Raw genomic sequence first — 57,671 nt, forward strand, 5'->3', positions numbered from 1 at the left:
TCGGCTCCGACACGTCCGCGAGCATGTCAGTAAAGAAACGTTCGTGGGATGCTTGATTGGCGCTCAATCTTACGTGCGCAACGAAGTTGCGGAACGGTTGCGCGGCAGGTAGCGTCTTGCCCTGGCCCATGAGCAATGTCTGCACCTCGGTATGCATCACCTCCAGCGTCGAGTGATCACTAATCAGATGGTGCAGCCGCTGCGTGAGCAGCCAGCGGCCATCGCTGTCTTGCGCCACCGCACAGCGCAGCAGCGGCGCCTGCGTCAAATCCACACGGTAGCGCCGCGGATCCAAGCGCTGCGCCAACTGCTCAGCAATCGGTCCATCGGCCGCGTCCAACGTGAGCTCGGTGACCGGCAGCCACGCGTGGCGCCAGACCACCTGCGCAGGCGTGGACAAGCCCTCCCACACAAACGCGGTGCGCAAAATATCGTGGCGATCGATCACCCGCTGCAGCGCGTGCAGATACTGGTCGAGCCGCTCACGGCTGTCAAAGGCCAGTTGCTCAATCAGCAAATACGGATCGCCTTCGCTCGCAAGCACATGGTGAAACAGCATCCCGTCCTGCAGCGGCGAGAGCGCATAGATGTCCTGGATGTTCGCCACGCCCTGCGGCACCTGCTCGACGATCCGGTCGATGTCAGCCTGCGTCAAGTCAATCAGCGGCAGCATGGCTGGCGTGATCGCAGTGGTGTCGGGCGTGATCGCATTCGCGGGCACCGCCACGTCACGGTGTTGGCCTACCTGCTGTGCCAACGCACTGAGCACCGGTGTGTCAAACAGCGCCCGCACCGACACACTCAAACCCTGACGCCGCAGCCGCTCCATCAACTGCACCGCGAGCAGCGAATGGCCGCCGAGTGCAAAGAAGCTATCATGTCGGCCCACACGTTCGACACCCAATAGCTCGGCCCAGATCGCCGCCAGCGTCATCTCGAGCTCGCCTTGCGGCGCTTCATACGCTTGATGCGCGAGCGCCTGCCCGTCTGGCTCGGGCAGTGCACGCCGATCGAGCTTACCGTTGGGCGTTAAGGGGAACGCGTCCAGCCGCACAAACGCACTGGGCACCATATACTCGGGCAAACTCGTCGCGACATGCGCGCGCAATGTGCTGGCCAGCGATTCATCAGCCTCAGCGACCACATAGGCGACCAGACGCTTGCCGCTGCCCTCGCCTGTCGCGAGCACCACCGCCTCATGCACCTGCAGGTGCGCCGTTAAGCACGCTTCGATCTCGCCCCGTTCAATGCGAAAGCCGCGGATCTTCACTTGCTCATCATTGCGCCCCAGAAACACCAGATTGCCATCGGGCAAGTAACGCGCCACATCCCCGGTCTTATACAGCCGTGCATCGGCTTCACTTGAGAACGGATCCGGCACAAAGCGCTCTGCGGTCAGTTCCGGGCGGTTCAGGTAGCCACGGGCTACCCCCGCACCGCCAATATAGAGCTCCCCAACCGCGCCCAGCGGCACCGGCTGACCGTAGCGATCGAGCAAATAAATGCGCGTGTTCGCAATCGGCCGGCCAATCGGGATGCCGACGTTGCCTTCCGGAACGGACGTGATCTTATAAGTCGTCGCGAACGTGGTGCTTTCGGTCGGACCATAACCGTTGATCAACTGCTCAGGAGGTGCTTCGCGCAGAACTTGCGCCACTACCTGAGCATCCAACACGTCTCCTCCGACAATTAATGTCTTCAGCTGAGAGAAGACCGCGCCCAACTCTGCAGCCATTTGATTAAACAAGCCACTGGTGAGCCACAAGATGCTGATGCGCTGTTCGCGTAAAGTTTGCGCCAACAAAGTGGGCATGAGCACCGTGTCATGATCGACCACAACAACAGTGGCACCATTTAACAGCGGGGCCCACACTTCAAACGTGCTCGCGTCGAAAGCCGGATTGGCCGCAAACGCGACACGATCATCGGTGTCAATGTCAACATAGCCATTATTGATAACCAGCCGCGCAATCGCATGATGCGGCACCATCACCCCTTTGGGCGTGCCGGTCGAGCCCGACGTATAGATCACATACGCCAGATGCCGAGCCGTCAGCTCGACTACCGACGGATTCGTGTCCGGCAACGCCGGCAGCGCAGCCGGATCGAGCACGGTGCGCTCAGAGAGCGCCGCGTCCCCCAACGCGGCGCGCCCGGGCGCATCGGCGAGCACCAGCGCCGGTGCCGCATCCCTCAGCATGTACGCTAAGCGCTCGCCCGGATACGCTGGATCGAGCGGCACATACGCCCCCCCCGCTTTGAGGATCGCCAGCAGCCCCACCACCAGCGCCGGCGAGCGCTCGACACACAGCGCCACCCGCACGTCGGGCTGCACCCCCAACTCGATCAACCGATGCGCGAGGCGGTTCGCGCGTGCATTGAGCTGCGCGTAGCTCAGCGTTTGATCTTCGTACACGAGCGCGGTGGCCTGCGGCGTGCGCGCCACCTGCGCTTCGAACAGCTGATGGATGCATCGGTGCGATGGATAGTCCTGCTGCGTCGCGTTCCACGTGTCAAGCAGCAACTGGCGCTCTGCCGATGACAGCAACTCGAGCGTTACCGCCGGCTGCTGCGAATGAGCCACCATTGCGCGCAACATCGTCTGCAGATAGCCAACGTGTCGCTCAATCGTTGCGCGGTCGAATAACGCCGTCGCATAGCCCAGGCTGCCAAGGATCTCCTCACCGGCCTCGTACAGGTTTAGTTCAAGATCGAACTTCACCACCTCATAATCGAGCTCAGCCGGCTCAACTGTCAGCCCCGGTAGGCGCCACTGGCCTGGATCGTTGTTCTGCCACGCGAACATCACTTGAAACAGCGGCGTATGGTTGAGCCGGCGCGGCGGCTGCACAATCTCCACCACCTGCTCAAACGGCAGGTCCTGGTGCGCCTGTGCGTCCAGCGTCGTGCGCCGCACGCGCTCGAGCAGTTGCGATGTCGTCGGTTCGCCCTCCAGATTCACGCGCAACGCCAACGTATTGACAAAAAAACCAATCAACGGCTCGATCTGGCGATGGTTACGATTGGCGCTCGGCGTGCCAATGACCACGTCGTCCTGGCCCGACAGACGCGCGAGCACCGCGCTCCACGCGGCAAGCACCGTCATAAATAGCGTGGTGCCGTGCGCGCGGCTTAAGCGCTTCAGCGCTCCCGTGGTTTGGGCATCGATACGAATCGGCACCTGCGCACCCGCAAACGAGGGCTGCGCCGGGCGCGGCCGATCTGTCGGTAGCTCCAGCAGCACTGGCGCATCGGCCAGCGTCGCACGCCAGTAGTCGCTCTGCCTTTGAAGCCGCTCACCACAGAGCCACTGCCGTTGCCAGGCCGCATAATCCGGATACTGGATCGCCAGCGGCGGCAATGGATCGCTCTGGCCGGCAGCGCTTGCCGTATAGAGTGTACTGAGCTCGCGCACCATCACGCCGATTGACCAGCCATCCGACACAATATGGTGCTGCGTGAGCAGCATCACGTGCTCTTCGTCAGCCAACTGAATGCCGCACGCGCGCAGCAGCGGCCCGTGCGCCAGATCAAACGGCGCGTGCGCTTCCTCGGCACAGCGTTGGGCCAGCTGCGCATCGGCGTCGGGTACACCACGCAGGTCATGCCAGGATATCGGCACACCCGTGTGCGCCGGGAGCAAGTGCACCTGCGGCTGGCCGTCAACCGTCACAAACGTCGAGCGCAGCGCTTCATGGCGTGCGAACAACGTATTCAACGCCTGTTGCCACGCTGCTCGATCGAGCGGCCCCTGCACACGCCACATCAACGGGATATGATAGGTACGACTCACACCGTCAAGCTGCGCGAGGAACCACAACCGTTGTTGGGCAAACGATAGCGGCAAGTAGCCTGCTCGCGACACCGGCGTAATTGTCGGTAGTGCATTACTGTCTGACGCGCGTTGCGCATTGAGCGCAGCGGCCAGCGCAGCCAGCGTAGGCGTGGCGAACAACGCTGCGAGCGGCAATGGCACACCGAGTGCGGCCACCCGATTCATCAAGCGCACCGCGAGCAGTGAATGTCCACCAAGCGCAAAGAAGCTATCATGCCGTCCCACGCGCTCCACACCCAATAGCTCGGCCCAGATCGCCGCGAGCGTCGTCTCAAGCTCGCCTTGCGGCGCCTCATACGCTTGATGCGCGAGCGCGTTATCATCCGGTGCGGGCAGTGCGCGCCGATCGAGCTTACCGTTTGGCGTCAGTGGTAATGCGTCAAGCCGCACGAACGCACTGGGCACCATGTACTCGGGCAAACTCGTCGCCACCTGCGCGCGCAATGTGCTGGCCAACGATTCATCAGCCTCAGCGACTACATAGGCGACCAGACGCTTGCCGCTGCCGTCGCCTTGTGCGAGCACCACCGCCTCGCGCACCTGCGCATGCTGGGCCAAGCATGCTTCAATCTCGCCCAACTCAATGCGAAAGCCCCGGATTTTGACTTGATGGTCATTGCGGCCCAGAAACTCCAGTTTGCCATCAGGCAAGTAGCGCACCAGGTCCCCTGTCCTGTACATCCGGGCATCAGCTTCGCTCGAGAACGGATCGCGCACGAAGCGCTCGGCCGTGAGCTCCGGGCGGTTCAGGTAGCCACGCGCCACACCCGCTCCGCCGATATACAACTCGCCCACCGCACCCAGCGGCACCGGCTGGCTGTGCGTATCCAGGATATAGAGCCGGGTATTGTCAATGGGCCGACCGATCGTGCGCCAGCTCCTTTCGTGATCCGTAACCTCATGCACAGTAGCCGTCACCGTCGTCTCGGTCGGACCATAAACGTTTAACAAACGCGGTCGATGACCATCGCCGGCAAACCAGGCATCGCGTGCTGAAGCGCTCAACGCGTCTCCACTAATCATGACCACACGTATACTCTCTGGAAGAGGCAGTTTTTCCTGGACCAATTGCGCCCAGAATTGAGTAGGTAAATCCGTTACACTGACACGGTTGGCTTGGCAAAGCGCCCAGAATGACTGCGCCCCGGCTAACCAAGCATCGGTGCGTAGCACTAATGTCGCGCCCTGAATAAGGGTGACAAACATCTCCCCGAGCGACGCATCAAAGGACAAAGACGAACATTGCAGCATCCGGTCTTGTGCAGTTAAGCCAAGTCTACGCACCATCGCTGTCACCAGGTTGACCAAGCTGTGGTGTGGAACCATGACTCCTTTGGGCTGGCCAGTGGAACCTGACGTATAGATCACATACGCTAAATTTTGCGCATCCAGCGACAATTCGTACGCGTTCGGATTATCCGCGTTTTGCTGCGCCCATTGCGCTATGTTAGCCTGCAAGTCCAGTACCGGTATCCCAGCTCCCAAGTTCTGCGTCACTGCGGCAGGCGGTGTGCCAATGCTAAGCAAGACCGCCGGTTGGCTATCCGAAACCATATACGCTAAGCGCTCTGGCGGATAAGCCGGATCAAGCGGCACATACGCGCCGCCCGCTTTAAGGATTGCCAATAGCCCCACCACCATTACCGGCGAGCGCTCAACACAGATTGCCACCCGTGTGTCCGGCTTGACGCCCAACTCAATGAGCCGATGCGCCAAGCGGTTTGCGCTCGTATTGAGTGCTGTATAGCTCAGTGTCTGATCTTCAAACACCAGTGCCGGTGCCTCGGGGGCACGCTCGACCTGCGCTTCGAATAGCTGGTGGATGCACAAGTGCGATGGATAATCGCGTTGCGTTGCGTTCCACGTTTGAAGCAGTAAGTTCCGCTCCTCGCTGGGCAATACTTCTAGTTGTCTAATCGGCTGCTTGGACGTTATCTCGAGCGTTTCAGCCAGCCTTTGCAGCGCCTGCTGCATATAGCCGCACAGCCGGTCAGGATCAAGTGGCTGAACGATTTGCGCAGTCAAGCCTAGTGCTTGCCCAAAATCTTCGACCGACAGACCGATTGGGTAGTTGTCACGCTCTTGTGCGTGCAACAGCTCCACGCCCGGTAGGATGCTGCGCTCGCCCAAGTCCATCGCATTGTGCCGGTAATTGAGCAGCGCACTAAACAGCGGCGTGCCCGCCGGCACCCCGCTGCAGCGCTGCGCCAGCGCCAGCGACGCATGCTCGTGTTCCAGCAGCGCCGCCAGCCGCGCGTGCGTATGCCGCACACACGCCTGAACACTGCCGTTTAACTCTACGCACAGCGGCAGCGTATTGATAAAGAGCCCCATCGCGCTGTCCGCGCCCTCACCCGCATGCATGCGCCCGAACAGCACCGTGCCAAACACCACCCGCGGCTGACCGCTCGCGCGTGCGAGCACCTGCGCCCACGCCAGATGACACAAGCTCGCCACGCTCACCCCCAAACGCTTCGCGTGCGCGCGCAGTTGATCATTGAGCGCCGGCGGCAATCTGCGATGTGATTCGGTCACGTCACGGCCGTCGCGATGCACATCGGTGAGTCCAAACGGCAGCGTCGGCTCCACGCCCGCGAGCAGCTCGGTAAAGAAGCGCCTATGCTCGGCTTCACTCACGCCCAGCCTTGCCTGCGCGACCAAATGACGAAACGGCTGCGCCGGCAGCAGCGCGTCACCTCGGCCCTCGATGAACGCCTGCACCTCCGTGTGCATCACCTCCAGCGTCGAGTGATCGCCAATTAAATGATGCAGCCGCTGCGTGAGCAGCCAGCGACCATCGGTGTCTTGCGCCACCGCACAGCGCAGCAGCGGCGCCTGCGTCAAATCAACACGGTAGCGCCGCGGATCCAAGCGCTGCACCAACTGCTCAGCAATCGGCCCATCAGCCGGGTCCAACGTGAGCTCGGTCACCGACAGTCGCGCGTGGCGCCAGACCACCTGCGCAGGCGTGGACACATCTTCCCACACAAACGCGGTGCGCAAAATATCGTGGCGATCGATCACCCGCTGCAGCGCATTCAGATACTGGTCGAGCCGCTCACGGCTGTCAAAGGCCAGTTGCACAATCACCAAATACGGATCGCCTTCGCTCGCGAGCACATGGTGAAACAGCATCCCGTCCTGCAGCGGCGAGAGCGCATAAATGTCCTGGATGTTCGCCACGCCCTGCGGCACCTGCTCGACGATCCGGTCGATGTCGGCCTGCGTCAAGTCAATCAGTGGCAGCATCTGCGGCGTCAGCGTAGTCGTGTCAGGGGTGATCGCATTCGGAGGGACCGCCACTTCACGGTGCTGACCCAACGATTGAGCCAACGCACTCAGCGTGGGCCTGTCAAACAGCGCCCGCACCGACACACTCAAGCCCTGACGTCGCAGCCGTTCCCTCAGCTGCACTGCGAGCAGCGAATGGCCGCCCAGTGCAAAGAAGCTATCATGCCGACCGATACGTTCAACACCCAATAGCTCGGCCCAGACCGCTGCAAGCGTCATCTCGAGCTCGCCTTGCGGCGCCTCATACGCTTGATGCGCGAGCGCCTGCGCGTCTGGCTTGGGCAACGCACGCCGATCGAGCTTGCCGTTCGGCGTCAGCGGCCACGCGTCCAGCCGCACAAACGTACTGGGCACCATGTACTCGGGCAAACTCGTCGCTGCCTGCGCACGCAATGTGCTGGCCAGCGATTCATCAGCCTCAGCGACCACATAGGCGACCAGACGCTTGCCGCTGCCCTCGCCTTGTGCGAGCACCATCGCATCATGCACCTGCGGGTGCGCGGTCAAGCACGCTTCGATCTCACCCGGTTCAATGCGAAAGCCGCGAATCTTGACTTGGTTATCATTGCGCCCCAAAAATTCTAGATTGCCATCGGACAAGTAACGCGCCACGTCACCGGTCTTATACAGCCGCGCACCCGCTTTACTTGAAAACGGATCCGGCACAAAGCGCTCAGCGGTCAGCTCCGGGCGGTTCAGGTAGCCGCGGGCCACCCCCGCGCCTCCAATATAGAGCTCCCCAACCGCGCCCAGCGGCACCGGCTGACCGTAGCGATCGAGCAAATAAATGCGCGTGTTCGCAATCGGTCGGCCAATCGGGACGGCTTCATTGCTAAAGTCACGTGAGCTACACCAATTCGTGGCACAAACCGTTGTTTCCGTTGGACCATACGCATTGAAGACAGTGTGTTGTTCGCTTAAGGCTCGAATCAATGTCGCACTGGGCGCATCGCCTCCTAGAATCAACGTCAGGGGCGTGCTCAGGGTGGGCAAGCCCTTGCCATTTTGAAGCAATACAGGCGGTAAGCTTGCGTGCGTAATGGCATAATTTGCCAAATACTTCCACAGTCCCTGCCAATCCTGGCGGGCCGTCTCGGGCGGCAGATATAAGGCCGCACCGCTGGCCAAGGCCATAAAAATATCGGAGGCGCTTACATCGAAACTGAAAGAGACAAACTGCAAGACGCGGCTGGCTGCGTGAATGCCGAAGCAGCCGATTTGCGCTCGAGTCAGGTTCACAATACTGCGATGCTCAACCATCACCCCTTTGGGCGTGCCGGTGGAGCCGGACGTATAGATCACATACGCCAGCGCGCGCGTCCTCAAGCCCGGCACCCACGGGTTGGTATCCGCCCGATCCGGCAGCGCATTCGGATCGAGCACGGTGCGGGAGGCCAGCGCCGCGTCCCCCAACGCAGCGCGCCCGGTCGCATCGGCGAGCACCATCACCGGTGCCGCATCACTCAGAATGTACGCCAAGCGCTCACCCGGATACGCCGGATCCAGCGGCACATACGCGCCCCCCGCTTTGAGGATCGCCAGCAGCCCCACCACCAGCGCCGGCGAGCGCTCGACACACAGCGCCACGCGCATCTCAGGCTGCACCCCCAACTCGATCAACCGATGCGCGAGGCGATTCGCGCGCGCATTGAGCTGCGCGTAGCTCAGTGTCTGCCCTTCAAACACCAGCGCCGGCGCCTGTGGCGTGCGCGCCACCTGCGCTTCGAACAGCTGATGGATGCATTGGTGTGCCGGATAGGCCCGCTGCGTCGCATTCCACTCGACCAGCAGCCGATGCCGCTCGTCAGCGTCGAGCAAATCGATGCCGCCGATCGGCTGCGCAGCATCGGCAGCCAACGCTTGTACAAACCGGATAAACCGGCGCTGATGCACACCAAGCGCCTGCTCGGTGTAGCAGGCAGGATTGGCATCAAAGTCGATCCGTAATTGACGGCTATTGGGGGTCCAATAGACACCGAGCATCAAATCGTCAACCGGACCAGCGAGCAGATTATGGTTCGTCGATGAATGCTCGCCAAACGACAGCTTGTAGTCAAACGGCATCACGTTGACCTTGACGCCGAATAGTAACTGTCCGGGCGCCAGCCCAAGTTGACGCTGCAGCGCTTCGCTCGGGTAGCGTTGATATTGAAGTCCGCTTTGGATTTCCTTCGCCGCCTGCCGCATCAACGACAATAAGTTGATCTCCGGCTCGGCTCTAAACCGCAACGGAATCGTATTGGCGACCATGCCAGGAATATGCCAGTCTGCCCCCAAGCGGGCCGTCACTGGAAAACCGAACACCACGTCCTGCGCGCCAGTCATGCGATGCAGATACGCGGCCAGTGCAGCACTCAAAAACTGCGCCAACCGGCCCGCATCCAGCACATAGTCTTCCACCAATTGGGTGGCCAGGTAAGTCGTCTGACGCAGCCGCTGCTGGAAAGCCGGGGCTGCGCGGTTTGCCAGCGTCGCAGGCTCAGACCAATTGGCGCAGTGCTTGAGCCAATACGCTTCGTCCTTCTCCCGCTGGGCGGATGCCTGATATTGCGCATCGCTTTCCCATAACTGTCGAATCGAACCAAAATCGCATGCCGCCGGCGCCGTTCCCGTCCATAGCGCGCTATAAACGTGTGCAACGCGTTGGGCGATCAGGTACTGGCCATATCCATCCATCATGATATGGTGATAGCGCTGGTACCAAATCCATTGCGCAGGCGCCACTTTCAGCAACGCATAGCAAAAAAGCGGCCCCTGCATCAGATTGACCGCTTGCTCATAATCGGCGCGCATCCACGCCTGAGCGGCCGCCTGGGGATCCGCTTGTGCCGTCAGGTCCAGCACCGGCATTGACCATGCGGGTGCACCAATTTTTTGCCGCAGCCCGTCATCGCTATCGACAAATTGCAAGCGCAGGGTGTCGGCCTCATCGATGACTTGGCGCAATGCCGCTTCAAAGACGGCCGCATCAATCACGCCTTCGATCACCGTGTACTGTGCAATGTTGTAGACGGCGCTGTCTGGATGCAGCTGCTGCGCGAGCCAGATTTCGGTTTGCGCACTGGATAACGGCTGTGTAACAGGCGTGACGCTAACATCCATAACAAAGCTCCTATTTAGGCGACCGAGCAGGCGACCGAGCGACCTAATATTTAGTAGGTTTACTAATCGATATAACGACGCAATCAGAATCTCTCGTTGTTCTTCGGGAACCACTACGGCTTTTATGACACGTCGCGTGCAATCCTTAGCCATTCACTGCAGCGATCAAGACCACTCATCGGCACGCGTCAGTGCGTCCCTCGTGCCACTTGGCCAGCCAATGCGCACGCCACGACCAATTGATATCAAGCTTTAGCGAAAAAACTGGGCATAACACGCGTGATACTGCACGCGAATGGGCGTTACAGTCGGTCAAGCAAGATAGTTAAAAAGAACAGGGCAAGCCAGTGCGTCGCGCGGCGCCATCGGGTTCAGAACTGGGGTACTTCTTCATTTTTCCCTCCAGACATTACTTAATTTACCCATACGGCTACGGTAACGCACCCGTTCCTTGACCAATCAGCTTGACGTTCACTGCTTCACGTCTCGCAAACACTGTGCCCAACTGTCAAGAGCCGCTACAAAGCTTCAGGTAACTGCAACGCTTAGCGCCTGGTTGAAAGACTGCAAAGCGCCCGCCATCATGCATTCCATTTCATTATCTTTGCTTAAACGACAGATTTTGAACGAATGAAACAATGAATTAAAACTTTCAACCAAAGGCCGCATGATCGCCCGCGAGATGGATGCAGTATGGTTTAAGGGCGTATCGGAGGTCACCGTTCGTGACCAGAAAAGGCTAAGCGGGCAACATTGGAACTTCGATATCGCCCCGCATGACCGTACTACCGCCAATGGACAAGCAGCGTCGGTATCCCGCCCTGGCGTTGACAGGGATTCACGCCCTTGAACGAGCAGCCCATAGAACGTGAGGTGTTTCCGATACTGCCTCATCCAGGCGGGATCTTCGGAACACGGCGGCGAACGGCGACTTCATAAGGTGTGCGATGACGCTCCATGCCGAGAAATAGGCCAAACTTGACGAAACAGGGCCCCAGTGGGTACCACGCTTGCTAGCATCGTATCAAGGTGCCCCAATGGGTGCGTTAGTCCACCGGCTATGGCGGTTGTCCGATACGCAAAGAGTTGCGCATCATGCTCCTCTACAGCGCTTAACGCTACCACTACCAGATCATCGGTGGATAAAGCGCTACATTACTTGCCAGAGGCTTGGGCAAAACAATCGCAGGAGCAAAGAGCCAGAACTTTTTTGAGCCTAGACACAGTGAACGTCCATCGTCCATGACCGTTAAAGGAGAAGCCCATGTCTGATACCTTGGCGAAAATTCGTGCTTTTGTGATCAACACTATCTTAAAAGAAAATAACTCGGATATTGCTGACGATTTAAATCTGAAGGAGTCAGGGCTGCTTTCATCCTTGGCAACCATGCGCCTGGTCTCGTTTGTGGAGGATGAATTCGGCATCATCGTCGGTGTCAGCGACCCGAGGACGCGCTTCACTACGATTCGTGAGATCGCGTGCTATGTGGATGAATATTTGGCGGAAATTGAAAAATGACGACCGACATTGTGCCGCGGGGGCAACAGTCCGAGCTGCCAGCGAACTTAGCAAAATACTTAGACGATACGACAGCGCGACAGCCGAGTGCTCGTGCGCTCGTCGATTCCGACGGATCCGCGTTGAGCTATGAAGAACTTTCCGCAGCCGCCGATAGGATCGCCGTTTTTCTTTATCGCAAGGGGATTGTGGCAGGGGATCGTGTCGGGCTTTTCATGCGCAAAAGCGCGCAGACTCTCGCGGCCATCTTCGGCATACTCCGTCTAGGCGCGGCCTATGTGCCCACAGACGTGAGCAGCTCAGGCACGCGTGCAGCCACTCTATTCAGCGATTGTGATGTTCAGATCATCTTCACCGACCCCGAATCAGCGCGACATTTAACACAACACGCACCCCAGCTTGAACCTCGCGTGGTGGTAATACGACCTCGTCACGAGGAAAAGAACGACACAGATGAAAGCTGGCAGACGCTGGATATGCTGCACGGCGAAAAACACGCGTACCCACGCAGCCCGCCGGATGCGAACCGGCTTGCCTACATCCTTTACACCTCTGGTTCCTCCGGGGCACCCAAAGGGGTCGCAATAAGCCAGCGCAACGCGGTGAGCTTCGTCGAATGGGCTTCTGCTGCCTTCAATGTAACAGCACAAGACCAGGTATCCAGCCACGCCCCATTGCACTTCGACCTGTCGATCTTTGACCTCTATGTCTCCGTTAAGAACGGCGCATGCATTCACCTGATCGACACCGACCTTGCTGCAAGCCCACGTCATCTCGCCACATTCCTATCCACCCGGGCGATCACGGTTTGGTATTCGGCGCCGGCCATTCTAGGTATGCTGGCCGAACAGCACAAGGGGCGCAGCCCTGCTCCGAACCGGCTACGGCTCGTGCTCTTCGCCGGCGAAGTCTTCCCCATCGCGAAGTTGCGCATGTTGATGCAGCTGTGGCCCAAACCAGCCTACTACAATCTGTACGGCCCCACCGAGACCAACGTGTGCACTGCCTACCGTGTACCCACACCCATACCGGCACAGCGCGTCGAACCGTTGCCGATCGGTCATCCTTGCGACCACTGCGACACGATCGTCGTGGATGAGCATCAACGACCGGTACCCGACGGTCAACCCGGCCTGCTGTGCGTCGCAGGGCCGTCTGTCGTGACCGGCTATTGGAATGCTGCCGAGAAAACGGCTCAGCGATTTTTCCAACTCGACGGCCAACGCTGGTACAACACCGGGGACATCGTTCGCTCCTCGTGCGAAGGCTACCTCTTCCTGGGTCGGCTTGATCGTATGATTAAGCGTCATGGATACCGGATTGAATTGGATGAGATTGAATCATGCCTGACAGCCCACCCTGAACTGACCGCCTGCGCGGTGGTCAGCTCCGGTTCCAACGGGAACACCACCATCACGGCATTTGTCGTGGCCCGCGATGCCCCGGTCTGCCCAACAGATTTGGGTCGGTTCTGCTACAACCGACTCGCACGGTACATGGTGCCCGACCAATTCCGCTACCTTCCTGATCTGCCCCGCACCTCGACGGGCAAAATCCACTACCCACTTTTGGAGCGTCAGTGCGATGCCGAACCCACTTGATGAACGACGAATCGCGCTGCGCGAACATGCCGCATGTTTTGCCCGCGACCAGCTCAGTACAGACATCGCAACCTCCGACCGTGCCAGCACTTTTCATCGGGACGGCTGGCACCGATGCGCAGAATTTGGCCTGTTCAGTATGGCCATACCCGAGAATTGCGGGGGAGCGGGCGCGCCTCTGTCCGAGCTGCTTGCAGTCATGGAAGGCCTGGGGTACGGCAGCGAAGACTTGGGACTACTGTTCTCACTCAACGCTCACCTGTGGACCGTCGCCCTGCCGCTGGCCCTCCACGGCACGCCGCCCCAGCGTTTGCGCTTTCTGCCAGGCTTGATGGATGGCTCGTTGATTGGCGCCAATGCCTCGACGGAAGACGAAGCAGGCTCGGACGTGTTCTCCATGCGCACCCAAGCTGTACGAGACGGCGACAGCTATGTCCTGAACGGTTCGAAAACCTACATCACCAACGCCCCCATCGCTGATCTGTGCGTCGTCTACGCCACAATCGACCCCACGCTCGGTCCACTTGGCGTCACCGCGTTCCTAGTCGAGACGACCAACCCGGGCCTGGACCTGAGCCCACCTTTGGAAAAGATGGGACTGCGCACCGCACAGATGGGCCGGATCACGCTCAACGACTGCCGTGTCTCGGCCGATGCGATACTGGGGCGGGAGGGACGAGGCGTCAAGGTCTTTGAAAGTGCCATGGAATATGAACGTGGATGTATTCTTGCCATCACGTTGGGTGCCATGCGTCGCCACCTTGAAGCATGTGTTACCCACGCGCGTACCCGCCGCCAGTTCGGCCAACCTATTGGAAAGAATCAGGCCGTCTCCCATCGCCTCGCCGACATGAAAGTCAACCTAGATGCCGCGTGCGAACTCGTCTACCGGGTAGGGCGACTCAAGGATGCGGGCAAAGATGCCACACTGGAAGCGGCCTGTGCGAAGCTATTCGTCTCTGAGACGTACACTCAGTTCTCGATAGACGCACTGCGAATTTACGGAGCACAAGGCTACCTCGCCCAAAGCCCCACTGAAAGAGGGCTGCGCGACGCCATCGCATCCATCATCTATTCGGGGACTTCCGATATTCAACGCAACATCATTGCCACCGAACTGGGATTATGAACTGACATAGCGATGCGCCAGCGCAGCGATCGAATCAGGCACGTGTCGCTGTGCGCGCTGCGCGGCCGCGCGGCACTGAGTCCACGGGTAAGGCAGACGGGCTGCAGATGTCAGCGTTTTTTACTGTCTCCTTAATTGAAGCGCTATACAACAAGAAATCCATAGGCAGCCATGCGCCGCAGCGGGCCGGCATCGTGAGCGGACGATGGTAAAATCAGCGGCCCCTATCATTTACGCTCGGCATGAAACGTTCATCGACGATGACGCCGCACGATGCGCTCTTCAAGAAGTTCCTCACGCATCCGGACACCGCGCGGGATTTTTTAACCCTGCATTTGCCCACACAGTGGTTGGCGCAGTGCGACCTGGACACGTTGCAGCTGGAGTCGGGCAGCTTTGTCGAGGAGGATCTGCGCGCTTACTATTCGGACGTACTGTGGTCGCTGCAGACCCGGCAGGGCGAGGGGTATGTCTATGCGCTGATCGAGCATCAAAGCCGGCCGGAGCGTCATATGGCGTTTCGGCTCATGCGTTACGCGGTGGCGGCCATGCAGCGCCATCTAGAGGCTGGGCATGATCGGCTGCCGCTGGTCATCCCGATTCTGTTTTATCATGGGCAGGTCAGTCCGTATCCGTACTCGATGCGGTGGCTGGACAGCTTCGAGGCGCCTGAGCTGGCCTCGCAGCTGTATGCGGGGGCCTTTCCGCTGGTGGACGTCACGGTGATTCCGGACGATGAAATCATCACGCATCGGCGCATGGCGATGCTGGAACTGCTGCAAAAGCATATCCGGCAACGCGATTTGGCGACGCTGCTGGAGCAACTGGCAACGCTGTTGACCGCGGGGTACACTACGCACGAGCAATTGGTGTCGCTGATGCACTATATGCTGCAGTGGGGCGACACGACGGATCCGGAGCGATTTATGCGAGAGTTGGCGATCCGTTCCCCGCAACACGAGGAGGTTTTGATGACGATTGCACAAAAGCTTGAGCAAAAAGGTCTGGAGCGCGGCCGTATGCTGGGACGTGAAGAAGGGCGCGAAGAAGGACGTGAAGAAGGGCACAAGGAAGCCGCGCTGAAGATCGCGCGCACGTTGCTAGAAAACGGCTTGGAGCGCGAGACGGTCAAGCGTATGACAGGCTTGTCCGAAGCCGACATGAAGCAAATCTGTCACTAATCCTCCGAGCCATTCAGGGCTTAGGCCCTAATGCCGTTCAGTTAAGGTCCCGGGTCGGGTACCGAACGGTGTAGCGAAAAGGTCTGGACTTGACGGCCAGAGTGCAACTGCGCCCGGGCCGTTTTTCGTTGGAAAGCTGCTTGAGCCGTTCGCGCAGGCGCGCGAGCAGCGCTGGGAGCTTGCCATACGAGCGCGTCACCGCTGCCCATGTCATTTCGTACTGGATCGTATGCAATGCGCGCACGAAGCTCAGTTCGTCGGGAGCATGCCCGGCTGAGCCGACCCCGAGAAGTTAGCGACACTTTCGGGGTGCTACTTGAGGAAATACATAGAGCAAGAAAAGGATGCGGCTTTATGAAATTCATCGCCGTTCTCGGGCAAGCGCAGCGCACACTGCCGTATCTACTTCGACAGCGTTTCGTTCGGTCCTTCGTGCTTTTGAGCAGTTCGCGCGCCACGGGGACACGGTGCGTGGGTGACACGCGCTGCAAGAGGGGTTTGGAGCGCGCGAACCCAGAACTGCTGAAGGAAAGCGCTGACGGTTACGCGTGCGCGTGATCTCCCGGTTCCACTGACTGATTGCACTGGCGGCGTTGACCTGGCGGAACGAGCTGAGGGTGAACGCGGCGACATCAAACGACAGCATGCGCGTTGGGCCAAGGAATAGCGGAAAGCGCTCACCGACTCAATGACCACGCATTCGACGGTTTATCGGGCCGCCATTATTGACCTGTCAAAAGGTAACGCGTTCGCCGATAAGATACGCAACGCGCAAAAAGCTGTAAATAAAAAGCCTGCCACCACGGGGGCGCAGGCCTTTATTTACAGAGGAAAAAGATAACCTTCAGAACGGAATATCGTCGTCCATCTCATCGAACCCGCCGCCGGCAGGCGCGCTGGGCCGGTTCGCCCCACCGCCTGCACCCTGGCGTGCGCCACCCGAGCCACGTGTCCCCCCAGCGCCGCCGCCTTCGCCTCGCGAAGAGCCGCCCGACGCGCCGCCGCCAAAGTCATCGCCGCCGCCTGAGCCGCCGCCACCACCGCCCGAGCCGCCACGGCCGCCCAACATCTGCATGCTGTCCGCGACGATTTCGGTCGAGTAACGGTCTTGGCCGCTCTGATCCTGCCATTTGCGGGTGCGGATACGCCCTTCGACGTACACTGGCGAGCCCTTCTTCAGGTATTCGGCTGCGATCTCCGCCAAGCGGCCGAAGAACACCACGCGGTGCCACTCGGTCAGTTCCTTAAATTCGCCCGATGCCTTGTCCTTGTACCGGTCCGTCGTGGCCAGTCGAATGTTGGTCACTGCATCGCCGCTTGGCAGGTAGCGCGTTTCCGGGTCGGCGCCGAGATTGCCGACGAGAATCACTTTGTTGACGGATGCCATATGCCTTTCTCCAGTTTGGTTCGATACGCGTTACACGAGGCGTCGGATGTGCGGTCAATGCGCGCCGCGGCTGCCCGCAGGCGGCGGCACCTTCATCGGGGCCGCGATTATAAGCCACGTGAACACCAGCACGGAACAGGCCAGGAATACTGACGCATCGCCATGCAACTTGAGCAGCCAGCCCCCCATCACGCCACCCAGCGCGAGCCCGAGCGCCTGCGTCGTGTTGTAGACGCCCATCGCGGCGCCCTTGCGGGTACCCGGCGCGAGCTTCGATACCATCGACGGCTGCGACGCTTCGAGCACGTTGAAGCCGGTAAAGTAGACGAGCAAGATAGCCGCCACCGCGATCATCGCATGGCTGGCCTGGGACAGCGCAAGCTGGCCGATCAGGATAGCGACGATGCCCGAGAGCATCACGGCCTTCATCCGGCCCCGCTTCTCGGCCGCAATAATCGCCGGCACCATCAACACGAACGCCAATGCCATGACCGGCAGATAGATCTTCCAGTGCGACGCGACCGGCAGCCCGGCGCCGACCAGAATCCGCGGCACGACGACGAACAGCGCGGTCTGCGTCGCGTGTAGCGCGAACACGCCGAAGTTCATCCGCAGCAGTTCGCGGTGATGCAGCACCTCAGCGAACGGCGCCTTGACGTGGACCGGCGGTGACGCCGGATCAGGCACGATCCACAGCACCACTGCAATCGCCAACACCGACAGTACGCCGATCGCCGCGAACAACCCGCTCATGCCAATCACCGCATACAGCACCGGCGCACCGACAATGGCCACCGCAAACGAGACGCCAATACTGCCGCCGACCATCGCCATTGCCTTCGTGCGATGATGCTCGCTGGTCAGGTCGGCAATCAGCGCGAGCACGGCCGACGAGATCGCACCTGCGCCCTGCAGCGCGCGGCCGGCGATGATCCAGTGGATAGTGTCCGCGAGCGCGGCCACCGCGGCCCCGAGCGCGAAGATCGCCAACCCGGCGACGATCACCGGCTTGCGCCCGATGCGGTCGGACAACCATCCGTAGAAAATATACAACGCCGCCTGCGTCACGCCGTAGATGCCCAACGCGATACCGACGAGCACCGTGTCGTCGCCGCCCGGGATTGTGTGGGCATAGACGGAGAACACCGGCATGATCATGAACAAACCGAGCATGCGCAACGCGAAAACCGACGCGAGTGAGACGGTCGCGCGCAACTCCGGCGCACTCATTCGGGAAGAAGAAGCGGACGACGTGGACATCGAGATGAATTCCCGTCCATTCATGCACCCTGACCGGGTGTCAGAACTGCCCGTTGGGCGCTGGTACGGCGGTGAGGAAAAGTCGTTATAGTAGCAGGTTTGGCAGCAACGCCAGCGAAGCCGGCACCATCGCTCAATGGAAGAGATCCGCATCCGTGGGGCCCGCACCCACAACCTGAAAAACGTCCACCTTGATCTGCCGCGCCACAAGCTGATCGTGGTTACAGGGTTGTCGGGTTCCGGCAAGTCGTCGCTCGCCTTTGACACGCTGTACGCGGAGGGACAGCGACGCTACGTCGAGAGCCTGTCCGCGTATGCGCGGCAGTTCCTGCAGTTGATGGAAAAGCCGGATGTCGACCTGATCGAGGGGCTGTCGCCGGCCATCTCGATCGAGCAGAAGGCAACGTCGCACAACCCGCGCTCCACGGTCGGCACCGTCACCGAAATCCACGATTACCTGCGACTATTGTACGCACGGGTGGGCACGCCGTACTGCCCGGATCATGACATCGCACTGCAGGCACAAAGCGTGTCGCAGATGGTCGACGCCGCGCTGGCACTGCCCGAGGACACGAGGCTGATGATTCTCGCGCCGGTCGTGGTCAATCGCAAGGGCGAGCACGCCGAGCTGTTCGAGCAGATGCAGGCGCAGGGCTTCATCCGCTTCCGGGTGCGCTCTGGCGGCGGCACCGCGCACGAAGGGGCCGCGCAAATCTATGACGTCGACGCGCTGCCCAAGCTAAAAAAGAACGACAAACATACGATCGACGTCGTCGTGGACCGGCTCAAAGTGCGTCCAGACATGAAGCAGCGGCTCGCGGAGTCGTTTGAGACCGCGCTGCGGCTCGCCGACGCTCGCGCGATCGCGCTAGAGATGGACAGCAACACCGAGCATCTGTTTAGCTCGAAGTTCGCGTGCCCGGTCTGCTCCTACTCACTGCAGGAACTCGAGCCGCGGCTATTCTCATTCAACAATCCAATGGGCGCATGCCCGGAATGCGACGGCCTGGGGCAGATCACCTTCTTCGACCCGAAGCGGGTGGTCGCGCATCCGTCGCTGTCGCTGGCCGCCGGCGCAGTGAAGGGCTGGGACCGGCGCAACCAGTTCTATTTCCAGATGCTGCAAAGCCTAGCGGCATTCTACGAGTTCGACATCGAAACAGCGTTCGAGGACCTGCCCGAGGCGGTGCGCAAGGCCGTGCTGTACGGTTCCGGCGAACAGGTCATCCCATTCTCGTACATGAACGAGCGCGGCCGCGCGTCGGTACGCGAACATCCGTTCGAAGGCATTATCCGCAATTTGGAGCGCCGCTACCGGGAAACCGATTCGGCGGCGGTGCGCGAAGAATTGGCCAAATACCAGAACAACCAGGCGTGTCCCGCATGTGAGGGCACCCGGCTGCGGCGTGAGGCGCGCCATGTGAAGATCGGCTCCGACGGCCACGCGCGGGCGATCTTCGAGGTGAGCGGCTGGCCGCTGCGCGATGCACTAGGTTACTTCCAGACGCTGAGGCTGGACGGCGCCAAGCGCGAAATTGCCGACAAGGTGATCAAGGAAATCGTCGCGCGCCTCATGTTTTTGAACAATGTCGGACTCGATTACCTGTCGCTGGAGCGCAGCGCGGACACGCTGTCCGGCGGCGAAGCGCAGCGCATCCGCCTCGCGTCGCAGATCGGCTCGGGCCTAACCGGCGTGATGTATGTGCTCGACGAGCCGTCGATCGGACTGCATCAGCGCGATAACGACCGGTTAATCGCGACATTGAAGCACCTGCGCGATCTAGGCAACTCGGTCCTCGTCGTGGAGCACGACGAGGACATGATCCGGATGGCCGATTACGTCGTGGACATGGGCCCGGGCGCCGGCGAGCACGGCGGCAGAGTGGTTGCGTGCGGCACGCCGCAGCAGATCGAGAACGACGCTGCCTCGGTCACCGGCCAGTATCTTTGCGGCGCGCGGCGGATTGCGGTGCCGCAGCAGCGGCGCGCACCGGACGAGCGCCGGCTGCGGATCGTGCAAGCCTGCGGCAACAACCTGAAGCACGTGACGCTGGATCTGCCGGTGGGTCTGCTCACCTGCGTGACCGGTGTATCGGGCTCAGGCAAGTCCACGCTAATCAACGACACGCTGTACCATGCGGTCGCGCACCATCTGTACGGCTCAGCGACCGAACCCGCCCCGCACGAGGCCATCGACGGACTGGAGCATTTCGACAAGGTCATCAACGTCGACCAGTCGCCGATCGGCCGTACACCGCGCTCGAACCCGGCCACCTACACCGGCCTGTTCACGCCGATCCGGGAGTTATTCGCCGGCGTGCCGGCGGCCAAGGAGCGCGGCTATGATCCGGGACGCTTTTCGTTCAACGTCAAGGGCGGGCGCTGCGAGTCGTGCCAGGGCGACGGCGTGCTGAAGGTGGAGATGCACTTTTTGCCCGATGTCTACGTGCTATGCGACGTGTGCCACGGCAAGCGGTACAACCGGGAAACGCTCGAAATCCAGTACAAGGGCTGCAGCATCAGCGACGTGCTCGACATGACGGTCGAGCACGCGTATGCGTTCTTCCGCGCGGTGCCGGTGGTGGCGCGCAAGCTCAAGACGCTGCTCGACGTGGGGCTCGGCTACATCCGGCTGGGTCAGTCCGCGACCACATTGTCCGGCGGCGAAGCACAACGAATCAAGCTGTCGCTGGAACTGAGCAAGCGCGACACCGGTCGCACGCTTTATATCCTAGATGAGCCGACGACGGGCCTGCACTTCCACGATATCGCGCTGTTGCTAGAAGTCATTCACCGATTGCGCGATCATGGCAATACGGTTGTCATCATCGAGCATAATCTTGACGTGATCAAGACGGCGGATTGGGTCATCGACCTCGGGCCGGAGGGTGGCGCCGGCGGTGGTCAGATCATCGCGCAGGGCACGCCAGAACACGTGGCACAATTGAAGGCAAGCTTTACCGGCAAGTACCTAGCGCCCCTGCTCGGCACACACCAGACGCGGGCCTGACACATGCGCTACACGGCGCCGACGCACGTGCGCAGAAATAGTCGTAACGAGGATTGGGGATGGCAACAGAATATGAAGCGGCGCGCCCGAGCAATGGCGGCGACGGACGCGGCTCGACGCAGGGGCCGCGTCCGGTGCGGCCGCTTCCGGCGCGCAACGTGAATCCACCGGGCCATCCGTCATTACCCCGGCTCACGCCGGTGGATATCGCCAGCTACCTGTTCATGATCGCCGCGATGGTGCTGGTCATCCAACTGAAGCTGCTCGGCACGCTGCTCGCGGGGCTACTCGTCTATCAGGTCGTGCACCAGATCGCGCCGCGCCTGGAGCGTCATCTGTCCAGCCAGCGCGCGCGATGGTTCGCGGTCGTGTTCGTCGCCTGCGCGGTGGTCGCCGTCTTCACCGGCATCTCGCTGGGCATCGCGCAGCATCTAGAAAAGCATGTCACCAGCGTGCAGGCGCTGTTTGAGCAGGTGATGCGGTTCTTCGATCGGGAGCGTGCGCGACTTCCGGATTGGGCGTTGACGTATCTGCCGAGCAACGCCGCCGAGATCGAATCGAAGATTACTGTCTTGCTGCACTCGCACGCGACACAACTGCAGGAGGGCGGCAAGACGGCGATGCGCGGCATCGCGCACGTGCTGCTCGGCATGATCCTTGGTGCGATCGTGGCCGTCGGCGCGCACCATCACACAACTCGCGCACCGCTGTCCGAGGCACTGGTCACGCGGGTGTCGCGCTTCGCCGACGCGTTTCGGCGGATCGTGTTTGCGCAGGTCAAGATTTCAGCGGTCAATGCGTTCTTCACCGGCCTCTACCTGCTTGTCGCACTGCCGCTGTTCCATTCGCAGCTGCCACTATCCAAGACGTTGGTCATCTTCACGTTCGTAGTCGGCCTGTTGCCGGTGGTCGGCAACCTGATCTCGAACACCGTGATCGTGCTGATCTCGCTGGCTTCCGGGATCGGCGTCGCGATTTCGTCACTCGCATTCCTGGTCGTGATCCACAAGCTTGAGTATTTCCTGAACGCGCGTATCGTCGGTGGCGAGATCGAGGCCAAGGCGTGGGAACTCCTGATCGCGATGCTGGTAATGGAAGCGGCGTTTGGGCTGCTTGGCGTCATCGCGGCGCCGATCTTCTATGCCTACATCAAGCGTGAGTTGGTGCTCTCCAAGCTGATTTGAGCGCACGCCGCCGCGTCAAGCCCGCCCACGGTGTACGACGCGTTGGCCAGCGTCCGCGCCCCGCCACAGCACCGGCGTGTTGAACGTGCGTGGACGCTACGCTGAGTCAGCGGAATACTACGGTCTTCGTGCCGTTGAGCACGATGCGATGCTCGACGTGCCATTTCACCGCCCGCGCAAGGGTCACGCATTCGACGTCCCGGCCCACAGCCGTCAGTTCGTCAGGCGTCATGCTATGGTCGACACGCTCGACTTCCTGCTCGATGATCGGACCTTCATCCAGATCGGTGGTCACGTAGTGCGCGGTGGCGCCGATCAGCTTCACGCCGCGATCGAATGCCTGGTAGTACGGTTTCGCCCCTTTAAAGCTAGGCAGGAACGAATGATGGATATTGATGGCCCGGCCGACCAGCTTCTCGCACAGCTCACCCGACAGAATTTGCATGTAACGCGCCAGCACGACGAGGTCCACGCTGTGGCGCTCGACCAACTCCAGGACGCGGGATTCCTGTGCCGCCTTGGCCTGCGGCGTGCCATCGGCCAGCGGTAGATGGTGAAACGGGATGTTGTAACTCGCCGCAAGCTGGTAAAAGTCCTGGTGGTTTGACACGATCACCGGGATCTCGATCGCAAGCTGGCCGGTGCGGTAACGGAACAACAGGTCGTTCAGACAATGGCCGATCTTGGACACCATGATCATCACGCGCGGCTTCACATTCGCATCGTGCAATTCCCAGCGCATGCCAAACTGCTCGGCCAGCGTCGCGAAACTAGCACGCAGCGCGTGTAGACCCGGATCGCCGCCCACCTGCTGGAAGTGCACGCGCATAAAGAACTCGCCGGTGCGGCTGTCGCCAAACTGCGCGGAATCTAGGATATTGCTGCCTCGCTCGAACAAAAATCCAGACACCGCATGCACGATGCCCGGCCGGTCGGCGCAGGCGAGTTTGAGAATGAAACTGTGTTCGGTGGCCATGCCATAACCTCTTGTTTAACGCGTCACCGGGTAATGTGGTGGGACAGGTCTGCCGGTACCAGCCGATGCAACGGCACTCAATCGCCGGGCGCCTGCAACAGTAGGTCGAAATCGCCGCATTCGAGGGAATCAAGCCAGCCGCGGCGCAATAGGCAATCGAGTGTCGCCAGGCTCGCATCGACGGTCATCCGGCCAGCGCGAACCACGTCAAGCAATTGCGCGCGCGACACCAGTCGATGCTCGGCGACTTCCCCGTCGGTATTGCGCGGCGCGAAATCGTCGGGCAGCAGCAGATCATAGATGAACAATTGCTCGGCCTTCGTGCCCTCGTCGATTTCCTGCAAAACGTGAATCATACGCCCCGCGCTGGCCGTACGCGCGAGCAACGCGTCGATGCCGGATTCTTCGTACGCTTCCTTCACCAGCGTGTCGAACACCGGCAGCCCCCAGCCGATTCCGCCGCCAACCAGGTTGTCGAGCATGCCGGGATGGGTCGGCTTCGTGTCGCTGCGGCGCGCGATCCAGAAATACGGCTCACCGTGCGCGGCGCGTGGCGCAACCGGCGAGGCGCCGCCGCCGAGGCGCGGCGGCAGCGCTTCGCGCTCGGGGGCCCCCACCACGCCATTCAGATGGACGGCGTATGTCGTCGTGCCAAAGAACCGCGACGCCGCGCGTTCGATGAATGCGAGCGGCGGGTCATCAAATGCATTGCGAATCGCATAGGTCTCGTTGCGCCATCCGCGAATCAGGCCGTGCGCGGCCAGCGCACCAATAACCGAACTCAGTGCGGCGCTGCGCGCCTGGACGGTATCGAATGCATCGGCCAGCACGACGCAATACTCGCTGATGGTGAACACGTCCGGCCAGTGCGTGAGCCAACGCACGTCGCCCGCGCGGATCCAGCCGACCGGCTGCCCGCCGATCACGAATCGCAGATGCTGATCGCGCCGGAAACGGCGCGCGGCGTCAATGCAGCCCCAAGTCATCGCCGATGCCCTTTGCGCGTAAAACCGACGATTCTACCGCGTCTTCAACTGCGCAACGCAGCGGCTCAAAACGTGCACACGGTATAGAGTGGCGCCCCAGCATTACGCAGCAGCGTCGAGCCTCCCAGCCCGGGCAGATCGATGATCGCCGCGCACTCGACAACGCTTGCACCGAGCCGCTCCAGCAGCGCGCGCCCAGCCATCATCGTGCCGCCCGTGGCAATCAAGTCGTCGATGAGCACAAGGCGCTCGCCCGGGCGGCATGCATCCGCATGGACTTCGACCGTCGCCTCCCCATACTCGAGCGAGTAGGACGCTGACACGGTCGTGAACGGCAGCTTACCTTTCTTGCGGATCGGAATGAAGCCCACGTTCAACTCGTAGGCGAGGATCGGTCCGACGATGAATCCGCGCGCATCCAGCCCTACGATATAGTCTAGCCGCTGGTCAATATAGCGCTGCACGAACAGGTCGACCAATACCCGCAGACATTTCGCGTCCTGCAGCAGCGGCGTGATATCGCGAAATTGCACGCCAGGCCGCGGCCAGTCGGGCACGGTACGGATATGCTGACGGATATAGGCGGCAGGGTCGGTCAACACCGCCGGTGGCGGTGCAGCGTGCTCTTGCATGGTGGTCTCCATTGCGGATCGGACGCCGGGGGTCAGCCCGCGCCGGGTTCATTCGGACGTCATTCGGCTGCGTGCCGCGCTAGGCCCGCTGCGTTGCCGCACCACGCCGCGCGCGCAGCAGCCGCTCCTGGGCCAGCGCGAGCGCGTCGGGCAAGCCGCGCAGCACGACGATGTCACGCGCGCGCAGTTTCGTGTCGCGATCGGGTTCGACACCCCGTATACCATGCCGGCGGATCGCGGTAACCTCGATGCCCATTTCGAACAACCCGAGCTCATCCAGGCTCCGGCCGACCGCGTCGGCACGCTCTTCGATCGGCACCGATTGTAGCCTCACCTGCTCGATGCCGTCCTCATCTAGGTCGTCCGCGCCGTGGAAATAGCCGCGCAACAGGCTGTAGCGCTTGTCGCGCAAGTCCTCGACGCGGCGCAGCACGCGGCGCATCGGCACGCCGGCCAGCACCAGCGTATGCGATGCGAGCATCAAACTGCCTTCCACAATCTCCGGGATCACCTCGGTCGCGCCCGCGGCCAGCAACTTGTCTAAGTCGGCGTCGTCCACCGTGCGCACGATCACCGGCAGGGTGGGCTCCAACTCATGTACGTTATGTAGCACCTTCAGCGCCGACGGCGTATCCGCATAGGTGATCGCGAGCGCCACCGCCCGATGGATACCCGCGGCCAGCAGTGATTCCCGGCGCCCCGCGTCGCCGAACACGACCTGCTCGCCTGCCGTGGCCGCGGCGCTCACGCGGTCCGGATCCAGATCCAGCGCGACATACGACAGGCCCTCGTGCTCGAGCATCCGTGCCAGGTTCTGCCCGCTGCGCCCGTAGCCGCAGATGATCACGTGCTCCTGCTGCTGGATGCTCTGCGTCACGATGCGCGTCATCTGCAGTGACTGCATCATCCACTCGGTCGAAGACAGACGCAGCACGATCCGGTCCATCGCATCGATGACGAACGGCGCCGCCAGCATCGACAGCAACATCGCCGCCAGGATCACTTGCATCAACTCGTGCGAAATCAGGCGTTGCTCGCGGACCAAGTTCAGCAGCACGAAACCGAACTCGCCGGCCTGCGCGAGCGCGAGCCCGGTGCGCATCGCCACGCCGGGCATCGCGCCGAACAGGCGAGCCAGGCCGGTGATCAGCGCCGCCTTAAGCAGCAGCGCAGCGACCAGAAATAACATCACCATCAGCGGGTGCTGCCATAGCACCCGCGGGTCGAACAACATGCCGGTGGTGATGAAGAACAAGCCCAGCAGCACGTCGCGAAACGGCTTGATGTCCTCCTCTACCTGATGCCGATACGGCGTCTCGGAGATCAGCATGCCGGCAATGAACGCACCGAGCGCCAGTGACAACCCGAACTTCTCGGTGATGAACGCGGCGCCCAGCGTCATCAACAGCAAGTTCAGCATGAACAGTTCCTGCGAGCGCCGCCGGACCACCACGTTGAACCAGCGAGTCATGAACCGCTGTCCGACAAGCAACAAGATCGTGAGCACCACAGCGGTCTTGATCGCGGCCAGTGCGAGCCCGATCGCCAATTCCTTCGGATCGGCCCCGAGCGCGCCGATCACGAGCAGCAGCGGCACCACGGCCAGGTCCTGGAACAACAGGATGCCGAAGATGTTGCGCCCGTGCGCGGACTCGAGCTCGAGCCGTTCAGCGAGCAGCTTGCTGACGATCGCAGTCGAGGACATCGCCAGCGTACCGCCGAGCGCAACGCTCGCCTGCCAACTCAGGTGCAGCCAGGCGCGCGTGGCCAGGCCGGCGAGCACGGCCAACACGATCGTGGCCAATACCTGCGACAGGCCTAACCCAAACACGATCATGCGCATCGAGCGCAGCTTGGCGATTGAGAACTCCAGCCCAATCGAGAACATGAGGAACACCACGCCGAATTCGGCCAGGTACTGCACCCGCTCCGAATCGCTTGCAATGCCTAGCGCATGAGGACCGATGAGCATACCCACGCTCAAGTAGCCGAGCATGGGCGGCAGGTTCAGCATGCGAAAGATCACGACTCCGGCCACCGCGGCCAGCAACAGAAAAAGCGTGAGTGCGAGCGGCGATGTCATGCAGGCCCTTGCGTCGGTCCTTTCAGTAGTCGGCATCAACGTGCGCAAAGCCGAGCAGTCACGGCCGGTGCACACACGATAGCGCCATCAACGCTTCGAAAACCGCGCCGCTGGGTGCGCCGCGAGCCTAATGCGCGTTTGCTATACTCCGCGCATGATAGCGAAAATCAATGGCGCCCGGGCTTTGCACCTGGCGCAGCACGTGCTCGACATCGAGGCAGAGGCCATCCGGAGCCTGAGTACGCGCCTGAACGGCGAATTTGTCGTCGCCGTGGAAATGTTGCTGGCCTGCAAGGGGCGCGTGGTGGTCTCCGGCATCGGCAAATCAGGCCATATTGCACGCAAGCTGGCGGCCACGCTGGCGAGCACCGGCACACCCGCGTTCTTCGTGCATCCGGCCGAGGCGAGCCACGGCGACCTGGGCATGGTCACCGCCGACGACGTGTTCATCGGTTTGTCCAACTCCGGCGAATCGGAGGAACTGGTTGCGATCCTGCCACTCATCAAGCGGCTCGGCGCAAAATTGATCGCGGTGACCGGACGGCCGGAATCGAGCTTGGCCAAGCTGGCCGACGTGCACTTGAATGCGCGCGTGGAGAAGGAGGCGTGCCCGCTGAACCTCGCGCCCACGGCCAGCACCACAGCCACGCTCGCGCTGGGCGATGCGCTGGCGGTAGCAGTGCTCGACGCGCGCGGCTTTTCCGCTGACGATTTCGCGCGCTCGCATCCGGGCGGCGCGTTGGGCCGGCGCCTGCTGACCTATGTGCGCGACGTGATGCGCACCGGCGACGAGGTGCCGCGCGTGACGCTGTCCGCGACGGTGCGGGACGCGTTGTTTGAGATCACCGCGAAACGGCTGGGCATGACCGCGATCGTGGACGGGGATTCGCGCGTGGAGGGCATCTTCACCGATGGCGATTTGCGCCGCGTGCTCGAGCACAAGGGCGACATCTTTGGCCTACCGATCACCGACGTGATGACACGCAAGCCGCGCACGATCAGCGCCGGACAGCTAGCGGTGGAGGCCGTGGAACTGATGGAGCGATTCCGCATCAACCAGATGCTAGTCGCCGACGCCGATGGCACGCTGATCGGCGCGCTGAACACGCACGACCTTTTCTCCGCCAAAGTCATCTGATCCGAGCATGGCCCTGACCGCAATCGAACGCGCCGCGCGCGTCAAGCTGATGATCTTCGACGTGGACGGCGTACTAACCGACGGCACGTTGTACTTCACGCCGGACGGCGATGCAATGAAGGGCTTCAACTCGATGGACGGCCATGGGTTGAAGCTGCTCGAGCAGGCCGGCGTCGCGACCGCGATTATCACCGGGCGCAATTCGAGGATCGTCGAATTGCGCGCGCGCGAGCTCCACGTGTCATACCTGTACCAGGGAATCAGCGACAAGTTCGCTGCGTTCGACAAGTTACGGGCTGCCGCCGGCGTCACCGCCAACGAATGCGGATACATGGGCGACGACTGGCCCGATCTGGCGGTCATGCTGCGCGTCGGTTTCGCCGCCGCGCCGGCAAACGCGCACTCCGAGGTACGCAGTCGCGCGCACTGGATCGCCACCGCACGCGGCGGTCACGGCGCCGCTCGCGAGGTCATCGATACACTGCTGCACGCGCAGGGCCGGTATGACGGTCTGCTCGCGGCGGCGTGCGCAGGCTAAGCGATGCGTGAGATGCGCCTGTCCGCCTGGTTGCCGCTCGTGATCATGGCGGTGCTCGCCGCCGGCACGTACTGGCTGCTGCAAAACACGCTGCCGCGCCCGGCGCAGATGGTATCGGCAGACAAAGCGCATACGCCGGACTATTTCGCCGACCAGTTTTCGATCTCAATGCTGGACGAAAGTGGCGTGACGCAGTACCGGATCGCGGCCGCGTCGATGGTCCACTACGAGGACGATGCGGCGACGCACGCGACGCTGCCGGCAATCCGCGCGTTCACGCCGGGCCAGCCGGTCGTCACGGCCACCGGCAAGCGCGCTGTCATCAATGCGGACGGCTCGATCGTGGACCTGTACGACGACGCGCACATCGTGCGCGACGCGGGTTTGACCGATCCGCGGATGCAAGCCGACTCCGAGCACTTCCGTGTGCTGGCCAACGACGACATCATCGAAACCGAAAAGCCGGTTAAACTGCTGCGCGGCCTGTCCCAGATGACGGCCAATGGCATGATCTACAATAACGTGACCCGGGAAATGCGTCTGCTCGGCCAGGTACACGGCATGATTGCCGCGTCCGACACAGCGGCGGGCGGACCGTTCGATCAATGACGGGCACCTCTTTCTCGCACGACGCGCATGAACCCAATGTTTGACCGCCCCATGCCCGCGCGCACGCTACATTCGAAGCGCTGCGCCGGGGCGAGCCGCGCCCGCATGGCAGGCGGGCGGATCGTGTCGACGCTGGCCGTCGCGCTGCCGCTTGCGCTGTCGCTGTGCGTCGCGCACGCCGAGCGCGCGGACCGCGACAAGCCGCTGAACATCGAAGCGGACAACATGACGTACGACGACCTAAAGCAACTGACGGTCTTCACCGGCCACGTCGTCGCGACCAAGGGCACGATCCTAATCCGGGCGGACCGCATAGACGTCAAGCAGGACCCGCAAGGCTACCAGCACGCCACCGGCACCAGCAACGGCAGCACGCTGTCATATTTCCGGCAGAAGCGCGACGGCATGGACGAATACATCGAGGGCAACGCGGCGCGCATCGACTACGATGGCAAGCAGGACCTAACGACTTTGACCACGCGCGCCGTCGTGCGACGCCTGCGGGGGTTATCTAAGCTCGTCGATGAAGTGCGCGGCAGCGTGATCACCTACGATGGCCAAAAGGACTTTTACACCGCCCAGTCGGGCAAGGATGTCGCGGGACCGGGCAATCCGAGCGGCCGCGTGCGCGCGATGCTCACGCCCAGCACGGGGGGCGGCGCGCTGCTCCAACCCGCCAGCGACGTGACGCTGACCCCATCCACGACGCCGCAACGAACGTCGCAGCCATGAACACATCGGTTCCCCCCGTGCCTATCCCGGCTGCGGCCAGCACGCTGTCGGTGCGCAACTTGCGCAAGCGTTACGGCGCGCGCACCGTCGTCAAAGACGTGTCGCTCGACGTGAAAAGCGGTGAAGTGGTTGGGCTGCTCGGACCGAACGGCGCCGGCAAGACGACCTCATTCTATATGATCGTCGGACTGGTGCCGCTCGATGGCGGGGAGATCATGCTCGACGGCACGTCGATCAGCTTGCTGCCGATCCACAAGCGCGCCCGGATGGGGTTGTCCTATCTGCCGCAGGAGGCGTCGGTATTCCGCAAGCTGTCCGTCAACGAGAACATCCGCGCGGTGCTAGAGTTGCAACGGGACGAGCATGACAAGCCGCTGTCCAAGCAAGCGGTATCGGCACGCGCCGACGCGTTGCTCGAGGAGTTGCAAATCGCGCACTTGCGCGACAATCCGGCGATGTCGCTGTCCGGCGGCGAGCGCCGCCGTGTCGAGATCGCGCGCGCACTCGCCACTCGCCCCAGCTTTATCCTGCTGGACGAACCGTTTGCCGGCGTGGACCCGATCGCCGTGCTGGAAATCCAGAAGATCGTGCGTTTTTTGAAAGAGCGCGGCATCGGCGTGTTGATCACGGATCATAACGTGCGCGAGACGCTCGGCATCTGCGACCACGCGTACATTATCAGCGATGGCAGCGTGCTTGCGGCCGGCGCGCCCAAGGAAATCATCGCGAACGAGAACGTACGCCGCGTGTACCTGGGCGAGCATTTTCGTATGTAGTGCCTTCACTGGAGCGCACTCCCGCTCCAGCCAGCGCAGATTTAGCGACGCCGCCGTGCCAGCGGTTGGCTCGCACGCGCCGACTCGACCCACCATGCACAAAACGGGCCAACGTGTTTCCTCAAGGTTCCGCCAACGTGGCAAACTGTCTACAATGAAAAGCGATTTGCCATGAAAGCAAGCCTTCAACTCCGTCTATCACAGCATTTGGCGCTGACTCCGCAATTGCAGCAGTCGATCCGGCTACTGCAGCTGTCGACGCTCGAATTGCAGCAGGAGGTCGCCACGGCGATCTCGCAGAATCCTTTGCTGGAGAACGAGGACGATTGGATCGCGAGCCCGTTGCGGGTCGCCGCGGACGGCTCACTGGTGCCGTCGCAAGGCAGCGCGCTGCCCACCGGCATGGCCGAGGCGCCGACACTGGTGCCCGGCGGCGCGAACGGTGAGCGCGCGCAAAGCGCGGAGCCGGCCGCCATTGATGAATACAACGGCATGAGCAGCGACAACGGCACCGACACGGCGTCGTGGAACCTGGACGACTATGTGCGTTCCGGTGTCGCCTCCGACGACGATGACATGCCGCCGCTGCAGCTTCACGAATCCACGGTCAGCCTGCGCGAGCATTTAGGCGCGCAGTTGCGTCTGACCCAAGCTAGCCCGCGCGACCGCGCGCTGGTCACGTTTCTAATCGAGTCGCTGGACGACGATGGCTATCTGAGTGCGAGCTGCGACGAAATCCTCGCCGATTTGCCGGCCGAGCTCGAGGTTGACGCCGATGAACTGAACGCAGCGCTCGCGCTGCTGCACAGCTTCGATCCAGCTGGGGTCGGGGCGCGCTCGGCATCCGAATGCCTGAAGCTGCAATTGTTGCGGCTAGAGCCGAGCGCCACGCGCACGCTGGCGCTGGAAATCGTGTCGAACTACTTGGAGTTGCTGGCGGCGCGCGACTTCACGCGCCTGCGCAAGCACCTGAAAGCCAGCGACGACGCGCTGCGCGACGCGCACGCGCTGATCCGCTCGCTCGAGCCGTTCCCCGGCGCCGCGTACGGCAAGGCCGAGGCCGACTACGTGGTGCCGGACATCATCGTGAAGAAAACCTCGCAGGGATGGCAAGCGGAGTTGAACCCCGAAGTCGTGCCGCGGCTGCGGGTCAACCACTTATACGCAAACATCCTGCGTAGCAACCGGGGCGACCCGAGCAGTGGTTCGTTGCGCCAGCAACTGCAAGAAGCGCGCTGGCTGATCAAGAACATCCAGCAACGATTCGACACGATTTTGCGCGTCGCACAAGCGATCGTCGAGCGTCAACGCAATTTTTTCATGCATGGCGAGATCGCGATGCGCCCCTTGGTTTTACGAGAAATTGCTGATACGCTGGGCTTGCACGAGTCGACCGTATCGCGGGTGACGACCGGGAAGTACATGCTGACGCCCTTCGGGACGCTCGAGTTCAAGTACTTCTTTGGCTCACACGTGTCGACCGACACCGGGGGCGTGGCATCATCCACCGCGATCCGCGCGCTCATCAAGCAACTGATAGGAGCCGAAGACCCGAAATCACCGCTTTCAGACAGCCGCATCGCTGAACTGCTGGCCGAACAGGGCTTCGTGGTCGCACGCCGAACCGTGGCGAAATATCGCGAAGCGCTGAAGATTCCGGCTGTTAGCATGCGTAAGTCGTTGTAAGCCTACTGCATGTTGCGGTGGGCGTTGACCGGCCGCGACGCTTGGATAGGATATGGTCAGGAGCCGGCCGATATTGGCCCGCCACTCCTTTTCGTCACGACGGGGTGCACGCCACAAGCGGGCCGAGGCTCGAGCGGCACCGGATCATGCCTTTGCGCTAGCGGCTATTGAGCACGGAGAGGCAGCTATGAATTTGAAGATCAGTGGACACCACCTGGACGTCACGCCCGCCCTGCGCGATTATGTGGTCGCGAAGCTCGAACGCGTGCTCAGGCATTTTGACCAGGTGATCGATGGTACTGTGCTACTAGCCGTGGACAATCACAAGGAAAAGGAAAAACGGCAAAGGGTGGAGGTCAACCTGCACCTGAAGGGCAAGGACATCTTTGTCGAGAGCGCGAATGGCGACCTGTACGCGGCAATCGACATGCTGATCGACAAACTCGACCGTCAGGTATTGCGTTACAAGGACCGGCTGCAAGGCCACCAGCACGAGGCGATCAAATACGTGCCGGTTCCCGAGCAACCGGCATCCTGAGCGCGGATCGGCTCCGCGTTGGCAAAGCCGCCCGCGCCAGGCGGCTTTTTCATTACACGCGTGCGTTGTATTGCATGGAGTGAACCCGCGTTTGCGCGTTGCACCATGCGCAACTCGCCTGATCTATAATATTTTGGTTACCATCTTTGCCACCTATAAAATTATCAGCCGAAAAGCGTCTGCCGTGAGTCGTCGCGCGGCCCCCGGTGCTGGCCGACAGCCCGTGCGCGATACAACTGCTTTTCGCCTGTCCCTATGAATCGTCTAGCTAAAATTCTGCCAATCGAGAATGTTGTGCTGGGTCTGTCCGTGACCAGCAAGAAGCGGGTTTTCGAACAAGCCGGCCTAATCTTTGAAAATCAAAACGGCATTGCCCGCGGCGTCGTCACCGATAACCTGTTTGCGCGCGAACGGCTCGGCTCGACCGGTCTCGGCGAAGGCGTGGCGATCCCACATGGGCGCATCAAAGGGCTGAAGCAGCCGCTGGCGGCATTCGTGCGGCTGACCGAACCCATTCCGTTCGAGTCGCCGGACGGGCAACCGGTCCAATTGCTGATCTTCTTGCTTGTGCCAGAACAAGCGACGCAGCAACATCTCGAAATCCTGTCCGAGATCGCACAACTGTTGTCGGACCGACACGCGCGCGAGAGTCTGTCCACCGAGCCGGACCGTGACGCGCTGCACCAACTGCTGACTCAGTGGCAACCCTAATCCCGCGACGCGTGCGCTTCCAACACAATGGACTCAGGCGCATGCGCACCGCACGGAGCAGCGCCGCGCGACGCAACCCGAGAAGGCCACTATGGATACGTCCAGCATCAACGCGCAAAGCATCTTCGATGACAACGCCGCTTCGCTTAAGCTAAGTTGGCTAACGGGTCACGAAGGTTGGGACCGCGGTTTCTCGACGGAAACCGTTGCCAATGCGACCTCCAGCGCCGATCTGGTCGGCCACTTGAACCTGATCCATCCGAATCGGATCCAGGTGCTGGGCGAAGCCGAGGTCAACTACTACCAGCGGCAAAGCGATGAGGACCGCTCGCGCAACATGGCCGAGCTCATCGCCCTTGAACCGCCGTTCCTGGTCGTGGCTGGCGGCGTAGCGGCACCGCCAGAGTTGGTGCTTCGTTGCACGCGCTCCTCGACGCCGCTGTTCACCACGCCGATGTCCGCCGCCGCCGTGATCGACAGCCTGCGGCTGTACATGTCACGTATCCTTGCGCCGCGCGCAACGCTGCACGGCGTGTTCCTCGACATCCTCGGCATGGGGGTGCTGTTGACCGGCGACTCGGGGCTGGGCAAGAGCGAACTGGGGCTGGAGCTCATCAGCCGCGGCCACGGGCTGGTTGCGGACGATGCGGTCGACTTCGTGCGGCTTGGCCCAGATTTCGTCGAGGGCCGCTGCCCGCCGCTGCTGCAGAACCTGCTGGAGGTACGCGGCCTCGGGCTGCTCGACATCAAGACGATTTTCGGCGAAACCGCGGTGCGTCGAAAGATGAAGCTCAAGCTAATCGTGCAGTTGGTCCGCCGCCCCGACGGCGAATTTCAACGCCTGCCGCTAGAAAGCCAGACGGTTGACGTGCTGGGTTTGCCGATTAGCAAGGTCACGATCCAGGTGGCAGCCGGCCGCAACCTCGCCGTACTGGTCGAAGCCGCCGTGCGCAACACGATTCTGCAATTGCGCGGCATCGATACGTTGCGCGATTTCATGGAGCGCCAGCGGCTCGCGATGCAGGACCCGGACGGACAATTTCCAGGCAAGCTGACCTGAAGCGGCCCGAAGCGCCACAGCGCTGCTATGATGAAACGCATGAACCCTGACTCGATGCGAATCATCCTGATCACCGGCATGTCCGGGTCGGGCAAATCGGTGGCGCTCGCGGCGCTCGAGGATGCCGGCTACTATTGCGTCGACAACCTGCCGCCACGGTTCCTGCCGGAACTCGTGGCGTTCCTGTCCCGGCAGGGCCAGGCGCGGCTCGGCGTCGCGATCGACGCGCGCTCGGCGCGCTCGCTGGACGAAATGCCGGAAATTATCCGTGCACTGGGCCGCACCCACGACGTTCGCGTGCTGTTCTTGAACGCGAGCACGCAATCACTGATCCAGCGGTTCTCCGAGACACGCCGCAAGCACCCGCTGTCCGCGTCAATGGCGGACGGCACGTCCGATGGCACGCAGGCTTCGCTGGCCGATGCAATCGAGCACGAACGCGAGTTGGTGGCCAATCTGGCGGAATTCGGGCACCACATCGACACCAGCAGCCTGCGCGCGAACACGCTGCGCGCCTGGGTCAAGCAGTTCATCGAACACGACCAGACCGGTCTCGCGCTGATGTTCCAGTCGTTCGGCTTCAAGCGCGGCATTCCGCTGGACGCCGATCTGGTATTCGACGTGCGGACCCTGCCCAATCCCTATTACGACCGAGAGTTGCGGCCGCTGACGGGGCTCGATCAGCCGGTGATCGACTTTCTTGCCGCCACGCCGCTGGTCGGCACAATGATCGAGGATATCGCCGAGTACCTGTCCAAGTGGTTGCCGCATTTTCGCGACGACAATCGCGCGTACCTGACCGTGGCGATCGGCTGCACCGGCGGGCAGCATCGATCCGTCTACATTGCCGAGGCGCTCGCCGCGCGCTTCGCAAGTGACGCCAACGTGCTGGTGCGGCATCGCGAGATCGCCGGCGCGCGCGGTGGCAGCGCGCCGTTTGCCAACACATCGGCCCGAGCGCCCGGCTAGCCGCGCCAAACCGAGCACGAAACGTATGTCAACCGTCCCGTCCGATACCCTTGCCGAGTTGCCTCTGTTCCCGTTGCGCACGGTGCTGTTTCCGGGTGGCCTGCTGCCGTTGAAGGTGTTTGAGGCCCGCTACCAGGACATGACCCGCGACTGCCTGCGCGACCACGCGCCGTTCGGCGTATGCCTGCTCAAGAGCGGCAGCGAGGTGATCCAGCCGGACAATCCGCCGGTGCCCGAATCGATCGGCTGCCTGGCCGAGATCGTCGATTGCGACGTGGAGCGTTTCGGCCTGATGCATATTCGCACCCAAGGCACGCGCCGCTTCCGGTTGTTGTCGCATCGGACCGAGACCAACGGCTTGCTGCGCGGCCAGGTGCAGTTGCTGCCCGAGGACCGCCCGCTGAGCGGCGATGAGCGCGTCGCGAAGTTCGGCGCGTGTGCAGAGGTGCTCGAGCGGATCGTCGCCACGCTGTCCGAGCGCGACCCGGGCCATCTGCCATTTATCGAGCCGTACGCATTCGACGATCCAAGCTGGGTATCCAACCGGCTCGCCGAAGTCCTGCCAATTTCCACGCGCGCGCGGCAAAAACTGATGGAAGTCCTCGATGCCGGCGCGCGGATCGACGTCGTGCACCACTACATGCTGCAGCACCAACTGCTGTAGCCCGGACTACAACAACGTTCCGTCCAGCGCATCGAGCAGCTTGCGCACCGGCGCGGGCAGGCCATAGTCGCCAATGGCATCCAGCCGCACCCATGCCGTGTGCGCGTCGCGCGCGGCGGCCCGCGGCTCGTCCACCAGTTGCGCGAGCCGCGGCTCGATTTCGAGGCGAAAATGCGTGAACGTGTGTGCTAGCGGGGCAAGCGGCGCCAGCACGACCGGCGCACCACTGAGTTGCGCCGCGCGCGCGGCGAGCCCGTCCACGTCCGGCGCCTCGGGCAAGCTCCAGAGCCCGCCCCAGATACCCAACGGCGGGCGTTTCTCGAGCAGCACCTGATCGGCACTGCGCAGCACCAGCATCATCGTGCGGCGCGTTGGCACAGCCTTCCTGGGCCTCGCCGCCGGCAACTCACGTTGCCGGCCCGTCAGATTGGCCACGCACGCGTGCGCGAACGGGCAGCGACCACAATCGGGCCGGCTGCGTACGCACAGCGTCGCCCCCAGGTCCATCAGTCCTTGCGTATACGCCACAATGGGTTCGACCGGTGCGCCCTCGCGCTGACGTACGTCATCGGATGCGTCATTGGATGCGTCATCGGCCGCCGGCAACAACGACTCAGCTAGCGCCCACATCGCGGTCTCCACGCGCTTATCGCCCGGAAAGCCGTCAATCCCGAAAATCCGCGCGAGCACGCGCTTGACATTACCGTCTAGAATCGGCGAGCGCACGCCGAACGAGAATGCGGCAATGGCCGCCGCCGTCGAGCGGCCAATTCCCGGCAATGCCGCGAGTTGCTCCACGGTTTGCGGGAACGCGCCGCCATACTGCTGGACGACGACCTGTGCGCACCGGTGTAGGTTGCGCGCGCGAGTGTAGTACCCTAATCCACTCCATAGCGCCATCACGTCGTCAGCCGCGGCAGCCGCCAATGCGTGAACGTGAGGAAAGCGTGCGAGAAACTTCAAATAATACGGAATCACCGTCGAGACCTGCGTCTGTTGCAGCATGATCTCGGACAGCCAGACTCGATACGGATCCCGGCTGCGCTGCCACGGCAACTCGTGCCGCCCATGCGTGCGCTGCCACGCGATCAGGCGCGGCGCGAAGTCATCTGGTTCGATGTTGGCCTCCAAGGGGTCAATTCAGCGCTGGCAGCGCGTGCAGTAATAGGTCGAGCGCTGCCCTTGCATGATGTGCCGGATCGGCACGCCGCAGGCATGGCAAGGCAAGCCGGCCCGATCATAGACGAAATAGTCGAGTTGGAAATAACCGCGCTCGCCGTGGCTGCCGACAAAGTCGCGCAACGTGCTGCCACCCTTGTCGATTGCCGCCGCCAGTGTCGCGCGAATGGCGTCGGCAAGCAGTTCGTAGCGCGGCAGCGACACGCGTCCCGCCGGCGTACTCGGCCGAATGCCGGCGCGAAACAGGCTCTCGGACGCATAGATGTTGCCCACGCCGACGACGATGTCGCCGGCCATCAGCGCCTGCTTGATCGACACCGTGCGCCCGCGCGTGCGACGATGCAGCAGCGTGCCCGAAAACGCGCTCGAAAAAGGCTCGACTCCAAGGCTGGCCAGTAATGGGTGCTCGAGCACGTCGCCCACCGCGCGCGGGTGCCACAACACCGCACCGAAGCGGCGCGGGTCGCGAAAGCGCATCACGAACTCATCGAAGATCCAGTCGATATGATCGTGCCGGGCGGCGGGCGGCAACGCGGGCAGGTGGCGCAGCACGCGCAGCGTGCCGGTCATTCCCAAGTGCACGATGAGCCAGCCGTCGTCCAGTTCGAACAACAGGTACTTACCGCGCCGTTCCACTTTGTGGATCACGCGTTGCTCAAGCTCGCGCGCCAGCGTAGCCGGCACCGGCCAGCGCAGCGCGAAATTACGCACGTCAACGCGCTGCACGCGTCGTCCAGCGACATACGGTTCGACTCCGCGTCGCGTCACTTCAACTTCCGGCAATTCTGGCATGTCTAACAGGCAAGCGGATGGACACCTCGTGGTCCACGCCCGCTATTGTAGCCACCGCGTTACAATCCATTGAAACATTGATTGGATTTTCATGAATCTGCTTCTTGCCAAGCTGCTCCACCGGAGCCCAGCGCGCCCGGCGGCGGCCGCTGCGTTGCTTGTCGTCTCGCTCTTGCTCGCACGGCCCGCCGCCGCGCAAGACAACGACTCGCCGGAATTGACCGATATCATCAGCACGCCGACGCCCGATGAGCAGAAGGCGCTACCGCGCCTGCCGCTGACTAGTCAGGTGGTCTACCAGGTGCTGGCTGCCGAGATCGCCCTGCAGCGCAACCAGCCCGCGCCGGCCTACCAAACTTATCTGGCGCTGGCCCGCGACACCACGGATCCGCGCTTCGCGCAGCGTGCCACGGAAATCGCGCTGCTTGCGCAAAGTCCGGTCGACGCGCTGAACGCGGCACAGCTGTGGCAACAGTACGCGCCTCAGTCGGACCGTGCCGCGCAAATCGATGCGTCGCTGCTGGTGCTGGCCGGCAAGCCCGACGAAGCCAAGCCGCTGCTGGAGCAGCAATTGGCCAAGGTCGCGCCGGACCATCGCGGCAATGCGCTGATCGGGCTGCAAATGCTGCTGGCGCGCAGCCCAAACCGCACGTCGGGCCTGCATGTGCTGCAAAAATTGTTGCGCCACGACATGGACAAGCCAGAGGCGAACTACGCGATCGCCCGGCAGCAGGCGCTTGCGCAGGACCGCGATGGTGCACGCCAGTCGCTGCACACCGCGCTGAAGGAAAAGCCCGACTTCCTGCCTGCGGTGCTGCTGCTCGCGCAACTCGGCCCGCAGGATTGCGCGGAGGCCACGCAGCGGCTGTCGCAATATGTTCGGAAGCATCCGCAGGCGCGCGAGGCGCGGATGTCGCTCGCCCAGTTGTATCTGGCCAGCGACCGGTTGGACGACGCGAAGCTCGAGTTCACGCGACTGGCCAACGACGACAGCCACGACCTGCTGCCATTGATGGCGCTCGCGCTGATCGAGATCCAACAGCGGCACTTGCCGAGCGCGAAGCAATACCTGCAACAGTATGTCGCGGCCGCGCAGAGCCAGCCAAAAGCCGATCCAGGCCAGGCATACCTGTATTTGGCGCAGATCGCGCTCGAGCAAAAGGATGACCAGGCTGCGTCGCAATGGCTGGACAAGATCCCGCCCGGCAGCACGCAATACCTAGCGGGACACATCACGCGCGCGCAAATCATCGCGCGCGACGGCAAGGTCGATGACGCGCGCAACCAGCTCGCCGCACTCAAGCCGGCGTCGTCGAGCGAAGCGGCGCTGATCGCGCGCACCGACGGCGCGATCCTGTTCGACGCCAAGCGCTATGCCCAAGCTGAGACGCGGCTCGCGCAAGCGGCCAAGGCGTTCCCGGACGATCCGGACCTGCTCTACGACTACGCGATGGCCGCCGAACGCAACGGTCACTACGACGTCATGGAAAAGCAATTGCGCGATCTGATCCGGCTGCAACCGGAGAACCCGCAGGCTTATAACGCACTGGGCTATTCGCTCGCGGACCGCAACCAACAGCTGGACGAGGCCAACAAGCTGATCGAGAAAGCATCATCACTGGCACCGAACGATGCGTTCATCATGGACAGCGTCGGCTGGATCAAGTATCGGCTCGGCAACAAGGCCGATGCGGTCAAGGTGCTGCGTCGCGCGTACGACGTGCAGCCGAACGCGGAGATCGGCGCGCATCTGGGCGAAGTGCTGTGGGAAAACGGCGATCGCGATCAGGCCCGCGCGGCGTGGCGCGACGCACAGAAGCTCGAACCGCACAACGACACGCTGGTCAAGACACTGAAACGTTTCCAGATCGACGACCTGTGATGAACCGAGTTCCCCTACTGGCCGGGTCACGCGCTCGGCTTGCTCAGCGTGTATCGTCTGTTCGCCGCATGTTGTGCGGCGCCGCAGGCGGCCCGCGACAGCCGCGTACCATGCGCCACTGGTGTGGCGCGATCGGGCTCGCTGCGCTGCTGGCCGGCTGCGCGACGCCCCAGCGGCCCACCGCGCCCGTTGCCGGCACGGGCGATGCGCAAGCAAGGCAAACCGTGCACGCATACCATGGACGCTTCGCGGTCAGCTACGAGGACCAGACTGGGCAACCACGCAACGCGTATGGCCATTTCGATTGGCAGCAGACTTACCAGAGCGTCAAGCTGCAACTGCTGAATCCGTTCGGTCAAACGCTGGCCATCATCGCATCGGCACCCGGATTGGCCACCCTCGAGTTGCCCAACCAGGCGCCACGGACGGCGCCGAGCGTATCCGAGCTCATGCAGGGCGCACTGGGCTTCCCACTGCCGGTCGAAGGGCTGCGCTACTGGTTGCAACCAGCCGTGTCGCCAGACTCGCGCGCGTCGACGTCGACTGACGGCACCGGCCGCCTGAGCCGCATCGAGCAGGACGGCTGGACGATTGAATATCTGGCGTACGCCGACGCGCCGGCAAGCCGCGTCAAGCGCGTGAATCTGACGCGGCCGACGCCACCACTGTCGGTCAAGCTTGTACTGGACCAATAAGCCGCGCACGGGCATGCACGGCGCGATGAGCACCATGATTGAAACCGAAGACATGCTGCGCGATTGCGCAGCCCCCGCGAAGCTGAACCTTTTTCTACATGTGACTGGCCGCCGCGAGGACGGGTATCACGAGCTACAGACGGTGTTCCAGTTACTGGACTGGAGCGACATGCTCCATTTCCGGCGCCGCGACGATGGCACGGTGCGCCACCTGCGACCATTGGACGGCGTCCCCGAGCAGGCCGATCTCAGCGTTCGAGCGGCGAAACTGCTACAACAGCACAGCGGTTGCCGCTACGGTGTGGAGATTGACATTGACAAGCGCCTGCCGATGGGGGCCGGCATCGGTGGCGGCAGCTCGGATGCGGCAACCACGCTGCTCGCGTTGAACCGGCTATGGCGGCTGCATCTGCCGCGTGCGACGCTGCAAGCGCTGGCCCTGGAACTGGGCGCCGACGTGCCGTTCTTCGTATTCGGACGCAATGCATTTGCGCAAGGCGTGGGCGATCAACTGCAACCGGTTCAGCTGCCGGCGCGCACGTTCCTGGTGGTTAAACCCGCGGTGCATGTGCCGACCGCTGAAATTTTCCGATCCGAGGCATTGACAAGAGACACTAAACGCATCACAATTATGGACTTTCTTGCACGGCAAAACATCGCCGATGACAATCAGGCAAGCAAGACGGGTTGGCCAGATAATTTTGGCCGAAACGACATGCAGCCGATTGTCGCGGGAAAATACGCAGAAGTGGCGCAAGTGTTGGATTGGTTTTCGACCATCGCGCCAGCGCGCATGACGGGATCGGGTGCAAGTGTGTTCGCAGCATTTCCCGGCAGAATGGAAGCGGAGTTAGCGCAAGCAAAGCTCCCCGTCGGCTGGCAAAGTGCGATAGCATCGAGCCTGGACCGCCATCCGTTGTACACTTTTGCGTCATAAAAGGTTTCGCCGCGTCGGGTACGAGAGTCCCGGCCAGGCAGACGGTTCGTGTAGGGGAGTCGCCAAGTTGGTTAAGGCACCGGATTTTGATTCCGGCATTCGAGGGTTCGAGTCCTTCCTCCCCTGCCAGTTACCCATAGCGCGGGCATGCTCTTGCCTTGGCGCCACACACTCCATCCCATGCCACGCCCCCCGAGTAGCAGGTGCACGATGAACAGTGACGGCCTGATGGTATTTACTGGCAACGCGAATCCCTCGCTTGCGCAGGAAGTCGTCAAAACCCTGGGTATTCCTCTTGGCAAGGCGATGGCCAGCCGCTTCTCGGACGGAGAAATCCAGGTCGAGATCCAGGAGAACGTCCGCGGCAAGGATGTGTTTGTCTTGCAGTCGACTTGCGCGCCGACGAACGACAACCTGATGGAGTTGATGATTATGGTCGACGCGCTCAAGCGCGCATCGGCCGGACGAATCACGGCCGCCATCCCATACTTCGGCTATGCGCGGCAGGACCGCCGCCCGCGCTCGGCGCGTGTTGCGATCTCCGCGAAGGTCGTCGCCAACATGCTGGAAATCGCCGGTGTTGAACGGATCATCACGATGGATCTGCACGCCGATCAGATTCAGGGTTTCTTCGACATTCCGGTTGACAACATCTACGCGACGCCGGTACTACTCGGCGACCTGCGCAAGCAAGCATACGACGACTTGCTGGTCGTGTCACCGGACGTGGGCGGCGTGGTACGCGCACGTGCGCTGGCAAAGCAGCTGAACACCGATCTGGCGATCATCGACAAACGCCGCCCGAAGGCGAACGTCGCCGAAGTGATGAACATTATCGGCGAAGTCGAGGGTCGCACGTGCGTGATCATGGACGACATGGTCGACACCGCCGGCACGCTGTGCAAGGCCGCCCAAGTGCTGAAGGAGCGCGGCGCGAAGAAGGTGTTCGCGTATGCGACGCATCCCGTGCTATCCGGTGGTGCGATCCAGCGCATCGCGGACTCGGCGCTCGACGAGCTGGTCGTCACCGACACGATTCCGCTCGGAAAGGACGCGTTGGAATGCTCGCGGATCCGCGCGCTGTCATGTGCGGGCCTGCTCGCCGAGACGTTCTCGCGGATTCGTCGCGGTGACTCGGTGATGTCGCTGTTCGCCGAACATTGACGATGGCTGTATTTCGGCAAAGCCACCATTGAGTGGCGCTGCCGGCCCGCGGTGCGCAGTCACGAACGCGCGCCGCGTATTTCGGGGTTGACTGAATCCATGCCGGATTCGATGGCCCCGTTTTGATGACCCGGGCAGTTTGCCCGGACCCACTGCCTGGTCGCGGGCAGTCATTGGAGAGACAACATGAAAGTAGTCGCTTTCGAGCGTAGCCAGCAGGGAACGGGTGCGAGCCGCCGCCTGCGCAATGCCGGCAAGACGCCGGGAATCGTGTACGGCGCTGGCACCGAACCGAAGTTGATTGAGTTGGATCATAATGCGCTGTACCACGCGCTGAACAAGGAAGCGTTCCATTCGTCGATTCTCGATCTCGAGATCGCCGGTGCGACCGAACAAGTGCTGCTGCGTGACGTTCAGTACCATCCGTTCCGCCGGCTGGTGCTGCACGTGGACTTCCAGCGTGTCGATGCGAAGACGAAGATCACGGTGAAAGTCCCGCTGCACTACATGAACCAAGAAGGCTCGCCGGCGGTGAAGCTCGGTGGCGGCGTGATCACGCACGTGCTGAACGAAATCGAAGTATCGTGCCTGCCGGGCAACCTGCCCGAGTTCATCGAAGTCGATCTGGCCAACTTCGAGTTGAATCAGTCGTTGCACGCGAAGGATGTCAAGCTGCCGGCCGGTGTCGAACTGACGCCGCACGGCGCGCAGGAAAACCCGGTGATCGTGTCGGCAACGCTGCCCGCGGGCGCGGTGTCGGACGAAGCAGGCGAATCGTCGGAAGGCGGCACGCCGGCCGCCTAACGCGGTACGGACACTGCATACGGGAACGCAGCACTGCGTGCCTGTCACATAATAGAATCGATCCTCTCGATCCGCTGGTACGATGTGACGAAGTCGGATCAGCGGGACGAAGTACCCGCCGAGGCCATGCCCGGCGGGTTTTTTTTAACCGAATTCACGACCGTCATGATCAAGTTGATTGTCGGACTTGGCAATCCGGGCGCCGAATACGCAGCCACGCGGCACAATGCGGGATTCTGGTTCATCGACCGGCTCGCACGCGAAGCAGGCGCCACACCGCGCGACGAACGGCGCTTTCACGGCACCTATGCGAAGGCGCGCCTGCACGGAGAGGAAATCCACTTGCTGCAGCCCCAAACGTTCATGAACCGGTCCGGGTTGTCCGTGGTGGCAGTGGCACAGTTCTTCAAAATCCTACCCCCATCCATCCTCGTCGTTCATGACGAGTTGGACTTGCCGCCGGGCGTCGCGAAACTGAAGTTAGGCGGCGGCAGTGGCGGACACAACGGTCTGAAGGATATTTCCGCTCATCTATCGACGCAGCAATATTGGCGTCTGCGTATCGGCATCGGCCATCCGCGGGACTTGGTTCCGGAGGGCGCGCGCGCGAGCACCCAACCCGACGTGGTCAATTTTGTGCTGAAACCGCCGCGCAAGGAGGAACAGCAACTCATCGACGCAGCCACCCACAAAAGCCTCGCGGTGATGCCATGGATCGTCAGCGGGGAGATGGGACGCGCGATGATGCAACTACACCGCGCTGAAGCACGATAACGTGGCGTAACGGCGGCACAGGATGATTAAACTAGCGCAAAGTGGCTCATCGCTCGCCGTCGGCGCGCTGATCGGCCGCCATCAGCGCGCGATACTTGTCCATTAGCTGCTCGCGGCTCTCAACCCGCTCAGGGTTCACCGGAATGCACTCGACGGGACACACCTGGACGCACTGCGGCTCGTTGAAATGACCGACGCACTCAGTGCATTGATTCGGATCGATCAAATAGATTTCCGGCCCCATCGAAATTGCGCCGTTCGGGCACTCGGGCTCGCAGACGTCGCAATTGATGCACTCGTCGGTAATCATCAAAGCCATACGGCCACCAACTTTCCGAGGAAAAACAATTTATTATAACTTTTCTGGCCTGCTTCTCGGCTGTGCAACGTTGCGTGTCAGCGCAAGGTGAGGATGTCCGGTCCGTGCAAAGTAAGAACGTCCGCTCGGTGGCCTCCAAGCCCAATGCGATAGACCGCGCCGCTTCGACAATACCGCTGCCGCTGCGTCAGTGGGCTCAAGCGGTACTTCACCCGCCGGCCGCGGCACGAGAGGCGCCGGCGACCTTGTCCTTGAGCCACCTCTCAACCGAAGGAAACACGAACTTGCTGACATCGCCGCCCAACTGCGCGATTTCCCGCACGATCGTGCCCGAAATGAATTGATATTGATCGGACGGCGTCATGAACATCGTTTCGACGTCCGGCAGCAGGTAGCGGTTCATTCCCGCCATCTGGAATTCATATTCGAAGTCCGACACGGCACGCAGGCCGCGCACGATCACCCGGGCATGGTTGGCGCGGACAAAGTCTTTGAGCAGCCCCGAGAAACTCATCACTTTCACATTGGGATAGTGACCCAACACCTCCTGCGCGATGTCCAGGCGCTCCTGCAACGAGAAAAACGGCTTCTTGTTGCGACTATCGGCAACCCCGACCACCAGCGTGTCAAAAATGCTGGAGGCACGGCGCACAAGATCTTCATGACCGCGGGTGAGCGGATCAAACGTACCGGGATAGACCGCGACTACCATCACATATTCTCCTCTCGCTTAACAAGCCGGCGGCACGATGCACGGTAGCGCCGGCACTCGCTTCACAATGCCCAGCGGCAAGCGGGACCGGTACAGCGGTGGCCGGCGTGACGTCGCGGGAAAACGCCGCCAGCTCGTTTTTGAACGCGCATTATTCACCATTTTCGCGCCGCAGCAAATGATAATGCACCGCGCCGGCGCGCGCGTGGCGTACGATGCGCCATCCCTGCAGTGACGGCCAGCCGGGCGTGGCGGCGACGCCCTGCTGCCCTTGGGCGTTGCGCACCGCAGCCAATGGCGCACCGGATTCGACATAGATCGCACCGCCGGGCGCCACCAGCGGCAACGCAAGTGTCAGCGCGCGCCCAAGCAGGTCGGCATCGAACGGCGGGTCAAGGAACACGATGTCGAACCCCGCCGGCGTGAGGCCGGCCGCCAGCCGCAACGCATCGGCCTGCACGATCTCGATTGCCCGCGCATCCAACTTTTGCTGGATTGCGCCTAGTTGCGCCGCCGCGCGCGCATCGCGCTCGACCATCACCACACGTTGCGCGCCGCGCGATGCGGCTTCGAAGCCGAGCGCCCCGGTGCCAGCGAATAGGTCCAGGCACACCAGGCCATCCAGTTGCTGGCCCAGCCAGTTGAATAAAGTTTCGCGCACACGGTCCGGCGTCGGCCTGAGCCCCGCCAGATTGAGGACCGGCAGCGGCGTACGCTTCCAGATGCCACCGATGAGGCGGACCTGGTGCGGCGCGTGACGTGTCGCGGCAACGCGGCGCGAAGCTGCGGCACCGGCGGCACGCGTTTGCGCACCGGCGGGGGCGGCAAAAGGCGCACGGGCACGCGTGCGGGACGAATGGCTCATCGATTCATTCCATTAGGCTGTCGTGGCGCGGGAACGGCCGCCGTCGCCGCGCGCAACCAGCCATCCTCCCGCGCCGGGGTTGGAAGAGAGCAACCTTATCATAGCCGGAGCGCAAGCTCAGAAACACATGCAGCGCTCTGCTAGAATGTCCGATCTGCCCCCGGCGCTCCGTTGCCGGCCCCGACGTCGCCCGCCCGCGGCGCGCGTACCGCCACATTGCGAACCATGTTCAGCTTTTTCAAACGATTCAGGAAGGGCGATGCGTCCAGCCAGAAGCAAGACGCGCCCGTAGCGGATTCCGCCTCGCAAACCACCACGTCCGGCACGCCGGCCGCCCCGGACGCGTCTGAAGCGCGTAGTGTGCGGGTCGTGCCGACTGCACCCGCTGCACCTACCGCGCCACCAGCCCTGGCACCGGCATCGGCCACTGCCCCGGCGCCAAGCAACACGCTGGGCGCAACCGGCGCGCCAGGACCCGTGCCCTCCTCCGTCGGATCAGCCCAGCCGGCCGCCGCATTAGCATCCGGGACGTCATCCCCACCCGCGGCTTCGCCGGCGCCGGCGCTCTCGCCATCATCTGCGGCGCCGTCAACACCTGCTGGCGCTGACGCGCCCGCGGCTTCACCAGCGCCCGTTACTTCGCCAACAGCGGCCGCTGCACCGGCGTCAGCCCCCCCATTAGCCGTCACGGCCACCGCGGCACCCGTCGCCTCGCCTAACATCACACCGTCTACAGCCCCGCCGCCCGTTGCGGAAGTCTCGGCCCGATCTGCGTCCGACGTGGCATCGCGGCCCTTGCCCGCCAAGCCTGCTGGAACCGCCACGCAGCAGCCCGTCGGCGACGAGGGCGAAGAGACCGTCGAGATCGTGCCGCCCCCTGCTCCCGAGCCGGCCGCCAAGCGCTCGTGGCTCAGCCGGTTGAAATCGGGGCTGACCAAAACCAGCTCGAGTCTGACCGGCATTTTCATCGGCGTGAAGGTCGACGAGGCGCTGTTTGAGGAGCTCGAGACCGCGTTGTTGATGGCGGATGCCGGTGTGGACGCCACCACTTACCTGCTCGATGCGCTGCGCCAGAAGGTCCGCAGCGAGCGACTGACTGACGCACAACAGGTCAAGGCGGCGTTGCGCACGCTGTTGATCGAATTGCTCACGCCGCTTGAGCAATCGATGGTGCTCGGCCGCGCACAACCGCTGGTGATGATGATTGCCGGCGTCAACGGGGCCGGCAAGACTACGAGCATCGGCAAGCTCGCCAAGCACCTACAGTCGTTTAACCAGTCGGTGATGCTGGCCGCCGGCGACACGTTCCGCGCTGCCGCGCGTGAGCAGTTGGTGATCTGGGGCCAGCGCAACAACGTCGCTGTGATCCAGCAGGAAAGCGGTGACCCAGCCGCGGTAATCTTCGACGCGGTCGGCGCCGCGCGCGCGCGCGGCATCGACGTGCTGATGGCGGACACCGCCGGACGCTTACCGACCCAGTTGCATCTGATGGAGGAGCTACGCAAGGTCAAGCGGGTGATCGGCAAGGCGATGGACGGCGCCCCGCACGAAATACTGCTGGTGCTCGATGCGAATACCGGCCAGAACGCGTTGGCCCAGGTGAAGGCGTTCGACGAGGCGCTGGGATTGACGGGACTCATCGTCACGAAGCTGGACGGTACCGCCAAAGGCGGCATCCTGGCCGCAATTGCGCGCCAACGCCCGGTGCCGGTGTATTTCATCGGCGTTGGCGAGAAGGTCGAGGATCTGCAACCGTTCGTCGCCGCCGAATTTGCCGACGCGCTGCTCGGGTAGGCACGCGGCGCAACGCGTGCCCCGTCCCGATTAGCCGCCTGACACCAGCATCAGCGCGATCCAACCCATCACGCAGGCGATCAGCACATCGAGCACGCGCCACGCGACGTCTTTTTCGAACACCGGCCGTAACAGCCGCGCGCCATAGCCGAGTGCGCAGAACCATACGAGTGACGCGCTCATCGCGCCGAGCGCGAACCACAGGTTGGCCGGCCATGGATGGCGGCCGCCGACCGCGCCGAGCAGCACGACGGTATCGAGATAGACATGCGGATTGAGCAGCGATAATGCGACGATTGTGCCGGCCATGCCAACCGCCGACTGCGCACCGTCCTGATCCGATGCATCGAGGTGGCCCGGCCCTTTCCACGCGCTGTACAGCGCGCGCAGGCCATACAGGAATACAAACAGCGCGCCGACGTATTTGACCACCACGAGCAACGCCGGCACCCGGGTCATCAACGCGCCCATGCCAGCGACGCCCGCCGCGATGAGCATGATATCGATCGACGCGCAGATCGCGACAACCATCCCGACGTGCACGCGTTTGAGACCCTGTCGCAGCACATACGCATTCTGCGCGCCGATCGCGACGATCAGGCTCGCGCACAATCCGAAGCCCGACGCATAGGTCGATCCGAAGAACGGCAATGATTCAGCCCAACTCATTCGGCATCCGGCTGAGCGGCAGGCATAGCATGGCAAAATGTGTCTAATTGCATCGCGTTATCAAAGAGGCGCTGGATCGCGGCAAAGGACACCAAGTCGATGTTGAAGCGTGGCGCGCTGGCCGCCATCCTTCAGCAGGTGCACGGGCACATCCTCATATGATAGGTGCTTTAGATTCAGCGCGATGCGAACACGAAACGACGCAGCACTACAGAAATAGCGGTACAGCTTCATGAGCCTGCTCCTACGACGCGACGCGACGCGCGTGTCAGACTACACGCAATGTCAGTATGTCGAATCCGTCTAGGCCGCCTTCGAGCACATCGCCCTTCGCGACCGCCGCCACCCCTTCCGGCGTTCCGGTATAGACCAGGTCGCCCGCCGCCAGAGTAATGAACCGCGATAAGTAGGCGATCGTTTCCGGCACCGGCCAGCGCATCGCCGACACGTCCGCGCGCTGTCGCGGCGCGCCATTGACCGTCAGCCACAATTGGCCGGCGGCAACGTGCCCGATCTGCGATACCGGATAAATCGGCCCGATCGGCGCGGACAGGTCAAACCCCTTGGCCATGTCCCAAGGACGGCCCAGCTTCTTGGCCTGCGCCTGCAAATCGCGGCGCGTCATGTCCAGCCCGAGCGCGTAGCCGTACACATGCTCCAGCGCGTGCTCCACCGGGATATCGTGTCCCCCGCGTCCGATCGCCACGACCAGTTCCATCTCGTGGTGAACCTCGCCCGACTCAGGCGGATAAGGAAATTCGCCTACGGTCCCGGGCGCCACATACAGCACCGCGTCGGCGGGCTTGCTGAAAAAAAAGGGCGGCTCGCGTTGCGGGTCGTGGCCCATCTCGAGCGCGTGCGCTTCGTAGTTGCGCCCGACACAATAGATACGACGCACCGGAAACCTATCGGACGACTGCGCCACCGGCACCGCAGGGGTCGGCACGTCGAATAAATAATCCATCACATGCTCTCCTGACGCGTGTGAGCACTACATCGATAGCCGCCCGCGGTCCGACCGGCGCGGCGCACGCATTGGACGAAACGCCCAAGTTTAAACCGAGACCGATCACTGCGGCAGTGACGCGGTCCTCCGAGTGCTTCACCCATCGCGGCTTGCGCCGCGCCGCCGTAATGGCGCGGGATACCACGAGAGCGGCGCAGGCCGGCCCGTCGTCGCGTGGCACACAGCAGTGCGCGCAGGGTCCAGCGTGGCGCCATACCGCACCATCGCTGCACGGCCCAGAACAGCTCGATCGGACATCGCACACAAACACATCATAGCGTGATGTTTAAGCGAAATGAGCATACAAGTCGTCTTCTATCGTTCAATCCAGCCGTGACCGTGCGTCGATGTGCGATGCGCGGTCCCCATCGACGCACAGGCATGGTGACGAGGATGAGGCTCGTGACGGTCGGCAACGCAATGGCCGGCGTACGCACGCTTAAAGCGTGGCTCAAGCGCGCCCCGAACCTGTACGACCATGCCGGCGAGCGGGTCACACCGCTCACCCGCCTACTGCTGCGCTCTGCGCTGAACGCTGGCTCGGCGCCGCCTGCACGCGACAAGACAATATGCAACTGCGTCGGGGGCAGCGAACGTTCGATCACCGATGCACTTTCGGAACTGCAAGCCGGTGACGATCTCCAATCCGGCGTGGCCTATCTTGCGCACTTGCAGCAAAGCCTTGGATGCGGTACTCAGTGTGGTTCCTGCATTCCCGAAGTGAAACGGCTGATCGCGTCGGCACACGCGCTTGCGTAGCCGGTGCATCGGTTGCCCAATGTCATGATCGAATCAAACCCTTTGTTTGAGAGCCCCTCCGGCAGCACAAATTTTCGTTGTGCGCCGTTGATCAAGGAAATCGGACGAGGAGCGCGCGGCGCACGCGCGCTTTCACACGATGATGCCTATGCGCTCTATGCCGCGATGCTCGACGGGCGCGTCTCCGATGTCGAGTTGGGCGCAGTGGTGCTCGCCTACAGAGTCAAGGGCGAGACGCCGCAGGAGCTGGCAGCGATGCTCGCTGCAGCGCACGCGTCGCTTAGGCTACTCGCCACGCGCGGCGATCGCTACCGCCCCGTGTCGATACCGAGCTACAACGGCGCGCGCAAGCAGCCAAACCTCACACCGCTGCTCGCCTTGTTGCTTGCGCGTCGCGGCGTGCCGGTACTCGTGCATGGCGTGACAGTGGACCCAGGACGGGTGACCAGCGCCGAAATCTTTGCCGAATTGGACCTGCCGGCTGTACGCTCGATCGACGAAATCGACCCGGCACTCGCTCACGCGCGGCTCGCATTCGCGCCGATCGACGTGCTCGCGCCCAAGATGTCCCGCTTGCTCGGGCTACGTGCGACACTCGGCGTGCGCAATACGACCCATACACTGGTCAAGCTGCTGCAGCCGTTCGCCGAACCGGGACTGCGGCTGGTCAACTATACCCATCCAGCCTACCGTGACAGCCTATCAGCGCTGTTTTGCGATTTCCCGCAGGCGGCAGCCGGTGGTGTGTTGCTGGCGCGTGGAACCGAGGGAGAGGCCGCGGCCGATACCCGACGCCAGGTGCAGGTCGATTGGCTGCATGATCAAGTATGCGAGACACTGGTCGATGCTGAACGTGCATCGACGCAAGCACCCGTGGTCGAACTGCCCGATGCGTTGGATGCGGCAACGACCGCGCGATGGATAACGGATGTACTGGATGGCCACGCGAGGGCACCCGAGGCCATCGTGAAGCAAGTCGAACTCATCGAGCGCGTTGCCCGATGGAAGGAAGCGAGACAGGCGCCGTGCGCGTGAGCGCATCGGCCGCTGCGGCCGATCAGCCACGCTATCCGCGTGCGTTCCACGCACATTTGCACAACGGCACAATGTTTCGCATGGGCCACAAAATCCTTTCATCGCGCTGACATCCGTACCGGTCTACGCCCAGCCAAAACCGCATCAAATCGCCTACCCGCCGTTGGCAAGCGCTTGCAAGACCATCGCCGGTCGTTTGACAGCGGCCATTCAATCCGCATACAGGGCCGCGCATGCATTCGTCTTCGACACTTCACGTCCTCATCCGCGTCGCACTACGGCTATTGCTATGATTAGCGTAAGTCGACGATCGAATCGATTACTCAACGCTTGCTTTCAACGCTTGCCGTTCGTAGGCACATAGCTCGTGTGGTCGGCAATCAACGTATCCAGCCACTCGCCGTTGCCGTCGACTATTGTTTTTGAAAGCGTTCGCGCTCCAGCCCCGGATCGTCTCGATAACCTTGGCCGCCCTCTGTACCTCGCTTCGAACGCGAAACGGGCCGAACGCGGCACCGCTTCAGAAGTTGTATTGCAGGTGAAACTGCGTGAAATTGATACCCGGATTGGGCCGCTTGATACCGCCATTAGACACATGTTGGAAGCGAAACCCCGCCTGGTATTGCTGACGTTCGCCGAACTGCGCGCCGACGCCGACCATGTCCGCGAACTGGAACGCCGAGGAGACAGTGAAGCGCTCGGAAATGCGCGGGTGCGTCAACAACCGCACGCCCACACCCGCCTCGACAAAGGGGCGAAACTGGCCGCTGTTCTTGATGAAACGCACGACCGGCGTCACGCCGAACTCGCCAATATTCGAATGTGCGTCGCCTTCGTCCTGGCGCCAATAGGACACATGGACCTCACCGACCAGTACAAAGTGCCAAGATCCCGTATCCCACCATGTCAGATCCGGATCCCATATCAGCGCCAGTCCGCCCTTCTTGATGTGGCGGTCTCCGAGTCCGCCGCCGAGTTGGACGCCAAACCGGTCCGCGTGGGCTGCCGCACTAGCGGCCAGCGCCAGCGCCACCAACGCGGCGCGCGCCACACACCGCGTTGTCGCTGCCGGGCCGTGCTTCGTCGTGAACGTATTCATTACTCTCCAATATTAAGCAAGCACTGACAAACGGGGTTGGATCGCCATTTTAGGTCGTCGCGTGGATCGCTGCTCAATACGCCCCTCTGTGCCTTCATGCCCAGCCGCACACCAGAGGAAACTTCTTTTCACGCCGGCATGTCAATTCAAATAACTATTAGAATTGACATATCAATAGTTCAAACAAACCTGCGGCGCCATCGGCATTCAAATGATTTAGCACTCAATGGAGTTGAGTGCTAAGATAAGGCGGAATGCCTTTTGCGCAGTCGTGCATGGAGCTGCCCATCAAGGAGTAACGAGTGAGCAACGCAATGACCCTACCGACCCCTGCAAGCCTGGCGCCGGCTGGCGCGGGCGCGCTGGCGCTCGCCCCGAAGTCGATGCTGCCGGGTACGTTGGGTAATCTCGACGCTTACATTCAGGCGGTCAACCGGATCCCGCTGTTGTCGCAGGACGATGAAACGCGCCTTGCGATCGAATACCGCGAACAGAACAACTTGGATGCCGCACGCCAGCTGGTGCTGTCGCATCTGCGGCTGGTCGTGTCGATCGCGCGCAACTATCTGGGTTACGGCCTGCCTCACGCGGACCTGATCCAGGAAGGCAACATCGGCCTGATGAAGGCCGTCAAGCGCTTCGATCCGCGCCAGAACGTACGGCTGGTGTCGTATGCGATTCATTGGATCAAGGCCGAGATCCACGAATACATCCTGCGCAACTGGCGCATGGTGAAAGTCGCAACGACAAAAGCGCAGCGCAAGCTGTTCTTCAATCTGCGCAGACATAAGCAGGGCATGCAGCCCTTCACACCGGACGAGATCGAAGGGCTCGCGAAGGAACTGAACGTCAAGCGCGAAGAAGTGACCGAGATGGAAACGCGGCTGGCCGGCGGCGATATCGCGCTCGAAGGGCAGTTCGAGGATGGCGAGGAATCATTCGCGCCGATCGCCTACCTGGCCGACTCGCGTACCGAGCCGACCGCGGTGCTCGCTTCACGCCAGCGCGACCTGCTGCAGACTGAAGGCCTGGCCGATGCACTTGAATCCCTCGATGCGCGCAGCCGTCGCATCATCGAAGCGCGCTGGCTGCAAGTACACGACGACGGCTCGGGCGGCGCGACGCTGCACGAACTAGCTGACGAGTTCGGCGTGTCCGCTGAGCGCATCCGCCAAATCGAGGCGAGCGCGATGAAGAAGATGCGCGGCGCACTGCAGCAGTACGCGTGAGCGTTTACCGCGCGCACTCGTCAGACCCGGCTTCGGCCGGGTTTTTGTTTGCACCGCGACAAATCGACACAATCCCGCTGCGCGGGGCCGCAGTGCGGTGAAAATGCGGCGGTTTGACGCGTCGCAATAACTGTCCCTCATTACCCCCCACCTATAAAATGCGTTTCGTTGAAGTCGCGCCTGCCGCGCAGCCCACGAAACACTATGCTCAGCCACGACGTTCGCCGTAGCACCGATACCGACCGTGCCGGCCCTGCACAGCGCCCCGGTATGCTAGCCGCAATTTGGCACCGCCCTGGACTGGTTCGCGAGTTGACACTGGTTGTGATGGCCAAGGTCGCGATCCTGCTCGTCTTCAAGTACACGTTGTTCAGTCATCCCCAGGCACCGCACATGGAACTGCCGCCAGCTCAGGTCGCGCAAGCGCTGTTATCGGTGCCCGCATCACATCCGCCCGCTTCAGGTGATCATCATGATAAGTAGCGAAGTCGTCGACCTTTCGCGGCTGCAGTTCGCCATTACTGCGCTGTACCACTTTCTTTTCGTCCCACTGACGCTAGGCTTGTCCTGGCTGTTGGTCATCATGGAAGCCGTCTATGTGATGACCCGCAAGCAGGTCTACAAGGACATGACCCAGTTCTGGGCCAAGCTGTTTGGCATCAATTTTGCGATGGGCGTGGTGACCGGCATCACGCTGGAGTTCCAATTCGGCACGAACTGGTCGTACTACTCGCACTACGTCGGCGATATTTTCGGCGTGCCGCTCGCGGTGGAAGGCCTGATGGCGTTCTTCCTCGAATCGACATTCGTTGGACTCATGTTCTTCGGCTGGAACCGGCTGTCGCGCGTCGGGCATCTGACCGTCACGTTCCTCGTCGCACTCGGCTCGAATCTGTCGGCGTTGTGGATACTGATCGCCAACGGCTGGATGAACCATCCGGTCGGCGCCGAATTCAATTACGAGACGATGCGCATGGAACTAACCAGCTTGTTTGAGGTGGTGTTCAATCCGGTCGCGCAGGTCAAGTTCGTCCATACCGTGTCGGCAGGCTATGTGACGGCAGCGATGTTCGTGCTCGGCGTATCCTCGTGGTATTTGTTGAAGAAGCGCGACGTCGACTTCGCATTGCGCTCATTTGCCGTCGCGGCCGGCTTTGGGCTGGCTTCGACGCTGTGCGTGATCGTGCTCGGCGACGAATCGGGTTACACGACCGGCGAAGTGCAGCAAGCCAAGCTCGCCGCGATCGAATCGGAATGGACCACCGAGCCGGCACCGGCTGCGTTCACCATATTCGGATTGCCGAACCAGGACGAGCAACGCACCGACTACGCGCTGCGCATACCCTACGCGCTAGGACTGATCGCCACGCGCTCGATCGACGAACCCGTGGTCGGGCTGTGCGATCTGATCTCTCAGAATGAGCAGCGCATCCGCAACGGTATCGTCGCGTACGGGGCGCTGCAAAAGATGAAGCAGGGCGATACGTCCGATGCAACGCGTGCGGTGTTTGACGCCCACAAGAACAACCTCGGCTACGGGCTGCTCGTCAAGCGCTATGCACCGGACGTGCTGAATGCGACTGACGCGCAAATCGCCGAGGCGGCCAAGCACTCGATTCCTCCCGTGGCGCCGGTGTTCTGGTCATTCCGGCTGATGGTCGGTCTGGGCATCCTGTTCCTCGTGACATTCGTGCTCGCCTTCTGGTTCTGCGCCACACGCAGTGTGGCGCATGAGAGCCGGCGCTGGTTCCTGCGCTGGTGCGTCTGGGCGATCCCGTTGCCGTGGCTCGCCGCCGAGTTTGGCTGGATCGTCGCCGAAATGGGCCGCCAGCCGTGGACGATCGCCGGTGTGCTGCCAACGTTCTCGTCAGCCTCCAGCCTGGCACCTTCGGACCTGTACTTGAGCATCGGCGGGTTCGTCTTGTTCTACACGGTGCTATTCATCGTCGAGATCACGCTGATGTTCAAGTATGCAAGGCTCGGGCCGTCGTCGCTGCATACCGGCCGCTACCACCACGAGCAACCGCAGCAGCATGACGACGCAACCGCTTACGAAACCCAACAGCTGTCTCACGTAGGGCAAGCCTGATGCCGTGGATCGAAGCCTTTGTTACTGGACAAAATCACTATGTTTGACTATCCAACTTTGAAGGTCATTTGGTGGGTGCTGATCGGCGTCTTGCTGCTCGGCTTCGCGCTCACCGACGGCTTCGACATGGGTGTCGGCGCACTACTGCCGTTCATCGGCAAGACCGACACCGAACGTCGCGTGATCATCAACGCGATTGGCCCTACCTGGGAAGGCAATCAGGTGTGGCTGATCACGGCCGGCGGCGCAATGTTCGCCGCGTGGCCGCTGGTCTACGCCGCTTCCTTTTCCGGCTTCTATTTCGCGATGCTGCTGGTGTTGTTCGCGCTATTCATGCGGCCGGTCGGCTTCGAGTACCGCGCCAAGCGCGATGATCCGCGGTGGCGTGCGAGTTGGGACTGGGCGTTGTTCGCCGGCAGCGCGATTCCGGCGCTGGTATTCGGCGTCGCGTTTGGCAACCTGTTGCAAGGCGTGCCGTTCCGCTTCGACGACGAACTGCGCGTGAGCTACCATGGCGGCTTCTTCGCGCTGCTGAACCCGTTCGCGGTGCTGTGCGGTGCGGTCAGCGTCGGCATGCTGATCGCGCACGGCGCCGCGTTCCTGCGTATCAAAACCGAAGGGGCAATAGCGCGCCGCGCGTCGCACGTGTTGCGCATCGCATCGCTGATCACGGTCGTGCTGTTCATCATGGCCGGCACCCTCGTGGCCACCCGCATCACCGGCTTCGAGATCACCCGCGCGGCGCCGCTGGACGCGCTGGCCAACCCGCTGCTCAAGGGCGTGGCTGCCGCGCCCGGCCTGTGGATGGCCAACTACGTCGCCTACCCATGGATGATGCTCGCGCCGGCGCTGGGCATCGTGGCCGGCGTACTCGCACTGGCGCTTGCCTCGTCGCGCTTCACCGTCGTGGGCTTCATCATGACGGGGCTGCTGGTGACCGGCGTGATCCTGACCGCAGGCTTTTCGATGTTTCCATTTATCATGCCATCGTCGCTGGACCTGGCCAGTAGCCTGACGCTGTGGGACTCGACGTCGAGCCACCGCACACTGGGCATCATGCTAATCGTGGTGATCGTGTTCGTGCCGCTGATCATGCTGTACACCAGCTGGGTCTATCGCGTGATGCGCGGTAAGGTCACCGAGCAAGGCGTGCAAAGCAACACGCACTCGATGTACTGAGCGGCGCTTATCTCAACCGATCGATCTGACGGAGCAGAGCATGTGGTATTTCAGCTGGATATTGGGTATTGGCGTCGCACTCGCGTTCGGCG

General features: G+C 62.1%; 48 protein-coding genes, 1 tRNA gene and 2 pseudogenes (1 of these 51 running past the window's edge). 34 read left to right on the forward strand and 17 right to left on the reverse strand.

Annotation, left to right across the window (positions count from 1 at the left end; all coding sequences use genetic code 11):
• Window positions 1-10,228 (reverse strand): non-ribosomal peptide synthetase (locus KQH60_RS13205; protein ID WP_237576892.1); only part of this gene is annotated, 10,228 nt, incomplete at its 3' end.
• 1,264 nt (window positions 10,229-11,492) lie between these two features.
• Here KQH60_RS13205 and KQH60_RS13210 point away from each other — a divergent pair.
• The 4 genes from KQH60_RS13210 (at window position 11,493) to KQH60_RS13225 (ending at window position 15,658) form a co-directional block, all read left to right on the forward strand.
• The gene (locus KQH60_RS13210) at window positions 11,493-11,747 is read left to right on the forward strand and encodes an acyl carrier protein (protein ID WP_237576893.1); all 255 of its coding nucleotides are present in this window, start codon (window positions 11,493-11,495) and stop codon (window positions 11,745-11,747) included.
• A complete protein-coding gene (locus KQH60_RS13215; protein ID WP_237576894.1) occupies window positions 11,744-13,348 on the forward strand; it encodes an amino acid adenylation domain-containing protein in 1,605 nt (534 codons plus the stop codon). Before KQH60_RS13210 ends, KQH60_RS13215 begins: the two co-directional genes overlap by 4 nt.
• Window positions 13,332-14,477 (forward strand): acyl-CoA dehydrogenase family protein, encoded by a 1,146-nt coding sequence (locus KQH60_RS13220; RefSeq protein WP_237576895.1) that lies wholly within the window; start codon window positions 13,332-13,334, stop codon window positions 14,475-14,477. Before KQH60_RS13215 ends, KQH60_RS13220 begins: the two co-directional genes overlap by 17 nt.
• A gap of 242 nt (window positions 14,478-14,719) precedes the next feature.
• Complete coding sequence (locus tag KQH60_RS13225) at window positions 14,720-15,658, forward strand: Rpn family recombination-promoting nuclease/putative transposase (protein ID WP_237576896.1); 939 nt, start codon at window positions 14,720-14,722, stop codon at window positions 15,656-15,658.
• Window positions 15,659-15,695: 37 nt separating this feature from the next.
• Here the strand turns inward: KQH60_RS13225 and KQH60_RS13230 are convergent.
• Window positions 15,696-15,923: pseudogene (locus KQH60_RS13230) on the reverse strand (DDE transposase); the annotation flags it as partial.
• Window positions 15,924-16,346: 423 nt separating this feature from the next.
• Here KQH60_RS13230 and KQH60_RS13235 point away from each other — a divergent pair.
• Window positions 16,347-16,499 (forward strand): hypothetical protein, encoded by a 153-nt coding sequence (locus KQH60_RS13235; protein WP_237576897.1) that lies wholly within the window; start codon window positions 16,347-16,349, stop codon window positions 16,497-16,499.
• Window positions 16,500-16,502: 3 nt separating this feature from the next.
• On the opposite strand, the gene KQH60_RS13240 is transcribed toward KQH60_RS13235, so the two are convergent.
• Window positions 16,503-17,045, reverse strand: coding sequence for a single-stranded DNA-binding protein (locus KQH60_RS13240; RefSeq protein ID WP_237576898.1), 543 nt, complete (start codon window positions 17,043-17,045; stop codon window positions 16,503-16,505).
• 54 nt (window positions 17,046-17,099) lie between these two features.
• Window positions 17,100-18,275 (reverse strand): MFS transporter, encoded by a 1,176-nt coding sequence (locus KQH60_RS13245; protein WP_237576971.1) that lies wholly within the window; start codon window positions 18,273-18,275, stop codon window positions 17,100-17,102.
• Between KQH60_RS13245 and KQH60_RS13250 the strand changes: the two genes are divergently transcribed.
• From KQH60_RS13250 to KQH60_RS13260, 3 genes are all read left to right on the forward strand, one after another.
• Entirely contained in the window at window positions 18,202-18,396 is a 195-nt protein-coding gene (locus KQH60_RS13250) for a hypothetical protein (RefSeq protein ID WP_237576989.1), read from the forward strand. The genes KQH60_RS13245 and KQH60_RS13250 overlap by 74 nt on opposite strands.
• 45 nt (window positions 18,397-18,441) lie before the next feature.
• Entirely contained in the window at window positions 18,442-21,315 is a 2,874-nt protein-coding gene (gene uvrA, locus KQH60_RS13255; RefSeq protein WP_237576899.1) for an excinuclease ABC subunit UvrA, read from the forward strand.
• 224 nt (window positions 21,316-21,539) lie between these two features.
• Complete coding sequence (locus KQH60_RS13260; protein WP_237576972.1) at window positions 21,540-22,499, forward strand: AI-2E family transporter; 960 nt, start codon at window positions 21,540-21,542, stop codon at window positions 22,497-22,499.
• A gap of 106 nt (window positions 22,500-22,605) precedes the next feature.
• On the opposite strand, the gene purU is transcribed toward KQH60_RS13260, so the two are convergent.
• The 4 genes from purU to KQH60_RS13280 form a co-directional block, all read right to left on the reverse strand.
• Entirely contained in the window at window positions 22,606-23,475 is an 870-nt protein-coding gene (gene purU / locus KQH60_RS13265) for a formyltetrahydrofolate deformylase (protein ID WP_237576900.1), read from the reverse strand.
• Between the two features lie 77 nt (window positions 23,476-23,552).
• Window positions 23,553-24,461 carry a DUF4743 domain-containing protein gene (locus KQH60_RS13270; protein WP_237576901.1) on the reverse strand — a complete coding sequence of 303 codons (909 nt, stop codon included), beginning with the start codon at window positions 24,459-24,461 and terminating at the stop codon, window positions 23,553-23,555.
• A 65-nt stretch (window positions 24,462-24,526) separates the two neighbouring features.
• Window positions 24,527-25,093, reverse strand: a complete 567-nt coding sequence (locus tag KQH60_RS13275) for an adenine phosphoribosyltransferase (protein ID WP_237576902.1) — start codon at window positions 25,091-25,093, stop codon at window positions 24,527-24,529.
• Between the two features lie 79 nt (window positions 25,094-25,172).
• Window positions 25,173-27,176, reverse strand: a complete 2,004-nt coding sequence (locus KQH60_RS13280) for a monovalent cation:proton antiporter family protein (RefSeq protein ID WP_237576903.1) — start codon at window positions 27,174-27,176, stop codon at window positions 25,173-25,175.
• Between the two features lie 154 nt (window positions 27,177-27,330).
• On the opposite strand from KQH60_RS13280, the gene kdsD reads away from it, so the two are divergent.
• The 11 genes from kdsD to KQH60_RS13335 all read left to right on the forward strand — a co-directional run bounded on the left by kdsD (window position 27,331) and on the right by KQH60_RS13335 (window position 36,597).
• The gene (kdsD, locus tag KQH60_RS13285; protein ID WP_237576904.1) at window positions 27,331-28,314 is read left to right on the forward strand and encodes an arabinose 5-phosphate isomerase KdsD; all 984 of its coding nucleotides are present in this window, start codon (window positions 27,331-27,333) and stop codon (window positions 28,312-28,314) included.
• 7 nt (window positions 28,315-28,321) lie between these two features.
• Window positions 28,322-28,852: an HAD family hydrolase gene (locus KQH60_RS13290; protein WP_237576905.1), complete on the forward strand. Its 531-nt coding sequence runs from the start codon at window positions 28,322-28,324 to the stop codon at window positions 28,850-28,852.
• A gap of 3 nt (window positions 28,853-28,855) precedes the next feature.
• Window positions 28,856-29,461: an LPS export ABC transporter periplasmic protein LptC gene (lptC, locus tag KQH60_RS13295; RefSeq protein WP_237576906.1), complete on the forward strand. Its 606-nt coding sequence runs from the start codon at window positions 28,856-28,858 to the stop codon at window positions 29,459-29,461.
• A gap of 105 nt (window positions 29,462-29,566) precedes the next feature.
• Entirely contained in the window at window positions 29,567-30,193 is a 627-nt protein-coding gene (gene lptA, locus KQH60_RS13300) for a lipopolysaccharide transport periplasmic protein LptA (RefSeq protein WP_237576973.1), read from the forward strand.
• Window positions 30,190-30,969 carry an LPS export ABC transporter ATP-binding protein gene (gene lptB, locus KQH60_RS13305; RefSeq protein ID WP_237576907.1) on the forward strand — a complete coding sequence of 260 codons (780 nt, stop codon included), beginning with the start codon at window positions 30,190-30,192 and terminating at the stop codon, window positions 30,967-30,969. The genes lptA and lptB overlap by 4 nt, the downstream gene beginning before the upstream one ends.
• Window positions 30,970-31,140: 171 nt before the next feature.
• A complete protein-coding gene (locus tag KQH60_RS13310) occupies window positions 31,141-32,655 on the forward strand; it encodes an RNA polymerase factor sigma-54 (RefSeq protein WP_237576908.1) in 1,515 nt (504 codons plus the stop codon).
• Window positions 32,656-32,842: 187 nt separating this feature from the next.
• Window positions 32,843-33,193, forward strand: coding sequence for a ribosome-associated translation inhibitor RaiA (gene raiA, locus KQH60_RS13315; RefSeq protein ID WP_237576909.1), 351 nt, complete (start codon window positions 32,843-32,845; stop codon window positions 33,191-33,193).
• Between the two features lie 255 nt (window positions 33,194-33,448).
• Window positions 33,449-33,904: a PTS IIA-like nitrogen regulatory protein PtsN gene (gene ptsN, locus KQH60_RS13320; RefSeq protein ID WP_237576910.1), complete on the forward strand. Its 456-nt coding sequence runs from the start codon at window positions 33,449-33,451 to the stop codon at window positions 33,902-33,904.
• 91 nt (window positions 33,905-33,995) lie between these two features.
• Window positions 33,996-34,964 (forward strand): HPr(Ser) kinase/phosphatase, encoded by a 969-nt coding sequence (gene hprK / locus KQH60_RS13325; protein ID WP_237576911.1) that lies wholly within the window; start codon window positions 33,996-33,998, stop codon window positions 34,962-34,964.
• A gap of 54 nt (window positions 34,965-35,018) precedes the next feature.
• The gene (gene rapZ, locus KQH60_RS13330) at window positions 35,019-35,933 is read left to right on the forward strand and encodes an RNase adapter RapZ (protein ID WP_237576974.1); all 915 of its coding nucleotides are present in this window, start codon (window positions 35,019-35,021) and stop codon (window positions 35,931-35,933) included.
• 25 nt (window positions 35,934-35,958) lie between these two features.
• Window positions 35,959-36,597 (forward strand): LON peptidase substrate-binding domain-containing protein, encoded by a 639-nt coding sequence (locus tag KQH60_RS13335; protein WP_237576912.1) that lies wholly within the window; start codon window positions 35,959-35,961, stop codon window positions 36,595-36,597.
• A gap of 6 nt (window positions 36,598-36,603) precedes the next feature.
• On the opposite strand, the gene mutY is transcribed toward KQH60_RS13335, so the two are convergent.
• Window positions 36,604-37,728 (reverse strand): A/G-specific adenine glycosylase, encoded by a 1,125-nt coding sequence (gene mutY, locus KQH60_RS13340; protein ID WP_237576913.1) that lies wholly within the window; start codon window positions 37,726-37,728, stop codon window positions 36,604-36,606.
• Between the two features lie 9 nt (window positions 37,729-37,737).
• Entirely contained in the window at window positions 37,738-38,568 is an 831-nt protein-coding gene (mutM, locus tag KQH60_RS13345) for a bifunctional DNA-formamidopyrimidine glycosylase/DNA-(apurinic or apyrimidinic site) lyase (protein ID WP_237576914.1), read from the reverse strand.
• Between the two features lie 91 nt (window positions 38,569-38,659).
• On the opposite strand from mutM, the gene KQH60_RS13350 reads away from it, so the two are divergent.
• From KQH60_RS13350 to pth, 7 genes are all read left to right on the forward strand, one after another.
• On the forward strand, window positions 38,660-40,450 hold the full coding sequence (locus KQH60_RS13350; protein WP_237576915.1) for a tetratricopeptide repeat protein: 1,791 nt from the start codon (window positions 38,660-38,662) through the stop codon (window positions 40,448-40,450).
• Window positions 40,451-40,560: 110 nt separating this feature from the next.
• A complete protein-coding gene (lolB, locus tag KQH60_RS13355) occupies window positions 40,561-41,145 on the forward strand; it encodes a lipoprotein insertase outer membrane protein LolB (RefSeq protein ID WP_237576975.1) in 585 nt (194 codons plus the stop codon).
• A gap of 34 nt (window positions 41,146-41,179) precedes the next feature.
• Window positions 41,180-42,082, forward strand: coding sequence for a 4-(cytidine 5'-diphospho)-2-C-methyl-D-erythritol kinase (ispE, locus tag KQH60_RS13360; RefSeq protein WP_237576976.1), 903 nt, complete (start codon window positions 41,180-41,182; stop codon window positions 42,080-42,082).
• A gap of 52 nt (window positions 42,083-42,134) precedes the next feature.
• Window positions 42,135-42,211 (forward strand) — tRNA-Gln (locus KQH60_RS13365).
• Between the two features lie 81 nt (window positions 42,212-42,292).
• A complete protein-coding gene (locus KQH60_RS13370; RefSeq protein WP_237576916.1) occupies window positions 42,293-43,246 on the forward strand; it encodes a ribose-phosphate pyrophosphokinase in 954 nt (317 codons plus the stop codon).
• Between the two features lie 186 nt (window positions 43,247-43,432).
• Window positions 43,433-44,050 (forward strand): 50S ribosomal protein L25/general stress protein Ctc, encoded by a 618-nt coding sequence (locus tag KQH60_RS13375; protein WP_237576917.1) that lies wholly within the window; start codon window positions 43,433-43,435, stop codon window positions 44,048-44,050.
• A 165-nt stretch (window positions 44,051-44,215) separates the two neighbouring features.
• Entirely contained in the window at window positions 44,216-44,824 is a 609-nt protein-coding gene (gene pth / locus KQH60_RS13380) for an aminoacyl-tRNA hydrolase (protein WP_237576918.1), read from the forward strand.
• A gap of 46 nt (window positions 44,825-44,870) precedes the next feature.
• Here the strand turns inward: pth and KQH60_RS13385 are convergent, their stop codons facing one another.
• The 3 genes from KQH60_RS13385 to rsmD form a co-directional block, all read right to left on the reverse strand.
• Window positions 44,871-45,143 carry a YfhL family 4Fe-4S dicluster ferredoxin gene (locus tag KQH60_RS13385; protein WP_237576919.1) on the reverse strand — a complete coding sequence of 91 codons (273 nt, stop codon included), beginning with the start codon at window positions 45,141-45,143 and terminating at the stop codon, window positions 44,871-44,873.
• A 208-nt stretch (window positions 45,144-45,351) separates the two neighbouring features.
• Entirely contained in the window at window positions 45,352-45,855 is a 504-nt protein-coding gene (gene coaD, locus KQH60_RS13390) for a pantetheine-phosphate adenylyltransferase (protein WP_237576977.1), read from the reverse strand.
• 151 nt (window positions 45,856-46,006) lie between these two features.
• Complete coding sequence (rsmD, locus tag KQH60_RS13395; RefSeq protein ID WP_237576920.1) at window positions 46,007-46,720, reverse strand: 16S rRNA (guanine(966)-N(2))-methyltransferase RsmD; 714 nt, start codon at window positions 46,718-46,720, stop codon at window positions 46,007-46,009.
• Window positions 46,721-47,197: 477 nt separating this feature from the next.
• Here rsmD and ftsY point away from each other — a divergent pair, with 477 nt between their 5' ends.
• On the forward strand, window positions 47,198-48,514 hold the full coding sequence (ftsY, locus tag KQH60_RS13400; RefSeq protein ID WP_237576978.1) for a signal recognition particle-docking protein FtsY: 1,317 nt from the start codon (window positions 47,198-47,200) through the stop codon (window positions 48,512-48,514).
• Window positions 48,515-48,544: 30 nt separating this feature from the next.
• Here ftsY and KQH60_RS13405 read toward each other — a convergent pair whose 3' ends face one another.
• From KQH60_RS13405 to KQH60_RS13415, 3 genes and pseudogenes are all read right to left on the reverse strand, one after another.
• Window positions 48,545-49,183 carry a LysE/ArgO family amino acid transporter gene (locus KQH60_RS13405; RefSeq protein ID WP_237576921.1) on the reverse strand — a complete coding sequence of 213 codons (639 nt, stop codon included), beginning with the start codon at window positions 49,181-49,183 and terminating at the stop codon, window positions 48,545-48,547.
• A gap of 114 nt (window positions 49,184-49,297) precedes the next feature.
• A pseudogene (locus KQH60_RS13410) lies at window positions 49,298-49,417 on the reverse strand (maleylacetoacetate isomerase); the annotation flags it as partial.
• A gap of 34 nt (window positions 49,418-49,451) precedes the next feature.
• Window positions 49,452-50,147, reverse strand: a complete 696-nt coding sequence (locus tag KQH60_RS13415) for a fumarylacetoacetate hydrolase family protein (protein WP_237576922.1) — start codon at window positions 50,145-50,147, stop codon at window positions 49,452-49,454.
• A 435-nt stretch (window positions 50,148-50,582) separates the two neighbouring features.
• On the opposite strand from KQH60_RS13415, the gene KQH60_RS13420 reads away from it, so the two are divergent.
• Entirely contained in the window at window positions 50,583-50,948 is a 366-nt protein-coding gene (locus KQH60_RS13420; RefSeq protein ID WP_237576923.1) for a bacterioferritin-associated ferredoxin, read from the forward strand.
• 24 nt (window positions 50,949-50,972) lie between these two features.
• Window positions 50,973-51,983: a DNA-binding protein YbiB gene (gene ybiB, locus KQH60_RS13425; RefSeq protein ID WP_237576924.1), complete on the forward strand. Its 1,011-nt coding sequence runs from the start codon at window positions 50,973-50,975 to the stop codon at window positions 51,981-51,983.
• 520 nt (window positions 51,984-52,503) lie between these two features.
• On the opposite strand, the gene KQH60_RS13430 is transcribed toward ybiB, so the two are convergent.
• The gene (locus KQH60_RS13430) at window positions 52,504-53,082 is read right to left on the reverse strand and encodes an acyloxyacyl hydrolase (protein ID WP_237576925.1); all 579 of its coding nucleotides are present in this window, start codon (window positions 53,080-53,082) and stop codon (window positions 52,504-52,506) included.
• Between the two features lie 302 nt (window positions 53,083-53,384).
• Between KQH60_RS13430 and rpoH the strand changes: the two genes are divergently transcribed.
• The 5 genes from rpoH to cydX all read left to right on the forward strand — a co-directional run.
• On the forward strand, window positions 53,385-54,311 hold the full coding sequence (rpoH, locus tag KQH60_RS13435) for an RNA polymerase sigma factor RpoH (protein ID WP_237576926.1): 927 nt from the start codon (window positions 53,385-53,387) through the stop codon (window positions 54,309-54,311).
• 270 nt (window positions 54,312-54,581) lie between these two features.
• Window positions 54,582-54,794, forward strand: a complete 213-nt coding sequence (gene cydP, locus KQH60_RS13440) for a cytochrome oxidase putative small subunit CydP (RefSeq protein ID WP_237576927.1) — start codon at window positions 54,582-54,584, stop codon at window positions 54,792-54,794.
• Window positions 54,784-56,400, forward strand: a complete 1,617-nt coding sequence (locus tag KQH60_RS13445) for a cytochrome ubiquinol oxidase subunit I (RefSeq protein WP_237576928.1) — start codon at window positions 54,784-54,786, stop codon at window positions 56,398-56,400. Before cydP ends, KQH60_RS13445 begins: the two co-directional genes overlap by 11 nt.
• Before the next feature lie 39 nt (window positions 56,401-56,439).
• Window positions 56,440-57,579, forward strand: coding sequence for a cytochrome d ubiquinol oxidase subunit II (gene cydB / locus KQH60_RS13450; protein WP_237576929.1), 1,140 nt, complete (start codon window positions 56,440-56,442; stop codon window positions 57,577-57,579).
• Between the two features lie 40 nt (window positions 57,580-57,619).
• Window positions 57,620-57,671 carry the start of a cytochrome bd-I oxidase subunit CydX gene (gene cydX / locus KQH60_RS13455; RefSeq protein WP_237576930.1) on the forward strand. Its footprint extends 71 nt past the window's final position, so only the first 52 of its 123 coding nucleotides appear in the window; it begins with the start codon at window positions 57,620-57,622; its stop codon lies beyond the right edge, outside the window.

This window comes from Mycetohabitans sp. B8 (genome assembly GCF_021991875.1).
Lineage (GTDB): Bacteria > Pseudomonadota > Gammaproteobacteria > Burkholderiales > Burkholderiaceae > Mycetohabitans.

What these genes read in the sequence shown, in the direction of transcription:
- KQH60_RS13210 (WP_237576893.1), top strand. Translation starts at nt 11,493, where the DNA reads ATGTCTGATACCTTGGCGAAAATTCGTGCTTTTGTGATCAACACTATC.
- KQH60_RS13215 (WP_237576894.1), top strand. Translation starts at nt 11,744, where the DNA reads ATGACGACCGACATTGTGCCGCGGGGGCAACAGTCCGAGCTGCCAGCG.
- KQH60_RS13220 (WP_237576895.1), top strand. Translation starts at nt 13,332, where the DNA reads ATGCCGAACCCACTTGATGAACGACGAATCGCGCTGCGCGAACATGCC.
- KQH60_RS13225 (WP_237576896.1), top strand. Translation starts at nt 14,720, where the DNA reads ATGAAACGTTCATCGACGATGACGCCGCACGATGCGCTCTTCAAGAAG.
- KQH60_RS13235 (WP_237576897.1), top strand. Translation starts at nt 16,347, where the DNA reads ATGACCACGCATTCGACGGTTTATCGGGCCGCCATTATTGACCTGTCA.
- KQH60_RS13240 (WP_237576898.1), bottom strand. Translation starts at nt 17,045, where the DNA reads ATGGCATCCGTCAACAAAGTGATTCTCGTCGGCAATCTCGGCGCCGAC.
- KQH60_RS13250 (WP_237576989.1), top strand. Translation starts at nt 18,202, where the DNA reads ATGAACAAACCGAGCATGCGCAACGCGAAAACCGACGCGAGTGAGACG.
- KQH60_RS13245 (WP_237576971.1), bottom strand. Translation starts at nt 18,275, where the DNA reads ATGAGTGCGCCGGAGTTGCGCGCGACCGTCTCACTCGCGTCGGTTTTC.
- uvrA (WP_237576899.1), top strand. Translation starts at nt 18,442, where the DNA reads ATGGAAGAGATCCGCATCCGTGGGGCCCGCACCCACAACCTGAAAAAC.
- KQH60_RS13260 (WP_237576972.1), top strand. Translation starts at nt 21,540, where the DNA reads ATGATCGCCGCGATGGTGCTGGTCATCCAACTGAAGCTGCTCGGCACG.
- purU (WP_237576900.1), bottom strand. Translation starts at nt 23,475, where the DNA reads ATGGCCACCGAACACAGTTTCATTCTCAAACTCGCCTGCGCCGACCGG.
- KQH60_RS13270 (WP_237576901.1), bottom strand. Translation starts at nt 24,461, where the DNA reads ATGACTTGGGGCTGCATTGACGCCGCGCGCCGTTTCCGGCGCGATCAG.
- KQH60_RS13275 (WP_237576902.1), bottom strand. Translation starts at nt 25,093, where the DNA reads ATGCAAGAGCACGCTGCACCGCCACCGGCGGTGTTGACCGACCCTGCC.
- KQH60_RS13280 (WP_237576903.1), bottom strand. Translation starts at nt 27,176, where the DNA reads ATGACATCGCCGCTCGCACTCACGCTTTTTCTGTTGCTGGCCGCGGTG.
- kdsD (WP_237576904.1), top strand. Translation starts at nt 27,331, where the DNA reads ATGATAGCGAAAATCAATGGCGCCCGGGCTTTGCACCTGGCGCAGCAC.
- KQH60_RS13290 (WP_237576905.1), top strand. Translation starts at nt 28,322, where the DNA reads ATGGCCCTGACCGCAATCGAACGCGCCGCGCGCGTCAAGCTGATGATC.
- lptC (WP_237576906.1), top strand. Translation starts at nt 28,856, where the DNA reads ATGCGTGAGATGCGCCTGTCCGCCTGGTTGCCGCTCGTGATCATGGCG.
- lptA (WP_237576973.1), top strand. Translation starts at nt 29,567, where the DNA reads ATGGCAGGCGGGCGGATCGTGTCGACGCTGGCCGTCGCGCTGCCGCTT.
- lptB (WP_237576907.1), top strand. Translation starts at nt 30,190, where the DNA reads ATGAACACATCGGTTCCCCCCGTGCCTATCCCGGCTGCGGCCAGCACG.
- KQH60_RS13310 (WP_237576908.1), top strand. Translation starts at nt 31,141, where the DNA reads ATGAAAGCAAGCCTTCAACTCCGTCTATCACAGCATTTGGCGCTGACT.
- raiA (WP_237576909.1), top strand. Translation starts at nt 32,843, where the DNA reads ATGAATTTGAAGATCAGTGGACACCACCTGGACGTCACGCCCGCCCTG.
- ptsN (WP_237576910.1), top strand. Translation starts at nt 33,449, where the DNA reads ATGAATCGTCTAGCTAAAATTCTGCCAATCGAGAATGTTGTGCTGGGT.
- hprK (WP_237576911.1), top strand. Translation starts at nt 33,996, where the DNA reads ATGGATACGTCCAGCATCAACGCGCAAAGCATCTTCGATGACAACGCC.
- rapZ (WP_237576974.1), top strand. Translation starts at nt 35,019, where the DNA reads ATGCGAATCATCCTGATCACCGGCATGTCCGGGTCGGGCAAATCGGTG.
- KQH60_RS13335 (WP_237576912.1), top strand. Translation starts at nt 35,959, where the DNA reads ATGTCAACCGTCCCGTCCGATACCCTTGCCGAGTTGCCTCTGTTCCCG.
- mutM (WP_237576914.1), bottom strand. Translation starts at nt 38,568, where the DNA reads ATGCCAGAATTGCCGGAAGTTGAAGTGACGCGACGCGGAGTCGAACCG.
- KQH60_RS13350 (WP_237576915.1), top strand. Translation starts at nt 38,660, where the DNA reads ATGAATCTGCTTCTTGCCAAGCTGCTCCACCGGAGCCCAGCGCGCCCG.
- lolB (WP_237576975.1), top strand. Translation starts at nt 40,561, where the DNA reads ATGCGCCACTGGTGTGGCGCGATCGGGCTCGCTGCGCTGCTGGCCGGC.
- ispE (WP_237576976.1), top strand. Translation starts at nt 41,180, where the DNA reads ATGATTGAAACCGAAGACATGCTGCGCGATTGCGCAGCCCCCGCGAAG.
- KQH60_RS13370 (WP_237576916.1), top strand. Translation starts at nt 42,293, where the DNA reads ATGAACAGTGACGGCCTGATGGTATTTACTGGCAACGCGAATCCCTCG.
- KQH60_RS13375 (WP_237576917.1), top strand. Translation starts at nt 43,433, where the DNA reads ATGAAAGTAGTCGCTTTCGAGCGTAGCCAGCAGGGAACGGGTGCGAGC.
- pth (WP_237576918.1), top strand. Translation starts at nt 44,216, where the DNA reads ATGATCAAGTTGATTGTCGGACTTGGCAATCCGGGCGCCGAATACGCA.
- KQH60_RS13385 (WP_237576919.1), bottom strand. Translation starts at nt 45,143, where the DNA reads ATGGCTTTGATGATTACCGACGAGTGCATCAATTGCGACGTCTGCGAG.
- coaD (WP_237576977.1), bottom strand. Translation starts at nt 45,855, where the DNA reads ATGGTAGTCGCGGTCTATCCCGGTACGTTTGATCCGCTCACCCGCGGT.
- rsmD (WP_237576920.1), bottom strand. Translation starts at nt 46,720, where the DNA reads ATGAGCCATTCGTCCCGCACGCGTGCCCGTGCGCCTTTTGCCGCCCCC.
- KQH60_RS13405 (WP_237576921.1), bottom strand. Translation starts at nt 49,183, where the DNA reads ATGAGTTGGGCTGAATCATTGCCGTTCTTCGGATCGACCTATGCGTCG.
- KQH60_RS13415 (WP_237576922.1), bottom strand. Translation starts at nt 50,147, where the DNA reads ATGGATTATTTATTCGACGTGCCGACCCCTGCGGTGCCGGTGGCGCAG.
- KQH60_RS13420 (WP_237576923.1), top strand. Translation starts at nt 50,583, where the DNA reads ATGAGGCTCGTGACGGTCGGCAACGCAATGGCCGGCGTACGCACGCTT.
- ybiB (WP_237576924.1), top strand. Translation starts at nt 50,973, where the DNA reads ATGATCGAATCAAACCCTTTGTTTGAGAGCCCCTCCGGCAGCACAAAT.
- KQH60_RS13430 (WP_237576925.1), bottom strand. Translation starts at nt 53,082, where the DNA reads ATGAATACGTTCACGACGAAGCACGGCCCGGCAGCGACAACGCGGTGT.
- cydP (WP_237576927.1), top strand. Translation starts at nt 54,582, where the DNA reads ATGCTAGCCGCAATTTGGCACCGCCCTGGACTGGTTCGCGAGTTGACA.
- KQH60_RS13445 (WP_237576928.1), top strand. Translation starts at nt 54,784, where the DNA reads ATGATAAGTAGCGAAGTCGTCGACCTTTCGCGGCTGCAGTTCGCCATT.
- cydB (WP_237576929.1), top strand. Translation starts at nt 56,440, where the DNA reads ATGTTTGACTATCCAACTTTGAAGGTCATTTGGTGGGTGCTGATCGGC.